This window comes from Microbacterium sp. cx-59 (genome assembly GCF_020805625.1).
Lineage (GTDB): Bacteria > Actinomycetota > Actinomycetes > Actinomycetales > Microbacteriaceae > Microbacterium.
In genome coordinates this window covers 1-56,044 of the sequence record NZ_JAJHGO010000008.1, presented here as the reverse complement: position 1 = coordinate 56,044, position 56,044 = coordinate 1, and the positions used below count along the sequence as shown (strand labels likewise).

Annotated in this window: 50 protein-coding genes, 3 tRNA genes and 1 pseudogene (1 of these 54 cut by a window edge); 32 read left to right on the top strand and 22 right to left on the bottom strand. The window is 67.9% G+C overall.

Annotated features, from left to right (window positions below; genetic code table 11):
• Positions 1 to 933, bottom strand: the 5' portion of a protein-coding gene (serC, locus tag LMI96_RS10985) for a phosphoserine transaminase (protein WP_228361499.1). It extends 180 nt beyond the left edge of the window; only the first 933 of its 1,113 coding nucleotides appear in the window; it begins with the start codon at positions 931 to 933; the stop codon falls past the left edge of the window.
• A gap of 100 nt (positions 934 to 1,033) precedes the next feature.
• Between serC and LMI96_RS10980 the strand changes: the two genes are divergently transcribed.
• The 7 genes from LMI96_RS10980 (at position 1,034) to LMI96_RS10950 (ending at position 10,329) form a co-directional block, all read left to right on the top strand.
• Positions 1,034 to 1,735 (top strand): metal-dependent transcriptional regulator, encoded by a 702-nt coding sequence (locus tag LMI96_RS10980; protein ID WP_223722993.1) that lies wholly within the window; start codon positions 1,034 to 1,036, stop codon positions 1,733 to 1,735.
• Between the two features lie 236 nt (positions 1,736 to 1,971).
• The gene (locus LMI96_RS10975; protein WP_223722994.1) at positions 1,972 to 2,883 is read left to right on the top strand and encodes a M23 family metallopeptidase; all 912 of its coding nucleotides are present in this window, start codon (positions 1,972 to 1,974) and stop codon (positions 2,881 to 2,883) included.
• Between the two features lie 304 nt (positions 2,884 to 3,187).
• Positions 3,188 to 3,685, top strand: a complete 498-nt coding sequence (locus LMI96_RS10970; protein ID WP_223722995.1) for an HNH endonuclease — start codon at positions 3,188 to 3,190, stop codon at positions 3,683 to 3,685.
• Positions 3,686 to 3,745: 60 nt separating this feature from the next.
• A complete protein-coding gene (locus LMI96_RS10965) occupies positions 3,746 to 4,306 on the top strand; it encodes a cysteine hydrolase family protein (RefSeq protein ID WP_228361498.1) in 561 nt (186 codons plus the stop codon).
• Positions 4,307 to 4,393: 87 nt separating this feature from the next.
• On the top strand, positions 4,394 to 5,095 hold the full coding sequence (locus LMI96_RS10960) for a hypothetical protein (RefSeq protein WP_223722997.1): 702 nt from the start codon (positions 4,394 to 4,396) through the stop codon (positions 5,093 to 5,095).
• A 1-nt stretch (position 5,096) separates the two neighbouring features.
• The gene (locus LMI96_RS10955) at positions 5,097 to 6,863 is read left to right on the top strand and encodes a DNA polymerase Y family protein (protein WP_228361497.1); all 1,767 of its coding nucleotides are present in this window, start codon (positions 5,097 to 5,099) and stop codon (positions 6,861 to 6,863) included.
• A 61-nt stretch (positions 6,864 to 6,924) separates the two neighbouring features.
• Entirely contained in the window at positions 6,925 to 10,329 is a 3,405-nt protein-coding gene (locus LMI96_RS10950) for an error-prone DNA polymerase (RefSeq protein ID WP_228361496.1), read from the top strand.
• A gap of 138 nt (positions 10,330 to 10,467) precedes the next feature.
• Here LMI96_RS10950 and LMI96_RS10945 read toward each other — a convergent pair whose 3' ends face one another.
• Together LMI96_RS10945 and LMI96_RS16170 are read right to left on the bottom strand one after the other, a co-directional pair.
• The gene (locus LMI96_RS10945) at positions 10,468 to 10,746 is read right to left on the bottom strand and encodes a Fe-S cluster assembly protein HesB (RefSeq protein WP_228361495.1); all 279 of its coding nucleotides are present in this window, start codon (positions 10,744 to 10,746) and stop codon (positions 10,468 to 10,470) included.
• A 107-nt stretch (positions 10,747 to 10,853) separates the two neighbouring features.
• Positions 10,854 to 10,988, bottom strand: coding sequence for a hypothetical protein (locus LMI96_RS16170; protein ID WP_267059699.1), 135 nt, complete (start codon positions 10,986 to 10,988; stop codon positions 10,854 to 10,856).
• Positions 10,989 to 11,484: 496 nt separating this feature from the next.
• Between LMI96_RS16170 and poxB the strand changes: the two genes are divergently transcribed.
• Positions 11,485 to 13,218 (top strand): ubiquinone-dependent pyruvate dehydrogenase, encoded by a 1,734-nt coding sequence (gene poxB / locus LMI96_RS10940; protein ID WP_228361494.1) that lies wholly within the window; start codon positions 11,485 to 11,487, stop codon positions 13,216 to 13,218.
• Between the two features lie 130 nt (positions 13,219 to 13,348).
• Here the strand turns inward: poxB and LMI96_RS10935 are convergent, their stop codons facing one another.
• Positions 13,349 to 14,323 (bottom strand): nuclear transport factor 2 family protein, encoded by a 975-nt coding sequence (locus LMI96_RS10935; protein ID WP_228361493.1) that lies wholly within the window; start codon positions 14,321 to 14,323, stop codon positions 13,349 to 13,351.
• Positions 14,324 to 14,538: 215 nt separating this feature from the next.
• On the opposite strand from LMI96_RS10935, the gene LMI96_RS10930 reads away from it, so the two are divergent.
• Both LMI96_RS10930 and LMI96_RS10925 read left to right on the top strand, forming a co-directional pair.
• A complete protein-coding gene (locus LMI96_RS10930; RefSeq protein ID WP_228361492.1) occupies positions 14,539 to 15,921 on the top strand; it encodes an LLM class flavin-dependent oxidoreductase in 1,383 nt (460 codons plus the stop codon).
• Between the two features lie 153 nt (positions 15,922 to 16,074).
• Positions 16,075 to 16,149: transfer RNA gene (locus LMI96_RS10925), tRNA-Arg, on the top strand.
• A 58-nt stretch (positions 16,150 to 16,207) separates the two neighbouring features.
• Here LMI96_RS10925 and LMI96_RS10920 read toward each other — a convergent pair.
• From LMI96_RS10920 to LMI96_RS10905, 4 genes are all read right to left on the bottom strand, one after another.
• Positions 16,208 to 17,764 (bottom strand): molybdopterin-dependent oxidoreductase, encoded by a 1,557-nt coding sequence (locus LMI96_RS10920; protein WP_228361491.1) that lies wholly within the window; start codon positions 17,762 to 17,764, stop codon positions 16,208 to 16,210.
• A 157-nt stretch (positions 17,765 to 17,921) separates the two neighbouring features.
• Positions 17,922 to 18,815: an HNH endonuclease gene (locus LMI96_RS10915; protein ID WP_228361490.1), complete on the bottom strand. Its 894-nt coding sequence runs from the start codon at positions 18,813 to 18,815 to the stop codon at positions 17,922 to 17,924.
• Between the two features lie 2 nt (positions 18,816 to 18,817).
• On the bottom strand, positions 18,818 to 19,843 hold the full coding sequence (locus LMI96_RS10910; protein WP_228361489.1) for a restriction endonuclease: 1,026 nt from the start codon (positions 19,841 to 19,843) through the stop codon (positions 18,818 to 18,820).
• A gap of 148 nt (positions 19,844 to 19,991) precedes the next feature.
• Positions 19,992 to 20,714, bottom strand: coding sequence for a hypothetical protein (locus tag LMI96_RS10905; protein WP_228361488.1), 723 nt, complete (start codon positions 20,712 to 20,714; stop codon positions 19,992 to 19,994).
• Between the two features lie 233 nt (positions 20,715 to 20,947).
• Between LMI96_RS10905 and LMI96_RS10900 the strand changes: the two genes are divergently transcribed.
• Positions 20,948 to 23,668, top strand: a complete 2,721-nt coding sequence (locus LMI96_RS10900) for an ATP-binding protein (RefSeq protein ID WP_228361487.1) — start codon at positions 20,948 to 20,950, stop codon at positions 23,666 to 23,668.
• 577 nt (positions 23,669 to 24,245) lie between these two features.
• Positions 24,246 to 24,635 carry a hypothetical protein gene (locus LMI96_RS10895; protein ID WP_228361486.1) on the top strand — a complete coding sequence of 130 codons (390 nt, stop codon included), beginning with the start codon at positions 24,246 to 24,248 and terminating at the stop codon, positions 24,633 to 24,635.
• A 78-nt stretch (positions 24,636 to 24,713) separates the two neighbouring features.
• Here the strand turns inward: LMI96_RS10895 and LMI96_RS10890 are convergent, their stop codons facing one another.
• On the bottom strand, positions 24,714 to 25,568 hold the full coding sequence (locus LMI96_RS10890) for an alpha/beta fold hydrolase (protein WP_228361485.1): 855 nt from the start codon (positions 25,566 to 25,568) through the stop codon (positions 24,714 to 24,716).
• A 145-nt stretch (positions 25,569 to 25,713) separates the two neighbouring features.
• On the opposite strand from LMI96_RS10890, the gene LMI96_RS10885 reads away from it, so the two are divergent.
• The gene (locus LMI96_RS10885) at positions 25,714 to 26,334 is read left to right on the top strand and encodes a TetR/AcrR family transcriptional regulator (protein ID WP_228361484.1); all 621 of its coding nucleotides are present in this window, start codon (positions 25,714 to 25,716) and stop codon (positions 26,332 to 26,334) included.
• On the opposite strand, the gene LMI96_RS10880 is transcribed toward LMI96_RS10885, so the two are convergent.
• The 3 genes from LMI96_RS10880 to treS form a co-directional block, all read right to left on the bottom strand.
• Positions 26,306 to 27,358 (bottom strand): glycoside hydrolase family 76 protein, encoded by a 1,053-nt coding sequence (locus LMI96_RS10880; protein ID WP_228361483.1) that lies wholly within the window; start codon positions 27,356 to 27,358, stop codon positions 26,306 to 26,308. The two genes, LMI96_RS10885 and LMI96_RS10880, sit on opposite strands and share 29 nt — an antisense overlap.
• A 15-nt stretch (positions 27,359 to 27,373) precedes the next feature.
• Positions 27,374 to 27,580 (bottom strand): three-helix bundle dimerization domain-containing protein, encoded by a 207-nt coding sequence (locus LMI96_RS10875; RefSeq protein ID WP_223723010.1) that lies wholly within the window; start codon positions 27,578 to 27,580, stop codon positions 27,374 to 27,376.
• A gap of 75 nt (positions 27,581 to 27,655) precedes the next feature.
• A complete protein-coding gene (gene treS / locus LMI96_RS10870; RefSeq protein WP_228361482.1) occupies positions 27,656 to 29,923 on the bottom strand; it encodes a maltose alpha-D-glucosyltransferase in 2,268 nt (755 codons plus the stop codon).
• Positions 29,924 to 30,082: 159 nt separating this feature from the next.
• Between treS and LMI96_RS10865 the strand changes: the two genes are divergently transcribed.
• Genes LMI96_RS10865 through LMI96_RS10850 form a run of 4 tightly spaced genes read left to right on the top strand, consistent with a single transcriptional unit; the run spans position 30,083 to position 32,649 of the window.
• Positions 30,083 to 30,400, top strand: a complete 318-nt coding sequence (locus LMI96_RS10865; RefSeq protein WP_223723012.1) for an SAV_915 family protein — start codon at positions 30,083 to 30,085, stop codon at positions 30,398 to 30,400.
• Positions 30,397 to 30,693, top strand: coding sequence for a hypothetical protein (locus LMI96_RS10860; protein ID WP_223723013.1), 297 nt, complete (start codon positions 30,397 to 30,399; stop codon positions 30,691 to 30,693). Before LMI96_RS10865 ends, LMI96_RS10860 begins: the two co-directional genes overlap by 4 nt.
• The gene (locus LMI96_RS10855; protein WP_223723014.1) at positions 30,693 to 31,859 is read left to right on the top strand and encodes a hypothetical protein; all 1,167 of its coding nucleotides are present in this window, start codon (positions 30,693 to 30,695) and stop codon (positions 31,857 to 31,859) included. The genes LMI96_RS10860 and LMI96_RS10855 overlap by 1 nt, the downstream gene beginning before the upstream one ends.
• 7 nt (positions 31,860 to 31,866) lie before the next feature.
• The gene (locus LMI96_RS10850; protein WP_223723015.1) at positions 31,867 to 32,649 is read left to right on the top strand and encodes a hypothetical protein; all 783 of its coding nucleotides are present in this window, start codon (positions 31,867 to 31,869) and stop codon (positions 32,647 to 32,649) included.
• A gap of 87 nt (positions 32,650 to 32,736) precedes the next feature.
• Here the strand turns inward: LMI96_RS10850 and LMI96_RS10845 are convergent, their stop codons facing one another.
• Positions 32,737 to 33,087: an Lsr2 family protein gene (locus tag LMI96_RS10845; RefSeq protein WP_223723016.1), complete on the bottom strand. Its 351-nt coding sequence runs from the start codon at positions 33,085 to 33,087 to the stop codon at positions 32,737 to 32,739.
• 170 nt (positions 33,088 to 33,257) lie between these two features.
• Entirely contained in the window at positions 33,258 to 34,115 is an 858-nt protein-coding gene (locus LMI96_RS10840) for a LuxR C-terminal-related transcriptional regulator (protein ID WP_228361481.1), read from the bottom strand.
• A 132-nt stretch (positions 34,116 to 34,247) separates the two neighbouring features.
• On the opposite strand from LMI96_RS10840, the gene LMI96_RS10835 reads away from it, so the two are divergent.
• On the top strand, positions 34,248 to 34,601 hold the full coding sequence (locus tag LMI96_RS10835; protein WP_223723018.1) for a DUF485 domain-containing protein: 354 nt from the start codon (positions 34,248 to 34,250) through the stop codon (positions 34,599 to 34,601).
• Positions 34,598 to 36,214 (top strand): cation acetate symporter, encoded by a 1,617-nt coding sequence (locus tag LMI96_RS10830; RefSeq protein WP_223723019.1) that lies wholly within the window; start codon positions 34,598 to 34,600, stop codon positions 36,212 to 36,214. Before LMI96_RS10835 ends, LMI96_RS10830 begins: the two co-directional genes overlap by 4 nt.
• A gap of 22 nt (positions 36,215 to 36,236) precedes the next feature.
• On the opposite strand, the gene LMI96_RS10825 is transcribed toward LMI96_RS10830, so the two are convergent.
• Positions 36,237 to 36,755: a methylated-DNA--[protein]-cysteine S-methyltransferase gene (locus tag LMI96_RS10825; protein ID WP_228361480.1), complete on the bottom strand. Its 519-nt coding sequence runs from the start codon at positions 36,753 to 36,755 to the stop codon at positions 36,237 to 36,239.
• Positions 36,756 to 36,932: 177 nt separating this feature from the next.
• Between LMI96_RS10825 and LMI96_RS10820 the strand changes: the two genes are divergently transcribed.
• Complete coding sequence (locus tag LMI96_RS10820; RefSeq protein WP_228361479.1) at positions 36,933 to 40,649, top strand: AAA family ATPase; 3,717 nt, start codon at positions 36,933 to 36,935, stop codon at positions 40,647 to 40,649.
• Complete coding sequence (locus LMI96_RS10815; protein WP_228361478.1) at positions 40,636 to 40,821, top strand: hypothetical protein; 186 nt, start codon at positions 40,636 to 40,638, stop codon at positions 40,819 to 40,821. The genes LMI96_RS10820 and LMI96_RS10815 overlap by 14 nt, the downstream gene beginning before the upstream one ends.
• Before the next feature lie 37 nt (positions 40,822 to 40,858).
• On the opposite strand, the gene mscL (LMI96_RS10810) is transcribed toward LMI96_RS10815, so the two are convergent.
• From mscL (LMI96_RS10810) to LMI96_RS10800, 3 genes are read right to left on the bottom strand one after another with little or no spacing between them, the layout of a single operon-like run.
• Complete coding sequence (gene mscL, locus LMI96_RS10810; RefSeq protein WP_223723022.1) at positions 40,859 to 41,278, bottom strand: large conductance mechanosensitive channel protein MscL; 420 nt, start codon at positions 41,276 to 41,278, stop codon at positions 40,859 to 40,861.
• A gap of 31 nt (positions 41,279 to 41,309) precedes the next feature.
• Complete coding sequence (locus tag LMI96_RS10805; RefSeq protein ID WP_228361477.1) at positions 41,310 to 41,651, bottom strand: FmdB family zinc ribbon protein; 342 nt, start codon at positions 41,649 to 41,651, stop codon at positions 41,310 to 41,312.
• 20 nt (positions 41,652 to 41,671) lie between these two features.
• Positions 41,672 to 42,265: a 5-formyltetrahydrofolate cyclo-ligase gene (locus LMI96_RS10800; protein WP_228361476.1), complete on the bottom strand. Its 594-nt coding sequence runs from the start codon at positions 42,263 to 42,265 to the stop codon at positions 41,672 to 41,674.
• A 40-nt stretch (positions 42,266 to 42,305) separates the two neighbouring features.
• Between LMI96_RS10800 and galU (LMI96_RS10795) the strand changes: the two genes are divergently transcribed.
• The 5 genes and pseudogenes from galU (LMI96_RS10795) to LMI96_RS10775 all read left to right on the top strand — a co-directional run.
• Positions 42,306 to 43,190, top strand: a complete 885-nt coding sequence (gene galU / locus LMI96_RS10795; RefSeq protein WP_223723025.1) for a UTP--glucose-1-phosphate uridylyltransferase GalU — start codon at positions 42,306 to 42,308, stop codon at positions 43,188 to 43,190.
• A gap of 20 nt (positions 43,191 to 43,210) precedes the next feature.
• Entirely contained in the window at positions 43,211 to 43,846 is a 636-nt protein-coding gene (locus tag LMI96_RS10790; protein WP_223723026.1) for a GNAT family N-acetyltransferase, read from the top strand.
• A 60-nt stretch (positions 43,847 to 43,906) separates the two neighbouring features.
• Positions 43,907 to 44,794, top strand: a complete 888-nt coding sequence (locus tag LMI96_RS10785) for a large exoprotein (RefSeq protein WP_228361475.1) — start codon at positions 43,907 to 43,909, stop codon at positions 44,792 to 44,794.
• A 50-nt stretch (positions 44,795 to 44,844) separates the two neighbouring features.
• A tRNA-Ala gene (locus LMI96_RS10780) sits at positions 44,845 to 44,920 on the top strand.
• A 533-nt stretch (positions 44,921 to 45,453) separates the two neighbouring features.
• Positions 45,454 to 46,689, top strand: a pseudogene (locus tag LMI96_RS10775) (cation acetate symporter); the annotation flags it as partial.
• A gap of 22 nt (positions 46,690 to 46,711) precedes the next feature.
• On the opposite strand, the gene LMI96_RS10770 reads toward LMI96_RS10775, so the two are convergent.
• Positions 46,712 to 47,230, bottom strand: coding sequence for a methylated-DNA--[protein]-cysteine S-methyltransferase (locus tag LMI96_RS10770; protein ID WP_228361480.1), 519 nt, complete (start codon positions 47,228 to 47,230; stop codon positions 46,712 to 46,714).
• A 177-nt stretch (positions 47,231 to 47,407) separates the two neighbouring features.
• Here LMI96_RS10770 and LMI96_RS10765 point away from each other — a divergent pair, with 177 nt between their 5' ends.
• Entirely contained in the window at positions 47,408 to 51,124 is a 3,717-nt protein-coding gene (locus LMI96_RS10765; RefSeq protein ID WP_228361479.1) for an AAA family ATPase, read from the top strand.
• On the top strand, positions 51,111 to 51,296 hold the full coding sequence (locus LMI96_RS10760; protein ID WP_228361478.1) for a hypothetical protein: 186 nt from the start codon (positions 51,111 to 51,113) through the stop codon (positions 51,294 to 51,296). The genes LMI96_RS10765 and LMI96_RS10760 overlap by 14 nt, the downstream gene beginning before the upstream one ends.
• 37 nt (positions 51,297 to 51,333) lie before the next feature.
• Here LMI96_RS10760 and mscL (LMI96_RS10755) read toward each other — a convergent pair whose 3' ends face one another.
• Genes mscL (LMI96_RS10755) through LMI96_RS10745 form a run of 3 tightly spaced genes read right to left on the bottom strand, consistent with a single transcriptional unit; the run spans position 51,334 to position 52,740 of the window.
• The gene (mscL, locus tag LMI96_RS10755; RefSeq protein WP_223723022.1) at positions 51,334 to 51,753 is read right to left on the bottom strand and encodes a large conductance mechanosensitive channel protein MscL; all 420 of its coding nucleotides are present in this window, start codon (positions 51,751 to 51,753) and stop codon (positions 51,334 to 51,336) included.
• 31 nt (positions 51,754 to 51,784) lie between these two features.
• Complete coding sequence (locus LMI96_RS10750; protein WP_228361477.1) at positions 51,785 to 52,126, bottom strand: FmdB family zinc ribbon protein; 342 nt, start codon at positions 52,124 to 52,126, stop codon at positions 51,785 to 51,787.
• Positions 52,127 to 52,146: 20 nt separating this feature from the next.
• On the bottom strand, positions 52,147 to 52,740 hold the full coding sequence (locus tag LMI96_RS10745; protein ID WP_228361476.1) for a 5-formyltetrahydrofolate cyclo-ligase: 594 nt from the start codon (positions 52,738 to 52,740) through the stop codon (positions 52,147 to 52,149).
• 40 nt (positions 52,741 to 52,780) lie between these two features.
• Here LMI96_RS10745 and galU (LMI96_RS10740) point away from each other — a divergent pair, with 40 nt between their 5' ends.
• From galU (LMI96_RS10740) to LMI96_RS10725, 4 genes are all read left to right on the top strand, one after another.
• A complete protein-coding gene (galU, locus tag LMI96_RS10740; RefSeq protein WP_223723025.1) occupies positions 52,781 to 53,665 on the top strand; it encodes a UTP--glucose-1-phosphate uridylyltransferase GalU in 885 nt (294 codons plus the stop codon).
• Positions 53,666 to 53,685: 20 nt separating this feature from the next.
• The gene (locus LMI96_RS10735; protein ID WP_223723026.1) at positions 53,686 to 54,321 is read left to right on the top strand and encodes a GNAT family N-acetyltransferase; all 636 of its coding nucleotides are present in this window, start codon (positions 53,686 to 53,688) and stop codon (positions 54,319 to 54,321) included.
• Positions 54,322 to 54,381: 60 nt separating this feature from the next.
• A complete protein-coding gene (locus tag LMI96_RS10730) occupies positions 54,382 to 55,269 on the top strand; it encodes a large exoprotein (protein WP_228361475.1) in 888 nt (295 codons plus the stop codon).
• Between the two features lie 50 nt (positions 55,270 to 55,319).
• Positions 55,320 to 55,395 (top strand) — tRNA-Ala (locus LMI96_RS10725).
• Positions 55,396 to 56,044 lie beyond the last annotated feature (649 nt).

The window sequence follows — 56,044 nt, the reverse complement described above, 5'->3', positions numbered from 1 at the left end:
GAAGTCGATCGTCACGACAACCGGCGAGCGGTCGGCCGGGTTCGCCACGAACGGTGTCGCCACCGCTGATGCCTCCGCCCACGCGTACAGCGCGTCGGAGGATTCGTGCGTGCGCGCATCGGCCCACTGCAGCCCGCCGTTGCCGATGATCCACGACAGCTGCGAGTCGAGCAGCACGAGTGTGGCGAGCGCCGGGGTGTTGAGCGTCTGCTGCAGGCGCGAGTTGTCGAGCGCATTCTTCAGGCTGAGGAACTCGGGGATGTAGCGTCCGGATGCGGCGATCCGCTCGATGCGTTCGATCGCGGCCGGCGAGACCGCGGCGAACCACAGGCCGCCGTCGGAGCCCAGGTTCTTCTGCGGCGCGAAGTAGTACACATCGCTCTCGGTGACGGAGAAGTCGATGCCGCCGGCGGCGCTCGTCGCGTCAATGACGGTGAGGGCGCCCGCATCCGCCTGCACGCGACGGATCTCGGTGGACACGCCGGTGGACGTCTCGTTGTGCGGCCAGGCGTAGACGTCGACGCCCTCGACGGCCTCGGGGGTCGCGCTCGTTCCCGGGGCAGCCTTGCGGACGTCGGGGGCCTCCAGCCAGGGAGCGGCCGCGGCGGAGGCGAACTTGCCGCCGAACTCGCCGAAGACGAGGTTCTGCGCCCGCCGCTCGATCAGCCCGAAGGCGGCGGCGTCCCAGAACGCGGTCGAGCCGCCGTTGCCGACGATGATCTCGTAGCCGTTCGGCAGTCGCAGCAGTTCGGAGAGGCCCGAGCGAACGCTCGCGACCAGATTCTTCACCGGTGCCTGGCGATGCGAGGTGCCGAGCACGACCGTGCCAGCGTCGGCCAGAGCGGCCAGCTGCTCCGGACGGATCTTGGACGGGCCGCAGCCGAAGCGTCCGTCGGCGGGCAGGATCTCGCGGGGAAGCACGACGTGGGACATGGCTCCGATTGTATGACTGCGCCGGTCGCGAGCCCGGCCGTGTGTCGGTGCGGCCAGATAGGCTTGCCTTACCCCGCTTCGAACGTCGAGGAACACATTCATGACCGATCTCATCGACACCACCGAGATGTATCTGCGCACGATCCTCGAGCTCGAGGAGGAGAACATCATTCCTCTGCGCGCGCGGATCTCGGAGCGCCTCGGGCACTCCGGCCCGACCGTTTCGCAGACGATCGGGCGGATGGAGCGCGACGGCCTCGTCATCGTCTCGGACGACCGCTCGCTCGAGCTCACCGGAGCCGGTCGGCAGAAGGCCGTCGACGTGATGCGCAAGCACCGTCTCGCCGAGCGTCTGCTCAGCGACGTCATCGGGCTCGACTGGGCCTACGTGCACGAAGAGGCGTGCCGCTGGGAGCACGTGATGAGCGAGCAGGTCGAGCGCCGCCTCGTCGAGCTGCTCGGGCACCCCACCGAATCGCCGTACGGCAACCCGATCCCCGGCCTCGACCAACTGGGCGATCTGCCGTCGGTCACGTTCGAGGACGGCGTGGTCGGACTGGTCCGGGCGATCGAGGCTGCCGGGGGTCCGATCCAGGGCACGGTGCGCCGCCTCGCCGAGCCGGCGCAGGTCGATCCGGAGCTGCTGCAGCAGCTGCGCGCCGCGGGCGTCATGCCGGGAGCCGCCGGTTCGTACCGCTTCAACGAGGGCTACGTCCTCGTGGAGATGGACGGTTCCGACGAGGGCCTGGAGCTGCCGGTCGAGGTCGCGGGTCACATCTTCCTGGTCGACGAGAGCCGCTGAGAGCGCGTTCGCACCCCTCCTCCCCAGGCCGGGAGACGTCTCGCCGGATGGCCGCAACGTGACTTATTCGTTATTTTTCGGTAGCCTCGGAAAGTCCACAGGCGAGAAAGCCCGCCGTCGGACCCCGCTCGAACTGCCTCTGATGGCTCGTCGTCCGCGCGGTGAAACTCGCATATCGTGCCCGAAACGAATGCCGACGAGCTGACGCAACCGCGTGGAGGCGACGGAGGATGAATTTGGCTGATCAGAACGACGCGTCATCGAGCGCACCCGACGCCGACGCGGCGAGTCCTGCGACCAGTCGCCGCGGAATGCGCGACGTCGCACGCTCGGCGAAGCGTCGAGTGGCTCGTACCTCGACGACGATCGTCCGGTCCGGCCGCCCCGCATCCGCCCGCTCGGCTCTCGGCCAGAGCTTCCGCAAGCCGCTGCGCAGCGTCGTCATCCTGAGCATGGTCGGTGGCCTCGTCGCCACGGTCGCGCTGCCCGCCTACGCCGCGTTGAACCCGACGACCGATGCCGTCACGATCGAGCAGGTCGCCGCCGAGAACGCGCAGTCCCTGGTCATCGCGTCCGACGTCACGACAACCGAGCTCTCCCGCGACAGCTACTCCGCGACGACGTCCGAAGAGATCGAGAAGAAGAAGGCCGCTGAGGCTGCCGCAGCGCGCGCCGCAACCGCCGCGTCTTCCGCATCCGCTGCATCCGTCTCCCGTGCCTCGGTCGACCTCACGATGGTCGCCCCGGGAAGCGGTACCGTCCGCTGGCCGGTCGACATGTCGGCCATCCGCGTGGGTCGTGGATTCGGTGCCGACGGCTACCACCAGGGCGTCGACCTCCTCGGCGCGCAGGGCACCCCCGAGTACGCGGCCGCCGCCGGAACCGTGCGGGTCGCCGGCAACTACTACGGCTACGGCAACGCGGTCGTGCTCGACAGCGTGATCAACGGCCAGACCGTCTCCACCACGTACGGCCACATGATGAACGGTGGCGTTCTCGTGACGCCCGGCCAGTACGTCGAAGCCGGTCAGATCATCGGCCTGATGGGCAGCACCGGTTCGTCCACGGCCAACCACCTGCACTTCGAGGTGCGGCTGAACGGCGGCAACGTCGACCCGTACGCCTGGCTGCTCTCCAACGCCGGCTGACCTTTCTCGACACCCGTCACCCGTCGTTCATCCCGCCATGCGCCCCGCGCGTGTCGCGGTGGGTTACCCTGATCTCGACGCTGAGAGAAAGCGGAGGAGCCGATGGGCGGGACACCACGCATCCGAACCATGGATGCGCTCGGCCTGCTCGTTCTTCGGCATCGGGTGATCGGATGCCACGGGGTACCCGTGCGTCCTAGGCGCTGTCTATAAGACAGCGCCTTTTTTCATCCCTCCGTGCCTCTCGTCGTCAGCTGTATCGAATATCCGCGAAGCCGTCCCGGCCTATTCGAAGGACAAAGGAATGCGCACACTGGTGCTGAATGCGGGCTACGAGCCATTGGCTGTGGTCTCCTTCAAACGAGCCCTCGTGCTCGTGATGAACGAGAAAGCCACGATCATCGAGCAGATCGACGAAGACCCCGTCTGGGGCACGTCGCAGGTCTACGACCGTCCTGCCGTGATCGTCTTGACGCGCTACGTGCGCATCCCGGGAGGGCAGAGCGTGCCGGTCACGCGCCGTGGCGTGCTGCGTCGCGACGGTCACCGCTGTGCGTACTGCGGCAAAGCGGCCTCGACGATCGATCACGTGCAGCCGCGCTCTCGCGGCGGCAAGGACACGTGGGAGAACCTCGTGGCCTGCTGCCTGCGCTGCAACAACGTGAAGGGTGACCGCACGCCGCAGGAGATGTCGTGGTCGTTGCGGATGGTGCCGGGCGTGCCGCGCGGCGGACAGTGGACCGTGCGCGGCACCGAGCGCGCCGACCCGTGCTGGGAGCCGTACCTGGCTCTCGCCGCCTGACCCGCAAGTGAATCCCGGGGGAGCGGCGCCGGGGTCGGAGCGGCGTGATGGGATGGGCTCATGACTCGAGCTCTCCTGGTGATCGACATGCAGCGCGGCTTCGACGACCTGACGTTCTGGGGACCGACCGCGAACCCGGCATGCGAGGCGAACGTCGCCGCACTGATCGCCGCGTGGACCGCGAACGACGAACCGATCGTGATCGTGCGTCACGATTCCGCGTCACCGGGCTCTCCGCTGCATCCGGATTCTCCGGGCAATGCGCTCGTTGACGCGGTTGCGGCCGCACCGGCGGCCCTCCGCATCTCGAAGGCCGTGAACTCGGCGTTCTACGGTGATCAGGATCTGCACGCGTGGCTCACCGCGCAGGCGATCGACGAGGTCGTGGTGTGCGGCATCCAGACCAACATGTGTGTGGAAACGACGGCGCGGATGGCGGGAAACCTCGGCTACGACACGACCGTGGTGCTCGACGCGACGCGCACCTTCGATCTCTCCGCCGAGATCCCCGGTCTCGGCACCGTGACCCGTTCGGCGGCCGAGCTGATGGCCGATACCGCTCTGGTATTGCAGCAAGGTGGGTTCGCCCGCATCCGCACGACGGCAGAACTCGCCGGCTGACCTGGGCGCGCCGACGCGATGTCGGTGGTCGATCGTATCTTCGAATCCGACGTTGAATAGTTAGAACATCCGTTCTAGCCTGTCGGAGTGAAGGTGATCGTGCGAGAAGACGCTGTCGGCGAGGTCCGCCGACTCCGCGCGCAGCTCGAGCGCGTGCAGGGTCTGCGCATGGATGCGGCGGTGCTGCCGACGCATCCGTCGCTCGCCGCGCTCCTTCCCGGTGGGGGGCTTCGCGCCGGTGCCGCCTATTCCGTCTCTCCGTCGTCATCGCTGTTGCTGTCGTTGATGGCGCGTCCTTCGCGCGAGGGTTCCTGGTGTGCGGCGATCGGCATGCCCGAGCTCGGCGCCGAGGCGGCCGCCTCGCTCGGTGTCGCGCTCGAGCGGCTCGTGCTGGTTCCCGACCCCGGTCCCCGATGGCTGAGCGTCGCCGCGACCCTCGCCGAGGTGATGCCGGTCGTGGCGGTGCGTCCGGGCGGTCGGGTGTCGGATGCCGAGGCCTCGCGGTTCATGGCACGTCTTCGCGATCGCGGGGCCACGCTGCTCGTGCAGGGGGTCTGGCCGCAGGCCGAGGCCTCGCTGCAGATCGGTGAGCCGGAGTGGAGCGGACTCGGCGACGGACACGGTTACCTCACATCGCGTGCCGTCACCGTCTCGGTGCTGTCGCGGCGCTCGCCGGTGCCGCGTCGGGCGCGGATGCTGCTGCCCGACCGGGAGGGTGCGCTCGCCCCGATGGCGGCTCCGCTCGGCGCGCCGATGGCCGTGCCCCTTCCGATGCGGGCGGTGGGGTGAGATGGCCGAACCCATCCGCAGTCTCGTGCTCTGGATCCCCGACTGGCCGGTCGTGGCGGTGCGCCGCGAGCGTGCCGCCGTTGGTGCAGCGACGCGCGAGGCGGCCCTTGGTGCGGCGGAGCCCGAGGCGGCAGAGTCGGAGCCGGCGATGCCCGCTGGCAGGGCAGCGGTGGGAGCGGCGGTGCCCGGCACCGTGACGCCCGGCACCGTGACGCCCGGCATCGCGACGCCCGGCAGCGTGACGTCCGGCGCAGCAACGCCCGAGGCGCATCACCTCAGCGGCGCGGACGATGATCTGCCGATCGCGGTGGTCGAGAAGAACCTGGTCGTGGCGTGTTCGTCGGCGGCCCGTGCCGAAGGGGTGCGGCGGGGGCAGCGCCGGCGTGACGCGCAGGCGCACTGCCCGCGGCTCGAGATCGTGACGGCCGATGCGGCGCGCGACCACCGGGTCTTCTCGCCGTTGGTCGCCGCGATCGAGCAGCTCGCCCCGAACGTGCAGGTGATTCGTCCCGGGCTCTGCGCCCTTCGCGCCCGGGGGCCCGCCCGGTACTACGGCGGCGAGTCGGCGGCGGCCGACACGCTCCGGGCGGCGCTGCTCGCGCAGGGCATCGGCGATGTGCGGGTCGGGGTCGCCGACGGTCCGTTCACGGCCGAGCAGGCGGCGCGGGCGGCGACCCGTGTCGATGATCCGATCCGGGTGGTGCCGGCGGGTCGCGCCGCAGACTTCCTCGCGCCGCTGCCGGTCGCGGCGCTCGTCGATGCCGCATCCGGCGCGTCGATCGCGGGCGATCTGACGCACCTGCTCTCGCGGCTGGGCGTGCACACGCTGGGGGCGTTCGCCGCGCTCGAGGCCGACCGGGTGCGCGAGCGGCTGGGCGAGCGCGGCGTGCACCTGCAGTCGATGGCGGCGGGGGGAGACTCCCGGCCGGTGGAGCCGCGAGTGCCGCCGCCCGAGTTGCATCGCGAGGTCGCGTTCGATCCGCCCGTCGAGATCGCCGAACAGGCGGCGTTCGGCATGCGTGTGGCGGCCGAGGAGTTCATCGCCCGCCTCGACGCCGAGCGCCTGGTCTGCACCGAGCTGCGCGTCGAGTTGCGCGGCGACCGTGGCGAACGCAGCGAGCGGGTGTGGCTGCATCCGGGCACGTTCGATGCGCCCGCGGTGATCGACCGGGTGCGCTGGCAGCTGGCCGAGGAACAGCAGTTCCGGAGCGGTGTGACTCGCGTGCGGATCGCTCTCGAGGCGGTCGATGACGCGGCTCATCACGTCGCCGGGCTGTTCGGGGCGGGGGAACGCGAGAAGGTGCACCACGCCCTCTCGCGCGTGCAGGCGATTCTCGGGCATCGTGGGGTCGTGACGCCGGTCGTCGGCGGGGGGCGCTGGCTCGAGGAACGCCAGGTGCTCGTGCCGTGGGGAGACCGGGCGACGACGGCGCGTGATCCGTCCCGCCCGTGGCCCGGGTCGCTTCCCTCGCCGCTGCCCACGACCGTGTACGCCCAGCCCCGCCCGGCCGACGTGCGAGACGCGCGGGGCGAGCGCGTGTCGGTCGATGCCCGCGGTGTGTTGTCGGCGCCACCCGCCGCGGTCGCCGTCGAGGGGGCTCGGCGCGGGGTGCTCTCGTGGGCGGGGCCATGGCCGGTCATCGAGCGGGAGTGGGATGCGGTGCGCCGCCGCGTTGCACACCGGTTCCAGGTCGTCGACGCCGCCCAAGAGGCGTGGCTGCTCGTGCACGAAGAAGCGGGGTGGAGCGCCGAGGCGAAGTACGACTGATCCGCATCCGAGGCGGGCGTCAGCCCGCCGCAAGCCCGAACACCCCAGAGAGGAACGACCCGTGGGATGGCAGAACCCCCCGATCTCGTGGTCCGAACTCGAGCGCGCCCTGAGCGACACCCGCCGGCCGCGCGGAGCTCCCGCGGGGGCGGATGGCGGCGACAGCCCGGCCTGGTCCCACAAACGAGGGGCCTATGTGCCGCCGCCGATCGAGCGCCCCGAACAGGTGGTTCCGTACGCCGAACTGCACGCGCATTCGTCGTACTCGTTCCTCGACGGGGCGTCCTCTCCCGAAGAGCTCGTGGAGCAGGCCGAGAAGCTGGGCCTGCACGCACTCGCAGTCACAGACCACGACGGGTTCTACGGCATCGTCCGGTTCGCAGAAGCGGCCGAGGAACGGCGCGTGCAGACCGTGTTCGGTGCCGAGCTCTCGCTCGAGCTCCCCGCGCCGCAGAAGGGGCAGCCCGATCCGATCGGGCGTCACCTGGTCGTGCTCGCACGGCAGCAGGAGGGCTATCACCGCCTGGCCGGCGCGCTCACGCACGCACAGCTGCGCGGGGCGGAGAAGGGGCGCCCGGTCTACGACCTCGCCGAGCTCGCCGAGCAGGCCGGGGGGCCTCGCGACCCGCACTGGGCGGTGCTCACCGGATGCCGCAAGGGCGGAGTCCGTCATGCGCTCGCCGCCGGCGGACCGGCGGCGGCGGCACACGAACTCGATCTGCTCGTCGACCTGTTCGGGGCGGATGCGGTGCATGTCGAACTCATCGACCACGGCGATCCGCGCGACACCGAGACGAACGACATTCTCGCGGGCCTTGCCGCGGAGCGCGGACTGCCGCTGCTCGCGACCGGCAACGTGCACTACGCCGTGCCCGAACGGAGGCTGCTGGCTGCCGCCGTCGCGGCCGTGCGGGCCAACCGCAGCATGGACGAGCTCGACGGCTGGATGCCCGCGCACGGCGGCGCGTTCCTCCGTTCGGGCGCCGAGATGGCGGCACGGTTCGCGCGCTACCCAGGTGCTGTGGCGCGCACGGTGACCCTCGCCGACGAGCTCGCCTTTCCGCTCCGCAAGGCGACGCCCGCGCTGCCGAAGCTGCCGGTTCCGGAGGGGCACACGCCGATGACCTGGCTGCGAAAACTGGTGTGGGATGCCGTGCCCGCCACCTATCCCGATCTCACGACGAGTCAGCGTGAGCGCATCTCCCGCGAGCTCGACGTGATCGAGATGAAGGATTTCCCCGGGTACTTCCTCATCGTCTATGGCATCGTCCAAGAGGCGAAGACCCGCGGCATCCTGTGCCAGGGGCGAGGATCCGCCGCCAACAGCGCCATCTGCTACCTGCTCGGCATCACAGCGGTTGACGCGATCTACTACGACCTGCCGTTCGAACGGTTCCTGTCGAGCCTGCGTGAAGAAGAGCCCGACATCGATGTCGACTTCGACTCCGACCGCCGCGAAGAGATCATCCAGTGGGTGTACACGACTTACGGGCGCGATCGGGCGGCGCAGGTCGCGAACGTCATCCAGTACCGGCCGAAGAACGCGATCCGCGACATGGCGCGTGCGCTCGGGTACTCGCCCGGGCAGCAGGACGCCTGGTCGAAGCAGGTCGAACGCTGGGGGGCATCGCTCGACAGCGCGCCCGACCATGACATCCCCGACCAGGTCATCGCGTACGCGACCGAGCTGTTGAAAGCGCCGCGGCATCTCGGCATCCACTCGGGGGGAATGGTGCTGACCGAGCGACCGGTCGGCGAGGTGGCCCCCATCGAGCACGCCCGCATGCCGGGGCGCACCGTCATCCAGTGGGACAAAGACGATGCCGCCTGGATGGGGCTCGTGAAGTTCGATCTGCTCGGACTCGGGATGCTGTCCGCCCTGCAGTACTGCTTCGACCTGATCCGTGACACCACCGGCGAGGAGTGGGAGCTCCGCTCGCTCCCGAAAGACGAAGCGGCCGTCTACGACATGCTCTGCCGGGCGGATTCGATCGGTGTCTTCCAGGTGGAGTCCCGGGCGCAGATGGGTCTGCTGCCCCGGCTGCAGCCGCGGCGGTTCTATGACCTCGTGATCGAGATCGCGCTCATCCGTCCCGGTCCGATTCAGGGGGGCGCGGTGCATCCGTTCGTGCGCCGCAAGCTGGGGCTCGAGAAAACGACGTATCCGCACCCGGATCTGAAGCCGGTGCTGGAGCGCACGCACGGCATCCCGATCTTCCAGGAGCAGTTGATGCAGATGGCGATGGTGGTCGGAGACCTCTCCGGCGAGGACGCCGACCTCATGCGCCGCGCGATGGGGTCCAAGCGGGGGCAGGAGCGCATCGAGTCCCTCCGCGACAAGCTCTACGCGGGGATGAGCCGGCACGGGATCGTCGGAGAAGACGCCGACGCGATCTACCGCAAGATCCAGGCGTTCGCGAACTTCGGGTTCGCGGAGTCCCATTCGCTCTCGTTTGGGCTGCTCGTCTACGCCAGCTCGTGGATCAAGCTGCATTACCCCGGTGCGTTCCTCGCCGGGCTTCTCCGGGCGCAGCCCATGGGCTTCTACTCGCCCGCGACCCTTGTGGCCGACGCGCGACGGCACGGCGTCGAGGTGCGCCGGCCCGACCTGCAGCTCTCTGGCGCAGAGGCGACTCTCGAGATGATCGGTGACTCCGCGGCAGCGACGGGGCTCGATTCGTGCCGGGGGGAGCAACCGCCGGTGCGGGACTTCGATCCGGCGGCGCCCGACGAGTCGGCCGCGCATCGCCGCGACGGCGGCTTCGCGGTGCGCCTCGGGCTCGCGGCGGTGAAGGGCATCGGGGCGGCGGTCGCGGCGCGCATCGTCGCGGAGCGGCAACGCGAGGGCGCCTACCGTGACATGCACGACGTCGTACGTCGCGCCGACCTGACCGTCGCCCAGCTCGAGGCGCTCGCGACGGCGGGAGCCTTCGGATGCTTCGGCCACACGCGGCGCGAAGCCATCTGGTTGGCGGGCTCGGCCGCGCAGGACCGCGCGGTGTATCTACCCGGGTCGTTCATCTCCGTGCAGCCGCCGCTGTTTCCCGACCCGTCCAGCTACGAGCTGCTCGCGTCCGACCTGTGGGCGACGGGAATCTCTACCGACGACCATCCGATGGCGCACTTCCGCTCCGCGCTGGATGCCCGCGGGGTGCTCACCTCGCGGGGGCTGCGGACGCACGAGGCGGGGCGTCGGGTGGAGGTCGCGGGTCTTGTCACGCACCGGCAGCGGCCGGCGACCGCATCCGGGATCACGTTCATCAACCTGGAAGACGAACACGGTCTCGTGAACGTCATCTGCTCGGTCGGGGTGTGGAACCGGCACCGGCGACTCGTGCGGGATGCCCCGGCGTTGATCGTGCGGGGGATGCTGGAGCGATCCGTCGAGGGGGTGACGAACCTCGTCGCCGACGGGTTCGAAGACCTGCGGGTGGGGGTGCAGCACCAGTCCCGCGATTTCCGGTGAGCTGGTGATGCGGGAGCGCGCGGCGCCACGACGCCCGCGCGACGCCCGCGCGACGCCCGCGCGACGCCCGCGCGACGCCCGCATCCGCACATGGCGAAGGGCCCGAAGAACGAGTCTCCGGGCCCTTCGCGCGGGGTCTCAGTCGCGCACGCCGAGGGCGAATCGCACCGAGCCGTCTTCGCCGATGTCGGCGTCGAGCACACGGTCGCCGAGGGCGTCGCTGGCCGAGGAGTCGACGAAGACGCGGGCTCCGTCGGTTTCGACGACGGCGTCGCCGGTTTCGCGGGTTGTCGCGAGGGCGAGTTCGAAGCCTGTGTCGGGGCCGGTGTCGCGAATGCGCAGACCGCCGCCTTCCGTGGGGATCTGCGACGAGATCGTCTTGACCGCCGTGGCCGCGTTGTCGGTAAGTGTGAGCATGGTGCTCTCCCTTCGATCGATGACTGCGGACCGGCCACGATTCCGAGAATCCGCGGCCGGATCAACCTCAGGCGGCGATGTGGAGGTTATTCACACGTGCGTCCGGTTCACGGCGACGGTCGGCGCGAGTCGTAGTCGCCCACGTGTCGCCGTGCGGCCGGCCGGTCGGTGATGACCGCGTGCACCGAGCCCGCGGCGGCGGCGAGGGCCATCAAGATGCTGAGCGTGACGAAGACGAACATGGAACCACCTCCGGGTCGGGTCGGTGATCCGATCTCATCAGTGCGGATCGCGCTGCTCGCCGGTCCACCCGGGCGGGAGTGGACCCGTCCGTCCGGAGGATCCGCGTGATTCCGCGCATCGCCGACGCGGAGCGATCCACGGGGCCCCGATTGGACCGCGCGCCTGTTTCCTGCTGACGCGCGCCAGATCTGTGGCGCGGCAGCCGAAAACAAGCGCGTCCGCGAAACGAGCCGGGAACGGCCCGGATGCAGACACCGGCTCTCTCGCCCCGACCGCGATGGCTACAGTTCCCTGTTCCGGCGCCACGATTTTCTGGCGCCGCGACAGGTAGCTGGCGCCACGACAGGTATCTGGCGCCGGAACAGGAACCTGGCGCCACGGCAGGAAACGGGCGCCATCGGCGGGCGCGGCCCGGATGCGGGCGGCGACGATAGTCGCCCCGCCCGGTCCTCACCATCCCTCCCATGACCGGGCGCCCGCGGTTAGCGTGAGGGTATGGCCGAAAACGTCGCAGAACTGTTCGTCCGCACGCTTCGCTCCGCCGGTGTCACGCGAGTCTGGGGTCTGCCCGGCGACTCGCTGAACGCCTTCACCGAGGCCCTCCGCCGGGAGGACGGCATCGAGTGGCTGCACATGCGGCACGAAGAAGCCGCCGCGTTCGCCGCGGCGGGGGAGGCCGAGATCACGGGCGAGCTCGCGGTCGTCGCGGGCAGCTGCGGCCCGGGCAACCTGCACTTCATCAACGGTCTCTTCGACGCGCAGCGCTCGCGGGTGCCCGTGCTGGCGATCGCCTCGCACATCCCCTCGGCCGAGATCGGCAGCGGCTACTTCCAAGAGACGCATCCGCAGGAACTCTTCCGCGAGTGCAGCGTCTACAGCGAGATGGTCGGCGATCCGTCGCAGCTGCCGTGGGTGCTCGAGATCGCGATGCGGACGGCGATCGAGAAGCGCGGGGTTGCTGTCGTCGTGGTGCCGGGCGACGTGTTCTTCTCCGATGCTCCCGCGCGGCGCGACAGCGCCCCCATCCGTGCGGCGAAGCCCGTGATCGTGCCGTCGGAGGCTGAGCTCGCGCACACGGTCGCGCTGCTCGACGGTGCCGAGAAAGTCACGATCCTCGCGGGTGCCGGGGTCGCCGGTGCGCACGCGGAGGTCCTCGCGCTCGCCGAACGACTGCAAGCCCCGATCGTGCACGCATTCCGCGGCAAAGAGCACATCGAGTACGACAACCCCTACGACGTCGGAATGACGGGTCTGCTGGGCTTCACATCGGGCTACCGTGCCATCGAGAAGTGCGACGCGCTGCTCATCCTCGGATCCGACTTCCCGTACCGGCAGTTCTATCCCGACAAGGCGAAGATCGTGCAGGTCGACATCCGTGGCGAGCAGCTCGGCCGGCGCACGCCGATCGATGCGGGCCTCGTGGGCGATGTGGGAGCGACGGCGGCGGCGCTGCATCCGCTGCTTCGCACCGGTCGAGACGGCGCGCACCTGAAAGACAGCGTGGAGCACTACGCCAAGACGCGGCGCGAGCTCGACGGCCTCGCGAACGATGACGGCAAGGAGCCCATCCACCCGCAGTACGTCGCGCGGCTGCTCGACGAGCTCGCGAATCCGGATGCGGTCTTCACCGCCGACGTCGGCACGCCCGTCATCTGGGCGGCGCGCTACCTGCGGATGACGAAGAAGCGCCGTCTGATCGGCTCGTTCACGCACGGGTCGATGGCGAATGCGCTGCCGCACGCGCTCGGCGCGCAGGCTGTTGACCGCGATCGTCAGGTCGTCGCGCTCGCGGGTGACGGTGGGCTTGCGATGCTGATGGGCGATCTGCTCTCGATCACGCAGAACGCGTTGCCGATCAAAATCGTCGTGTTCAACAACTCGTCGCTCGGCTTCGTCGAGGTCGAGATGAAGGCCGCGGGCATCGTGAACTACGCCACAGATCTTCAGAATCCGAACTTCGCGTCGGTCGCCGAGGCGGTCGGGATCACCGGCATCCGGGTCGAGAAGGCAGCCGATCTCGAGGGGGCGCTCCGTCGGGCTCTCGCCGCCCCGGGGTCTGTGCTCGTCGACGTCGTGGTCGCCCGCGAAGAGCTGTCGGTGCCGCCGACCATCACGCTCGCGCAGGCGAAGGGATTCTCGCTGTGGGCGCTGCGCACGGTGCTGTCGGGTCGCGGGAACGAGCTGCTCGACCTCGCCGATACGAACCTCTGGCGACGCCTGTTCCACTGACCCTCGCCCGCGCTCGCTCGACGGGGTTTGGGGCACAAAACTGCGGTTGGGGCGCAATTTTCATGCCCCAACCGCAGTTTCGTGCCCCGAACGGGCCCGTAGCCCGGCCCCGAACGACCGGGAGAAGGAGTCAGCTCGCCGGAGTCGTCGGGACCACGTCCCAGTGCTCGCGGATGAGGTTCTCGTCGACGCGGAAGATGTCGGCCGCGACGAACGCGTCTCCGGATGCGGCACCGACCGGCTGTGAGAACGTCCACACCAGGTCGCCGTCGGAGAGGGAAATGACCGACTCGTTCGGCGGGAATGCCGCGCCTCCGGAGAAGAACGACTTCAGCGCTTCGGTGCCGTTCGGTGCGACCGAGTTGTGCTGCAGGTAGGCCGGGTCGAACGCGGTGTCGAGGATGCTCGGGTCCTGGTCGCGGAACAGTGTGTTGTAAGCGCCGACGGCGAGCTCGCGGTTCGCTTCTTCCTGCTCTTCCGTGGGAACGAAGGTGTCGTCGGTGGGCTCGTAGAGGTCGCTGAACATCGTGTTGGTGTTGCCGCTGGCCGGGGTTCCGGTGGGCACGGTCTGATCGAACGACCAGCGTTCGACGACCGTGCCGTCGGTCACCCGGAAGAGGTCGACCGCCGCCTCGCCCGTGCGCTCGTCGTCGGGAGTGGCCGTGATCTGGTAGTGCACGGCGACGAGATCGCCGTCGGCCGCGGTGTGCTTGATGACGGCCTGCGCGCCGGGGATGCGGGTGTGTGCGGCGGTGAACTGGGCGAGGAGTCCGTCGGGGCCGGGGGCGAGGCCGTCGCCGTGCGCGAGGGCGTCGGCGGCGACGAGTTCTTCGGCCGTGCCCGTCGCGGTGGTCGAGGAGGGGTCGGCGAACGCGTCGGTGATCAGTCGCGTGACGATCGCGAGGTTCGCGTTCTCGGTCGCGCTGTCGGTGCGGTCGGCGGTGGTGCCGCCATCCTGGATCGTGGATGCGGTGGTCGCGCCGGGCGATGCGTCGCCGGTCGACGGGGCGGGTGCGGCGGCCGCGCAGCCGGTGAGGACGGCGACGCTGGCGAGGATCATGGTGGCGCCGGTGAACAGGGATCGGGGGGATCTGTGGGTGCTCATAGGTCTCACCGTGGTGACCGATCCTGGGAAGAGTTAAAGGGAAACCTGTGGGGCGGCCATGGGTTCGGTGCGGCACGGGATGCTGGTGGTGGGGGCGGCTTGGGCTGCCCGAATTCCGCGATTTCGCGCGGTGGAGCGCGCTTTCGCGGCGCGGGATGTGACGCCCCGTGTCCCTCGGCTCGACGCGACGGACGGTGCCGTCGCACGATGCTGGCATGACCAAGCAGATCCGCTTCAACGCCTTCGACATGAACTGTGTCGCCCACCAGTCCTCGGGCATGTGGCGGCACCCCGACGACCAGTCGTCGCGCTACAAAGACCTGTCGTACTGGACCGAGCTCGCGAAATTGCTTGAGCGGGGGAGCTTCGACGGCATCTTCATCGCGGATGTGCTGGGCACGTACGACGTGTACGGCGACTCGAACGAGGCCGCCATCCGGCACGGCGCGCAGGTGCCGGTGAACGACCCGATCCTGCTGGTGTCGGCGATGGCGGCGGTGACCGAGCATCTGGGCTTCGGGATCACCGCGGGCACCGCGTACGAGCATCCGTATCCGTTCGCCCGCAGGCTCTCGACGCTCGATCACCTCACGAAGGGCCGGGTCGGCTGGAACGTCGTCACCGGGTACCTGCCGAGCGCGGCGCGCAACATGGGCCACGACGATCAGCTCGAGCACGACCAGCGCTACGACGTCGCCGACGAGTACCTCGAGGTGCTGTACAAGCTGTGGGAGGGATCGTGGGAAGACGATGCCGTCGTCCGCGATCGGGAGACGGGCGTGTTCACCGACCCGGCGAAGGTGCACGAGATCGGCCACTACGGCACGCACTACACGGTTCCGGGCATCCACCTGAGCGAGCCGTCGCCGCAGCGGACGCCCGTGATCTACCAGGCCGGGGCGTCGCCGCGCGGCATCGCGTTCGCCGCGGGCAACGCGGAGGCAATCTTCGTGGCCGCGCCGACGAAGACCGCGCTCGCCGGCACGGTGAAGAAGATCCGCGACGCCCTCGAGGCCGCGGGTCGCAGCCGCGACTCGGCCAAGATCTACACGCTGCTGACGATCATCACCGACGAGACGGCCGAGAAGGCGCAGGCGAAGTATGCCGACTACCTGAACTACGCGAGCGAAGAGGGTGCGCTCGTGTTCATGTCGGGCTGGATGGGTATCGACCTGTCGCAGTACGACCTCGACGAGCCGATCGGCAATGTGAAGAGCAACGCGATCCAGTCGGCGGTCGCGAACTTCCAGACCGCGAACGAAGACGGCACCGAGTGGAAGGTGCGCGACATCGCGCGGCTCGGCGCCATCGGCGGCCTCGGCCCGCTCATCGTCGGCTCACCGCAAGAGATTGCCGACGAGCTGCAGGCCTGGGCGGAGGAGGCGGATGTGGACGGCTTCAACCTCGCCTACGCCATCACGCCCGGGACCTTCGAGGACATCGTGAAGTTCGTCATCCCCGAGCTCCGCCGCCGTGGCGCCTACCCCGAGGAGTACTCCGAGGGCACGCTCCGCCACAAGCTGCACGGCCGCGGCGACCGGCTGCCGGCCGAGCACCACGGCGCGCGGTTCAAGGTTGGGCAGACCGTCGCGGGGTGAGGTGATTGTTGCCCGTTGCTCGGGCTGCTGTGTTTCCCGGGTTTGGGGCACGTTCCTGCGTTTGGGGCATGATTTTCGCGCCCCAAACGCAGGATCGCGCCCCGAAAGGCCGACGGATGCGGACGCCAACCGGCGGCTAGACTCGGACGGCCAGCCTCTGTAGCTCAATGGAAGAGCAGTTCCGTCCTAAGGAAACGGTTGGGGGTTCGAGTCCCTCCAGGGGCACCACAGATCCCGGCGGAGACACGACCGGACCACCGCAGCCCGGCATGGTCCCGGAGGCTGCTCAGCTGACCGACACAGTCCGCCGATGCCACCCCGTCGCCCCGTCGGGCGCGGGCGCCGCCTCATCCTCGGTCTGCGTGTACCCGGTCGCGTCGGTTGCCCGCACCGCGATCTCGTGCGAGCCCGCCGCCGCATCCCACTCGAGGACCCACTGCACCCAGGTGTCCGTGTTGACCGCCTGCGCGAGTCGCGCCTCTCGCCACTCGCCGCCGTCGATCTGCACCTCGACCTTCGCGACGCCCGTGTGCGGTGCCCACGCGACTCCTGCGACGGCCACCGTTCCCGCGGTGACGCTCTGCCCGGAGCGGGGCACGTCGATGCGCGACTCCGTCTTGATCGGGCCGCGCTCGCTCCATCCGCGTGTGGACCAGTAGGCCTTCTCCGCGTCGTACGTGGTCACCTCGAGCTCGGTGACCCACTTGGTCGCGGATACGTAGCCGTAGAGACCGGGCACCACCATCCGCACCGGGAAGCCGTGATCGAGAGGCAGGAGCTCACCGTTCATCCCGACGGCGAGCAGGCACGCCCGGTCCTCCTCCTGCAGCACTTCGAGCGGGCTCGACGCGGTGAACCCGTCGATGCTGCGCGAGAGCACCATGTCGGCGCCGGCCTGTGGCATCGCGCGCTTGAGGAGCTCGCGGAGGGGATATCCCAGCCACATCGCGGTGCCGATGAGGTCGCCGCCGACCTCGTTCGAGACGCACGAGAGAGTGACCGCATGCTCCTCCAGCGGGAGCGCGATGAGCTGCGCCCAGGTGATCACGACCTCTTCCTCGACCATGCCGTGGATGCGGAGCGACCACTCGGCGGGATCGACCGACGGCACCTGAAGAGCGGTGTCGATGCGGTAGAAATCGGCGTTCGGCGTGATCACCGGGCTGAGGCCAGGCACATCAAGAGATGCGGATGCCGGCACCGGGGGCGCGGCGACGGCGGGCGGCGGCAGGGTCCGGGACGCGCGCACGGCGCTCACCGCGGCCGTCGCAGCGGTGAAGGCCCGCGACCCGAGTCCGACGACGACGGCAGCCACGCCCGTGACGCCGACCATTCGGAGAAAGGCGCGCCGAGATGGCGCGGTGCTCACCGCGACCGGGGTGCCTTCACCGGCCGGCGCGGCGACGTCGCGCCACGCCTTCAGCCGCACGGTCGTGAGCATGAGCACGGCCGCCCCGGCGAGCATCCCGATCACGCTGGGCAGAGCGTCGATTCCCGAGGAATCGGGTCGGGTGACCGTCGCGAGTGCGCCGATTCCCGCGACCACGGCCAGCAGCACGACGCCGAGCGGCGGTCGTCGGTACTGTGCGATTCCGGCGAGCGCGGCGAGACCCGCAACGAGGAGCGCCAGCACGCCGATGAGCACGATCTTGTCGGCCGTGCCGAACAGTGCGATCACGGTGTCTTTCACGAACGGCGGCACGAGGTCGATGACCCACGCGCCCACCGCGACCATCGGGCTTCCGCCGGGGCCGACCATCACCGACACCAGTTCGGCGACGGCCAGCGTCACCGCGGCCGCAACGATGCCGACGAGCGCGGCCCAGCCGCGGGGGATGCTCATGGGTGCACTGTAGTCGGAGGAGTGATTACTGCGATGCTCCCCAGGAGCAGTACAACGGGTCGCACCCGTTCGCGAAGGGCGCGGCGCCGACCGCTATCACTAGAGTTGTCGATCTGCGACTTATCGCGAGCAATGCGCTAAGCCCGGTCGGCCATGATCACCGACTGGCAAACAGTTCGAATCTCTCCGCGAGCCGACCGCGGTCGGGCCGCGCCGCTCGATTCGACGGCAGCCGAATGTGCCTCCCGTGCATGTCTTGTAGGCCGTGCCGAAGCATCGGGCCGTCTACTTCCTCGAGCAGTGCTTGATCAATGTGGACCTCATAGTTAGGCGAGATGCCCATGAGCGATCGATCGTAGGCAGCGTGGTGGATCTTGCACATGGCCAGCCCGTTGCTCACGTGGGCCACGCCTCCGGCGTCTGCATCGGGGGAAATATGGGCTGCGTCGAGCAGCTCTGAGTGCTTGAGGTCGCATACGGTGCACGAACCCGCATACGCGTGAAGCACGTGGGCTCGGAAGATTGGCTGATGAAGTCGTGTTCGGACTATGCCGTCCGCGTATCGGCGTTGCTCCTCCGAGTACAGCATCGGGTCGCCAAGGAAGCTGAGGCCCTGTTCCAGGGGAAACCGCACCACTCGCGCGATCGGATCGTTGTGGGTGATCACGACCGGATAGAACGGCACGAAGAATCCGGGACGAACGCCCTTGAAATAGACGATCGGATCCCGATTCTCGACCGCCCGGGCGAGCTTCACGTTATCGCCGCCATTGCTGGACTGGTAATGGTAGGTGACCCAGCCGTCAGCGCTCTCGCTGTCCTCATAGGGGTTTCGTCGACCTGCTGACGTCATGATCGTGAGCGTCGAGGAGAACGTTGCCGGGTTGCGAATCCCGCGGCCGGTGTCGAGAAGCTTGATCGGCTCACTCTCAAACTTGTACGACTGAAGCAGGTCTCGAGAGAGTTCGTATCCGCCGTTCTCATTGAAGCGCTCGTCTAGCCAGCGGAAGACGTCGGCGCGAATCGCGAGTTCCTCCAGCCGGGAGCGCATTCCTATGCCTCCGCGATGTCCGCTACGACGAGCACTCGCGTCAGCGGAACAACCGACCGCCACGACTCGGGCAGCTCGGTGTAGTTCTCCAGCACCATCGTCACCACGTCCTCTCCAGATAGCAGCCGAAGGCCGGCACGCTGACGCTCGATCGCGAGAGCATCACGTGAGTAGCCGCCAAGAGTGACGAAGAGCAGCAGCTCACCCTGCCCTTGCGTGCCGATCAGCTGTTGAACCTCTGGCGCACCGACGGTGCCAGTTTGGTGCTTGCACTGAACTTTGATCAGGGGTGGTTCGACGCCGAGCGGATCACGGTGCGCAATGACGTCGACGCCCCCATCTTGGGTGTACTGAGTGACGCGAGCCTGATAGCCGAGAGCGCGAAGTAGTGCAGCCGTGAACTCCTCGAAGTCCTGATGGGTTAGTCGCTTGTGAAGTGTCTCAAGCACGAAGTCACGCGTGTGCCGCTCGATTCGTGATGCGCGAGGCTCGTCGATCTCGTCGTCTTTCGCGGCCTGGTCAGCGACCGAGTCGACGGTCTTGGCGAGAACGTCGAGTGATTGCTCTGGGCTTTCTAGCACCGTAAGAAACTCGTCGATATGCCGGCGGACGCGAAAGACCGCGAGAACCGAGCCGATCTCGTATAGCGCTGCTTGTGAGAACAACGTTCGGGGGAGGCCAACGCGCTTCCACTCGACGCGTCGTCTATGACGATGCGCTGACGCCGAAGGCTCCAAGTAGTAGTCGCTGGTAATAACTCCCAGGTTGATCGTCGAGTCCGGCTTGTACGGCGCGACGACTACGTCACCGATCTGCATCTCGTCACGAAAGCGGGTAAGCACCCCCGCTTGGCCCGCAATTGATCGCACCTTCGCATCCGGCTCAGCTGCTGTTAGCGCGACTTTAATCCCTTCGCGCCCTCCTGCGATCGTCGTCAGATCGGGGAGGTTGTCCCAGCCGAGGCTGATGAAACCCTCGTCGACAAGCTCCGTGGTCAGTGTGTTGTTGTGTACGCCCCAAACGTTCACGTAGCGGCTCCCTTTCCCGTGGCACTTTCGACCGACCAACTTGTCTCGAAGTGTCGTGTCATCCGACTTTAGCTATGACCTGTCACTCTGCACTTGCTCGCTGCAGGGTTAATCCGATGCGTACGACCACACCTTGAGTCGCAGCCGATCACGGCATCGGCGCCGCATTCCACGCCTCGACGAACGGCCCCTTCTCGCCGTACCCGTTGACGAGGTCGTCGCGGAGCTTCGCGCCGACCTCGAACTCGTACGCGGCGCGCTCGTCGTTGCGCCCCCAGAGCGTCGATCCGAAGATCTCCGCCTCCTGCCCGCGCACGGCGACCGCCTTCACGGCCCGGGCGATGTCCGCCGGATCCGCGTCCCGTTCCATCACCAGTTCGAGCTTGCTCGGGGTGATGAGCACGGACTGCGAGACGCCGTCGGTCGCGGTGAGTTCGGCGGCGGGTTCCAGGCTCCCGACGAAACCGGTCTCGGCGGTGCTCAGCGCGGGGAAGGAGGTTCCTTCCCCGCCGGTTCGCGGCACGGTGAACTGCAGCGATCGATACGCCTGCAGCAGCCCGGGTTCCGCCGTCAGAATTTCCTGCACGCGGCGCGCGGTGTCGACATCCACCGTCGTGACGACGAGCTGCGTGATGGTGGAGCTCCGCACGAACGTCTCGGCGCCGATCACGCCCTCGATCGGATCGAGAGCGGCGGCGATCCCGGCGGCCGCAGCCTCGTCCCCCCACGACTGATCAATGTGTCCGCGCACGAACGTCGCGAGCGGTGTCGCGGCATTCGCCGCCGAATGCGCCAGCAGTCCGGCTAAGTACCGGAAGAAGATCCCGCGGAACGAAACGGCATTCCGACCGTTGTCGTCGCCGACAAACACCCCGGACGCGCTCGAATGCCATACTGCGGGAAGTTTGGTGCATATATCTGGGGGTTGATCGCGTGGATCGAGCGTTGAAACTGGCTGTCGGCAGATTAGTGGTTGACGTAGCCACGCTGAATTGGGTCGCGGCAACGAAGAGCGGGCTGGATGTAGCCGGTCGACTCGGATATCGCCGAGCCACGGTCGTCCGTCGCGCGGCTCGAAACGCTACGTCCCGGCTGGACCGCTGGATGGCATCAGAACACATATCCCGAGATGAAGCTCTTGAAGGTATCGAGGCGGCCGAAAAAGCGATTGGGGCTCTATCTGCGGATCTTTATGCGCGTATCGTGATGGAACACGGCGCGGAGGCCGCGCCAGTCGCGAAGGCAATCCTCGCTGGGGTGCCACTGGCGTCCGATGCAGTTACTTACATCGCTGGAACCGTCCTCGAGAATGCACTAGCAGGGTTGCTGTCAATGCCTGCGTTCAAGGCTCAGGTCGACGAGGCGATCCGTCTCGAGACGGGACGTCTGATCCTTGCTCAGCAGCGACAGGCCGATGAATCCGTCCGCGACGCCGATGTAGCAGCTCGCCTACGTTCACAGTTTCTTAACGAGTCGTTTCGCCGCCACTCGACGACGAGGGTCACCGCCATAGAAAGCCCGCACGTTGGACGCGATCTACACGGCGCCATCGCGAGCCAACTCGGTAAGCAGGTGGTCCGCGTCGAGGCGTGGCGCGACGATGTGGGACGGGAGCGGCAGCTTCTCAGCCGTGCGTTGGTGGAGGCCAACAGACGATCTCGTACCGCTGGACCGATCGATCGAATCGACCTGCGAGGCAGCTACGACGCTGCACACGGGCAACTGCGTAACGCGGCTGTTTTCCTTCGGCCGGAATCTGACCACGACAATCTGCCGCGCAACGCACGGGCTGCGCTCGCGCGCCTCAAGCGTGAGATCAATGAACCTCGGTTTCGCACAGCCGTCCTCCTGACCGGCCGTTGGGGTGCCGGTAAGAGTCGCGCGATAGCGGAGATTGCCTCCAAAGTCCTCAACGATCGTGGGCCGCAGCTGATCCTTCGCCCATTGCCTGGGGCGGGACGGCACCTTGACGCCGCGGTGCTTGAGGAGGCGGAGGTCGCGGCTGGTCGCCGTTACGGGTCTATGTCGGAGTTCCGAGCCGAGTTGAAAGACTTGGATGCGCGCGCAGTGATTTTTGTCGACGATGTTGACCAGTTCCTGCCGACGCAGGCTGAGGTCGATCGATTGACACAAATGATGCTTGATCAAACATCTGATGATCGGCTGCGCTGGGTTTTCACTGTCGACAGTTGGCGGCTCGATCGCGTTCTTTCCAAAGAAAGCACGCCGAGGTGGGATCGTCTCTCTGCTTTCTCCCGGGAGACGCCGACCGTGTCCGCGTGGACTGACCTGGATTCTGCGGAAGTGATTGGATCAGCACTGATCCGCCGCGAACTCGGATCAATGCCTCACGCCGGCCAGACGATGTTGGAGTTGCTCGAGGTTCCGTTGAACGCTTGGCTGTATGTCGATGCGACTCGCGTGGCCGCTGAGGACGGGACCGTTGTCGGGTTTGACCAGGCCTACTGGAATGAAGCGCTCGACAACCTCACATCTACAGAGGGTGAGCGTCGGGATTGTGAGGCAGTACGGCGAGCGCTAGACCAGCTGTTCACGGAGTCCTTCGGTCAGCCACTGCGCCTCGACGACTTGTACCAGCGCGCCGCTCCGCTGTCTCGGGACGACGTTGACGACTCTGTCGACGTATTCGGAGACGCCCGTCTCTTGGACTGGTCCCCCGACGGAACGATTACCATGGCGAGTGCCCCGCTCTGGGCGAGCGGGATTGCGTTTCAACTCCTGCCGCCCGCGCTGTCCGGATCGGCCAAGTCGGCTGGCAGGGTCGTGCTGTCCGCTATGACCGACTTCGCCCCGGAGCTCGCCGAGGCGATCGTGGCGAAAGTTCTGGTGCAGGCGAGTAACTCGCCGGAGGAGCTCTCGCTCATCCTCCGGTCGGTCCTTCGAGCTCCTCAACGGGCAGAATCCGGAATTTGGGTGGCCGCGCTGGACAACGCAGCTGTGCGCATGGCAGTTCTTGCTCAGCTTGAGGGGCAAACGCCTCCGTCCGACGGGGCGCGGAGGGGGGCGCATGACACGTATCTGCTGTTGCGGCTTATCGAACGTGACGAGAGTACTTTGTCGTTTCTTAGCGCTCTTCGATGGATCAAACCGAGCTACTCCACAATCGGCGAGAGTGGTCTTCAGACGGTACTCGAGCCAGTGATCCGCAGGCTCGCGCCTGACGACGTCCAAACGGAGCGGCAACGGCAAGAATTGCTGAGCATCGCCGACGGCATATCGCGGGCGCGCGCGGGCGCTACGTTTGCTGATCAATGGGTGGCCGTTGCCTCGGGGCACGTCCGCTCGGACCTCCTCCTGACCGAGGTGGAGAGATTTATCCGCGAGACCGCGAACTACTCAAAAGCGGAGTTCGAAGCGCCTGCGGTCCGCGATTTCGGTAGACCCGACGACGCACCCCTCGCGCTGCATTTAGTGGACGCGATACTTCCTCGTTTCATTCGTGAGCAAGGCGTCGGGTTCGCATACGACGTGTTGGTCGGACGGGGCTGGCTGGACGAGGACGATTGGCGAGATGGAATTGGCGGAGAGATTCGTCGCCAGTCGCACGTTGAACTCGGCAAGTCATATTCTCAAGACCCGCAGGCCGTCATGGCCTTGCTCGACAGGCTGGTCCGCGGTGACCGGACCGAGCAGGAGAGTGCTGTCTTCGTTCTCCGGCACACCGGTCCGACCTACGGGCGCCGCGGAGTTCGCTTGAACGAGGAGCTCAAGCCGTATGCCGCTCGCCTCGACCTATCGAAGCGGCTCGAACGGGATTTCAAGACCCGGTGGGTCAAACCGCTGCTGACCACGGCCGCGGAGTAGTCATGCTCGCACACGGCTCGCCGAAGACGCGGGCCACGGGATCGGTCGAGGACACTCAGTTCATCGCGGCGAATGCTCGTTGGTCGGGGTGTCGTTCCAGCCGTGCTGTACACAGTGCTCCCACAGCAACCGGGCACCCTCACCGGCGCGCACGGCGTCGGTGAGGCCGTGCAGGTGAATGTCCGATCCCGTGCCGGATGGACCATGCTGAGTACCAGGATCTGCGAGGGATCCGGGGATGACGCCGGCGACGGCCGCAACGCAGGGTAGTGCGAGGGTCGACTCCCGGCGCAGCTCGCTGTTGTGACTCTGACTGATGGGGGATGCGCGAGTGGTGACTGTCGACGCTAATGGAGCATTCGCTCCACTCGAGTTCAGGTGGCGGGGTGTCGTGTCGACCTCGATCGCGAGTGTTGTCGTTCTTCTTTGCCTCGCGGGGAGTGTCGTCGGCATTTTGCGGGATCGCGGACCAGCAGACGTCCTTACCTGGGTGATTCCGGGCATCGGATTCGCCATTGCATTCGCGGCAATCATGCGTGGTCGTATGCGCAGGCTCGCCGCCGCGGCCGAGCGTTCCGTGAGATCGTTCGGAACCGTGCCCTACCTCTTCGAAGGTGCCGCTCTGACCTCAGCCCAAGGCGCGGAAGAGCCGTGGCCGCATGTGGAGAAGGTCGGAAGGGGATGGCTTCTCATCCACGACGGCGAACTCTCGCTCTGGGATCTGAATCAGCCGGGGGCGCCCGCGCGCGTCTTCACCGCGGGCGAAGTCGTGGGCGTCGAGCGTGTTCGCGTATGGAGAGCGGTCCTGACCTCGCCACTCATCCGCATCCGGTTCTCCGACGGCCGAGCCTTCGAGGCGACCCTGGCGCTGCCCGGATTCCGAGGGCAGTTCGGATTCGGGAACCGCCGCATGGAGCAGGTCGGTAACGAGATCGAATCGCTGATGCGGTCGGCGCCTGCGTTGTAGCTCCCAGACCCTGCCCGCCCCGCCGGCGCCCAACGCCGGTCGTGACCGTCGTGAGGGCGCCGTCGGCGGGCACCGGACTTACTTGCTCAGGAACTTCGCGGCGACGGGGGCGAACTTCTCCCAGTACTGGAAGATGGCGCCGTGGCCGGAGTTCGGGTAGATGATCAGCTCGGACCCCTTGATCCGCGCGTGCAGATCTTCGGAGAGCACGGAGGGCACCATCCGGTCGTTGTCGCCGTTGGCGATGAGGGTCGGCTGCGTGATGACAGAGAGGTCTGACGGGGCGGACCGACCGTAGCGCTGAATGGCCTTCAGCTGGGCCTGGAATGCCTTCGTCGCGATGGCCTTGTCGCGATCGACGGTGCGCTCCTTGAGGCGCTCGACGAACGCCTTGGCGGCTTTCTTGCCGGCGTTGTCGCGGTTGAAGAAGAGGAATTCCTTCGGGTCGGAACGGGTGAGCGTGGCGCGGAGGATGTCCCAGTAGGTCGTGCCGACGACCTTGTCCATGTCTTTGCCGCCGCGCGGGCCGGTACCGGTGAGCACAAGCTTGCGGACGAGCGTCGGGTGCTTCACGACCAGGTCCTGGGCGATCATCCCGCCCATCGAGAACGAGAACAGGTCGATCTTCGTGTAGCCGAGCCCCTTCGTGATGAAGGAGTACGCGTCGTCGGCCGCTTTCTCGAGAGTGTCGGGGAAGGTGCCGCTCGAGGCGCCCACGCCGAGCTGGTCGAAGGTGATCACGTGGCGGGTCTTCGCGATGGCGTCGACGATCCGCGGGTCCCAGTTGTCGAGCGTTGCGGCGAGGTGCACGAAGAAGACGACGGGAACCTCTTCTTCCGGCCCGTACTCGCGGTAGGCGAAGGTCTGACCGCCGACCGCAACGGTCTTGGCCGGGGCCAGCGCATAAGAGGTGATGGCGGGGGTGCTGCTCATGAGAAATCTCCTTGATCGGGCCGGATGGTGAGACGCTCTGCCGCTGTGACCAGCACCAGACCTCACTCTGCGGTGGCCTTCGCGCCGCAAGCCGAGTAAGCTCAATTATGAGGCGACTCAGTAAAGTTGTCAAGAGGAGGACGTCATGACCGAGAATCTGATTCGGCCGAGCCGCCGAGAACGAGCGAAGGCAGAGAAACAGCGACGGATCATGGATGCGGCGCGGGCGCTGTTCGCCGAACGCGGCGTCGGGCGAGTCACGACGCAGCAGATCGCCGACCGCGCCGATGTCGCCATCGGCACCCTGTATCTCTACGCCGTGACCAAGGCGGAGCTGCTGATCTTGGTGCAGAACCAGAAGTTCGAGAACGCCATCGACGACGGCCTCGCGGCGGCGCGTCGCTGCCCGGGCGATGACACGGTCGGTACCGTGCTCGCGCTTTTGGAGCCGGTCGTCGGATGCATCCGCGAGCACCCCGAGAACGGCCGCACCTACCTCAACGAACTCGTCTTCGGCGACCCCACCGAAACCCATCGCCGCACCGGCCTCGCCATCGCCGTGCAACTCGAAGAAGGAATCGCGGGCATCCTCGCCGGTGACGTCGGCATCACCACGCCGGATGCGGTGACCCTTGCCCGCGTGATCACGTCGATCATCCACGTCACCACGACCGCGAGCGTGTACCTCCCGCGCACCCCGTCGGAAATCCTCGAGCAGATTCGACGGCAGATCAGCGTCATCGTGCGGCCGACTCGCGCGGCGTGAGCTCGGATCGCTCCAGAGCTGCCCGCACCTCCAACGCCATCACCGCGCTCAACTGCGTCGAGAGCGCGATGCGCCCCGTCGCCGGCTCGCGCCAGTCATCGCCCGCGAGCAGTCGCCCGTCGCGCAGCCCGTGCGCCCAGAGCTGATCCGTGCTCCCGCGAACGAAGTCGGCGAGCGGGGCCGCCGCATCCGCCCCCATGTGAGGCAATAACCCACCCAGGTAGCGGTAGAAGATCCCGCGGAACAGCCCGGCGTCTCCGCCGTCGTCCTCGCCGACGAACACCGCGCCCGCCGTCAACTGCGCGATAGCAGCCGATGCGGTCTCCGAGGCCCGCCCGAGAAGCGCACGGTCACCCGTCGCCTCGAACAGGGCGCTGGCCGCACCGATGTACACACCCTGGTTGTAGGTGAACCGCCACCCATCAACGCGGCCGTCGCCCGCACGGTTCACACCGTCGAGCACCATGCCGTCCGCACCCCGCATCCGCGTGGTCAGCCACTCGAATCCCCGGCCCGCGTACTCGAGCGCCCGCGCGTCGCCGCGTGCCCCGAGCCGTGCCGACAGAATCACGAACGGACCGTTCGCCGGCGTGTTCTTGTAGTCGAGCTGCTGCTTCCGCCACGCCATGCTCGCGCCGTGCGTGTCGTTCCAGCCGTGCTGCACGCAGTGCTCCCAGAGCGCCCGAGCGTTCTCACCCGCGCGCTCATCGCCTGTGAGCGTGTGCATCCGGTCGAGCGCGAGCGCGTACCAGAGCATGTCGTCGAAGTAGTCGTTGAACAGCGACCCGTGATTGCGACGCCGGATGCTGCGCGCCACCCGACGCGCATTACCCGCCCAGGCGCTCGCCCCCGTGCGCGCGAAGGCGTCGAGGCGCACGTCTACGAGGTGTGCGAGCCACCAGTAGTGGAACGGCTCGCGAAGCCGCGGCGGGTAGGTCGTGTGCACCATCCGGCGCTCGCCGGCCCCGAAGAAACGGTCGATGCTCAGTTGCGCGACGTCAGCGCGAGCGTCCCAGACACTCACGCTGCGACCGCCGCGCTACGCCGACGCCTGGAGCCGAAGCTTCTGCTTCGCCGAACGCTCCGCGAGTACCGGCACGAAATCACGCACGCGTGCGGCGGCGAGATCTCTCAGACTCGACGACACCGCGGCCTCGATGACTGGGGGATCGATATCGGGAAAACGTTCGCCCAGACGGTGGACGACGGCGTCGATCTGCGAAGCCTCATCGGTCTCACGTTGCATGGCAGATACGGTACCCGCCGGCCCGGCTCGGCAAAAGGGCCGGCGCCGTGCTTAAGCACGGGAGGCGCCCGACGCTCAGACGCCCGTGATGATCGGCATCGCCCGGGTGATCGGGTGGAACTCCTCCACCTCGGGTTCGCCGAGCACGAGGAACCGCCCCTCGTACGGGCCGAGATGCAGCGGGAAGCTCTGCAGATCGTCCACGCGCCCGACGTTCTCGCCGCTCTCGGCATCGGTGACCGGGGAGCGCGGCACGAGGCTCTCCGAGCGCACCGTGCCATCGATGGCCTCGGCCGAGAAGTTGAGCACGGTGATCTGGATCGCCGCGTCCCGCTTCGCCGCATCCCCGCCGTCGAGGCGGTGCACCATCACGAGCATGCTCGGGTGCGCGACCTGCGGGATGTCGATCTGCGACGCGATCGCGATGTCCGACTCTTCGCGGATGCGGAGAAGCCCGCCAAGCCGCGAGGCGAACGAGTCCGGGTCGCCGAGCTGGTCGGGGAGCGGCCCGTAGAGCGCCTGCGCGCGTGGCACACCGGCGAGCGAGCGCGTCGCCTCGGGAGCGACGTCGAGCAGGTCGTGCGCGCCGCGCTCGATCCAGCGGGTGTCGCCCGAGGCGATGAGTCCGGCGACCTCACTGGCCGGCAGCGTCAGCGACCCGGTGAGGTCCCAGCCGGAGAGCGCGAACACGCCGGGCTGCCAGGCGTTGTACTTCGTGAGCAGCAGGTGCGCGGCCCGGATGCCGGAGACCGCATCCGGGGTGATGTCTCCGAGCCGCTCGAAGCCCTGCGTCGCCGCGATCAGCGACGCCGTCGTGCACGCGATGCCGTTCTGCGTGAAAACCAGGTTGTAGTCGGCGCGGACGGTGAGGACCTCGGTCAGCTCCGCGCGCACGAGCCGCGCGAGCTCGCCGCCGGTGATCTCGCCGTGTCGGAACGGGAACACGTCCTCGTGGTGCGTGGTCGCCCAGTGCACGAGCTCGTAGGTCAGTTCGTCGTGGTTCTGCATCCCGTGCACGAGCTGGGCCGGCTCGACTCCGGTCGCGAGCGATGTGGTGAGCGCGAGGCGCAAGAATTCGGTGTCGCCGGTCGCGAGCGCGTGGTGGTAGCCGGGACGCGTCACGAAGTCATAAGAGAGGTCGGCGCCGACGGCCGCCGTGTCGCGGATGTCTTCCATCGTCAGGTTGAGCTCTTGGAAGGTGAAGCCGCCGACCTTTCGCACCATGCCGGCGATGATGTGGTTCGCGGCCTGCGACAGCGGGTGCCCCTCTGACCACGCCGGCAGACCCTCCGCGCTCTTCTCCACCCCGAGGAAGCCGTTCGCGTCCAGGCGCAGCGCACTCGTGCCGAGGTCGCCGAGCGAGTGCAGGGCATCGCCGATGACGAGCTTCATGCCCGAGAAAGTGGGGTCGAGCCAGTTGATCGACGGCTGGCCCTCCTTGAAGTAGTGCAGGTACACCCAGCGGCGCTCGACCCCATCCGGACCGATGACGGGGGAGGTGGCGCTCCAGTTCGTCTCTTTCACACCGGGCGTGTAGAAGATCACGCGCTGCAGCTCGCCGATGATGTAGCCGCGCTCGCTCAGCTCGCGTTCCCGGTCGCGATCGAGGTTGACCGAGTCGTGCCCCTCCGGCACATCCGGCAAAAGGCTCCAGTCCTCCGGCGGGATCTCGACCATGTGGTAGATCCCGGGGTAGTCCTTGTACGCCATCTCGGCGAGACGGAAGTCCGCGCCCTTGCCCGTGTGGCCGGGAACGATGTCGTCGATGACGCTGCCGCCGTGCGCATCGGCCACGTCCGCGAGGCGGCGGAAGGCGTTCTCGTCGCCGAACTCGGGGTCGATCTGCGTGCTGATGCGGTCGAAGTGACCGTCGACGCTCGGCGTCTCCTGCCACCCGGAGATGCCGCCGGCGCGCTTGACCGGACCGGTGTGGATGCCGGTGATACCGATCGCCTCGAACGCCTCCCACAGGGCCTCGTCGCCGAGCGACTGCAGGAACGATTCGCCGGGGCGGGTGATGAGCGAGATCGGGTAGGCCGTGAACCAGACGTTCGTGGTCTCGATCGCACGGCGCGCATCCGGGCGCGCATAGGGGTTCCGCCACATCGACGGCTGACCCGAGAGCTGACGGCCGAGCACGTCCGCATCCTTCAGCATCGACTGACGCACCAGCCACTCGACGTACGCCGGGTTCGTGCCGTTCGCGGTGCGCGGGTCGGCCGTGAAGCGTTTGACCGCACTCCGCTTCAGCTGATCGCGGGGACGGAGCCGACGCGGACGAGCGGGATACCGCTGTTCGTCGTAGCTGATCTCGTCCGGCAGCTGGTCCTCGGAGTCGCTCATCAGATCCCTTCGGAAGAGGAGGTGGTAATGCAACGGTAGGCGGTCCGCGCACCTGCGCGCGCGGACTTGCCGACGGTGCACGCTTCGTGCACAGGGGGTCTTCCGGGCCGCACGCCCTGGTTAGACTCGTCGGCACACGAGTCGAGGTGGGGGAACCGGATGGCGCGCTGGATCCGAGAAGACGCACATATCGAGCAGCCGGAGGTCATCGTGCCGCCGGCGCTCTATCTGCCGCTGATCGACAACCCCGAGAGCGAGGGGCAGATGGCCGTCGTGCGAAAGCTCGCCGACGGTCGCCGCGGACTCCTCGCGTACACGGCGCTCGATCGCCTCGCTGACAAGTGCGGCAAGAACCAGCCGTGGATGCTGCTGATGACCTCCGAACTCGGCACCATCCGTGAGGGTCAGCCGTTCGACGTCGTCGCGTTCGACCTCGACATCCCGTTCACCCAGATCGTCGACGGGCGTCTCGCATGAGCGATCCGATCTACATCGACCGCGACAACATGGAACGGCGGATGGGCGACGTCGTGACCTACGTCGACGACCTCGACGCGGCTCTCGCCGACATTCCGGGACCGGCGGATGCAGGCGCCGCATCCGCCATGATCGGCTTCATCTCGTCTGCCGGCGCGGAAGCGGCGAACGAGTACGCCGGCGCGGTGCGGTTGATCGCCGCGATCACGAACGAGGTACTGGCGGATTCCTTGGCCGCGGACGCGGAAATCGCCGACGACCTGTCCGGCCTCGAGGCGGAGCTGGAGGGCTGATGTCGATCCAGGTGAAGATGCCGGGCTCGCCGGAGAGCGTGCGTGCCGTCGCGGACTGGCTCGACTCCGTGAAATCGAGCATGACCGACACGGACGTCGAGCTGACCGCCGTCTGGAGCGACTCGAACTACTACTGGACCGGAGAATCGGGCAGCTCCTGGCGTGACACGGTCGGGACGGTGCGGAGCCGCGCGATGGGCGTTCCCGGGTTCCTCGGCGACGCGACCGAGGTCTTCCGTGCCTACGCGAACCGTCTCGAACGCGCACAGGAGGACTTCGAGACGCTTCTGTTCCAGGCGGGGGAGGTGGGCCTCCAGGTCGTGGGCGACACGGTCTTCCCGCCGACGACGAATCTGCAGTACTGCCCGGCGCCCGGCGCTCCCGCCGAGGATCTCGAGGAGTACGAGGACTACACCGACAAGGTCGCCAGCTACAACGACCTCGGCACCCAGGTCGGAACGACCATGGGTCAGCTGGACGTCTGGATCGGTGAGAACATCGTTCCGCTCGTCGAGCGGGTCGAGGAGCTGCGAGAACTCTCCGGAACCGTCGACGCGTTGTCTGCGCCCGGCAACGACGATCTGGCCGGTGCGGTGCTGGACGGCTACGACCGGTTCAACAGCGACACCCTCGGCGAGTGGCGCACGCAGCACGACACGCTGCAGGATTCGGCCGAGACCTTCCGGAACCAGCTGCGGTCGGGTAACCCTGCGGTTCGTGCGGCAGCCGAGGCGGCCGACCCGAGAGCGATGGCCGCGGGTGCCGAAGAGATCGCCGAGCAGATCGGTCGCGTCTCGCGGTTCGCGAAGGTCATCCCCGTCGCGGGCACGGTTCTCGAGGTCGTCTCGATCGCCTCGGATGTGGCGGATGGCGGTTCGCTCAGCTCCGGTGTCGCCGAGGCAGCGGGCGGGGCGGCGGGAGGGCTCGCCGGCGGCGCCGCTGCCGGCGGCATCGCGGTCGCGCTCGGCAGCAACCCGGTCGGCTGGGTCATCGGCGGTGTCGTGGTCGGCGGCATCGCCGTCGGATCGGGCGCGCGCTGGTTGTGGGAAGCGGCGGTGCCTCTGGACTCCCGTGAGACGATCGACGACTTCTTCACCGGCGGACCGCCACGTCTCGAGGGATACACCCCTCCCTCGCCCCGTTCTCGCCCGGTGCCCGGGGGATGATGAGCGAATGAGCCTGCAGCGGATGAGTCCCCGGGTGCTGCCCGCCGACGGGCAGCGGGCGCCGGTGTACCCGAACGGTCGGAACCCGCGGGCATTGGCGTGGCTGGTGACGGCGGTCGCCCTGCTGCCGGCGTTCCTCGCCGTCGCCGATGGCCGAGGGGGATTCCGGTTGGTGATGGGCGCGTTGGCGGTCACGATCCTGACAATCGGCATCTCGCTCCACCGCATGTTCGGTGCGATCGAACCCCGGGTCGTGCGCGTGGACGAGGATGCGGCCGGCCTGCGATTCGCTCCTCCCGCCGCAGCGACCCTCCCGATGTTCGCCGTCGCGGTCGCGCTTCTTCTTCCCGGGATCGCGCAGCTTGTCGTCGACACCCAGGGCCTTCCGACGATGTCGGGCGGCATCGTCTCCCGCGCCCCTTACGCGCTTGGGATCCTGGGGCTCGTGACTCTCGCGGTGCAGCTGTGGCGGGTGCGGGTGCCCGCCGGGTTGGAGTTGACGACCGAGCGGCTGCGCGGCATCCGGGGCTCCGCGGGCGTGGACTGGCGCTGGGAAGATCTCGCCGACGTGAGCGTCGCCGCCGGCCCCGTGGCGAAGCTGTCGCTCGTGCCGCGCGGGGGAGCAGGGCGCCCGGTTCTCGCGCCGATGCTCGCGCTGGGTTCTGATCCGAACGAGGTCGCGGCTATCGTGCGGTTCTACCTCGAACGCCCCGCGGAGCGCGTCGCGCTCGCCGAGGGTGGCGTCGCGGCCGTGCGCCGCGTCGAGGATGCGCTGCGCGCCCGCCGCTGAGGTCCCCCGCACGACACCCGGGTGCCCGTTCCGAACAGATCAGTGCTCGCGCGTCAACCGCAAACGGGCTGCGCGCGAACACTGCGGTCAGTGCGCGGCGTCGTATGCCTCGAGCACCGCGGAAGGAACCCGACCGCGCTCCGAGACCTGGTGCCCGTTGGCCTTCGCCCACGCGCGGATCTCGGTGTAGTCGCGCTGCTCCGCGCGGCGACGCGGGCGACCCGCGCTGCTCGACCCGCTAGAACGCGACGATGAGACGCTGCGTGCGGCGGAGAGGTACGGGGCGAACGCCTCACGAAGAGCGGTCGCATTCTCGCTGGACAGGTCGATCTCATATGCGGTGCCGTCGAGGGAGAAAAGGACGGTCTCGCCCTCACCCACCTCGAGAACCGATCCGTCGAAGTCGTCTACAAGCTGATGAACAATTCTGCGTGCCATGTCGCCACCTTAGTGCGCAAATTATGAGCGCTTGCCGAATTGCACAACATCGTTTCCTGTGCGGTATGGCTTTTCGCATTCTCCGCACCCGGCATTCCCCGGTTCCTGTGTCGTGAATGCGCGGAATACGACGTGGAAAGCGTGCAGCTGTGGCGCGTGAAGGGAGTGGGTCAGGGGAGGAGGCCCGCGCGGCGCGCTTTTGGAACCGCTGCGTGCCGCGTCGACGCGTCGAGTTTCGACATCGCGGCGCCGAGGTAGGACTTCACCGTCGTTTCTCGTAGCGCGAGCTCCGCGGCGATCTCCGAGTTCGTCGCGCCGAGCGCGGCGCAGGCGAGCACATCCACTTCGCGCGGTGACAGCTGCACTGCCGGGTCCGATGGTGCGGCGTCGCCGCGGGCGACAGCGGCGAGGCGCTGCTCGACATGTGTCAGGCGCGCGCGCAATTCCGCATCCGTCACGGTCGCCGCGATGCTGCGCAGTTCGGCGAAGCTCTCGCGCACCTCTTCCCGTGCGGCACCGTCGAGCCCGTCCGCGTCGGGGGCCGTTCCCGACGACGCCTGGTCGAGGCGGCGAGACACTTCATCCCGGATGCGGAGTTCGGTGGCGAACTCGTCGGCGATCCGGAGCGCGGGTCGAGCGGCGCCCTCGTCGACCGCCGATTCCGACCACGATCCGCAGTAGACCATCGCCCGCGCGCGTCCGGCCGCGACCACCGGCACCGCGAACAGCGTTGCGATCCCTTCGCCGAGGATCGCCCGGTCGTAGTCGTGGGTGATGCCGCGCGCAGTGCGGTAGTCGAGCGTCAGCCGTGGTCGCCCCTCGATCAGCGCGCGCCCCCCGAGTCCGCGGGCTTTCTCGACGATCAGGCCTTCGATACTGCGCCCCCGCGCGCCGACGATTGACGTCACGCGGACGGCGTGATCTTCGACGAGTCCGCCGAAGGCCACGGGAAAGCGCGTGCGTCGCACGAGGTCGTGGACGGCACGAGAAAGGAGCTGCTGATCGCTGATGGAGCCGAGGTGCACCACGCTGCGCTACCTACTTCCGGAGGTGTCGGCATCGTCGCCGGTCTTCGTAGCGTCGACCATACCACCGGGCAAGAACCTGCCGCGGGGGTGACGGCGCAACGATGCGCCACCGCCATGAGGCAAGGAGGCCACATGACTGACGAGCATGATCGATCGGCATCGCACGACGGTGTCGACTACATCGCGGTCGAAGAGTCCGAACAGTTCCAGAGGTTGAAGAAGAGTCAGCGGAGCTTCGTGTTCCCGCTCGCCATCGCCTTCCTCGTCTGGTATTTCGCCTACGTGCTGCTCTCCTCCTTCGCGGGGGAATTCATGTCGCAGCGCGTATCGGGAGACATCACCGTGGGGCTTCTGCTCGGACTCGGGCAGTTCGTGACGACCTTCGCCATCACGATGGGCTACGTCGCATACGCGAACAAGAAACTCGACCCGCAGTCACGCGCAATCCGTGAAGACCTCGAGCGTCGCACCGGAGGCAACGCATGAACGACGTATTCGGCGCCATCCACACGGCCGTGCAGACCGTGGAGAACGACCCCGTCCTGAATATCTCCATCTTCGCGGCGTTCGTGGCGGTGACGTTGTTCATCGTCATTCGCGCATCACGCAACAACAAGACCGCAGCCGATTACTACGCCGCGGGCCGCTCTTTCACCGGACCGCAGAACGGGTTCGCCATCGCCGGCGACTATCTGTCGGCGGCATCCTTCCTCGGTATCTGCGGCGCGATCGCCATCAACGGCTACGACGGATTCCTCTATTCGATCGGCTTCCTCGTGGCGTGGCTGGTCGCGCTGCTGCTCGTCGCCGAACTCATGCGCAACACCGGCCGATTCACGATGGCCGACGTGCTTTCCTTCCGCCTCAAAGAGCGCCCGGTCCGGATGGCGGCGGCCATCACGACACTCGCCGTGTGCTTCTTCTATCTGCTCGCGCAGATGGCCGGCGCCGGTGGCCTCGTGTCGCTGCTGCTCGGAATCAACGACAAGATCGGTCAGTCGATCGTCGTGGCCGTGGTGGGGCTCCTCATGATCGTCTACGTGCTGATCGGCGGAATGAAGGGAACCACCTGGGTGCAGATCGTCAAGGCGTTCCTGCTCATCGGCGGCGCGGTCGTCATGACGGTGTGGGTGCTGGCGATCAACGGGTTCAACCTCAACACTCTCCTCGAGAGCGCGGTCGCCGCGTCGCCGCAGGGCGACAAGGTGCTCGGCCCCGGACTCCAGTACGGCAAGAACCCGTGGGACTTCATCTCGCTGGCGATCGCCCTCGTGCTCGGTACGGCCGGACTCCCGCACGTGCTGATGCGCTTCTATACGGTGCCCACCGCGAAAGAGGCGCGGCGATCCGTCGTCTGGGCCATCTGGCTCATCGGCCTCTTCTACCTGCTGACCCTCGTGCTCGGATACGGCGCCGGTGCGCTCGTCGGGCCGGAGACCATCGCGGCTGCTCCGGGCGGGGTCAATTCCGCGGCGCCGCTCCTCGCGCTCTACCTCGGAGGCCCGGTGCTACTCGGCTTCATCTCCGCGGTCGCTTTCGCGACGATCCTCGCGGTGGTGGCGGGTCTCACGATCACGGCCGCGGCATCCTTCGCTCACGACATCTACGCGAGCGTCGTGAAGAAGGGCAACGTGCCGCCGGATGGTGAGGTGAAGGTCGCGCGACGGACCGTGATCGTCATCGGCATCCTCGCCATCATCGGTGGGATCGGGGTGCAGGGTCAGAACGTCGCGTTCCTCGTGGCACTCGCGTTCGCGGTGGCGGCATCGGCCAACCTGCCGACGATTTTGTTCTCGCTGTTCTGGCGTCGGTTCTCGACCCGCGGTGCGGTGTGGAGCATGTACGGCGGCCTCGCTGCGGCGATCATCCTCATCGTGCTGTCGCCCGTGTTCTGGGGGACGGAGACGAGCGTGTTCAAGAACGTCGGCGTGGCGATCTGGCCGTTGAACAACCCCGGCATCGTGTCGATCCCGCTCGGCTTCTTCCTCGGCTGGCTCGGATCGGTGACGTCTCGCCGGGTCGAAGATCCTCGCAAGGCGGCGGAGATGGACGTGCGATCGCTGACGGGATTCGGCGCCGAGAAGGCGACCGACCACTGAGCGACATCGTCCGGCGGGCGGCCTACACGCCCGCCGGACGATGCGTGTCCTCGAGATCGAGCAGGTAGCGCTTGATCTCGGGTCGCCCGCCGTACTCGCCGATCGACCCGTCGGCGCGCACGACGCGATGCACGGGAACGACGAGCGAGATCGGGGTCAACCGGCAGGCGGTGCCGACGGCGCGCGCGGCGCCTGCGGTGCCGGCCGAGATGGCGACTTCGCCGTAGCTGGCGGTTTCGCCGTACGGGATGCGGCGCACGGCCTCGAGCGCGAGCCGATGGAACCCGTTCACCGCCGACAGGTCGATCGGCAGATCGAAATCCGACCGATCGCCGTCGAAGTACTCATCGAGCTGCCGGGCGGTCTCATCTCCCGCGGCCTCGTCGTGCACGGGTACGGAACGGAGCGCGCCGACCCACGGTTCGAGCGCGGCACCGAGGGGTGCGTCGAGGATCTCGAGCCCGATCAGGCCCGCATCCGAATGGAGAAGCAGTGCATCGCCCACCGGAGTCGGGTGGATGCGGAAGGTCGCGGTCGTCATATCCCCATCATTGCGGCGGACACTCGCATCCGATCGGCGAAGCGGCGAGTGGGGGATGGATCGGGACGATTCGTCGCCTGGGGAGGAACAGCCGATCAGACCGGCGAGTCGCCCAATAGCGCGAAACCCGGGCGGGAATGAGCGGTAGGCGGCGTTCTCACGCCTAAGGTGACTCGTGTGTGGCGTGGAGAAGGTACGGCGACAGCCGGCAAGGACGACGTCGAGGCGACGCATCCCGTTCGCCCCGGCGATCTTGGCGTCGCCGAGCCCGGGGTCAGCGTGACGAATGCGGCGGAGCCCGAGCGCGCCCGCGTGCGCGCGCAGGCGGCGCTACTGGGTGGCAAGTCGACACTCCTCTTCTACGAGGACACGTCCGAGCACGGCATCGACATCAACAAGGCCCACCCGGGGAGCCTGCCGCAGTTCCTGACCGGCCGCTCCACTCTTCTGTCGAACCTGTACCGCGACGAGGTGGCGCTTCGCACGGCACGGCTGGCGGCCGAGCGCATCACGGCGAAGAACGTCGAACTGCGTACGGCCCGCGGCCTCGAGACGGTGGCGCTCGCCGTCGGGATGGCGTCCTGGCGCATCGGCGGCATCGTCTGCACGGCGCCGGTGCTTCTCCGTCCGCTCGCCATCCGCCGCCATCACACCGATTTCGAGCTGAAGCTCCGCGGCGCGTTCACCGTGAACCCGGAGCTGGTTCGCGCGCTCGGCACGCACTTCGGCATCCACCTCGATCCGGTGGCGCTCGCGTCTCTCGCGCACGACGGCAACGTTTTCCGCCCGCAGCCGGTCATCGACCACCTGCGCGCGCTGACGACGCACGTGCCCACCTTCACCGTCACGCCGCGGCTCGTCGTCTCGACCTTCGCCGACGTCGGCTCGGGGATGGCGCGCGATACGGCCGACCTCGACCACCCGGTGCTGAACGCCCTCGGCGGACACATCGCGGATCGCGAGCGACTCTCGCTGCGTCCGGCGCTGCCCACGGTGACGAGCCCCGACGACCGCACCCCGGCCGCCGACACGCTTCTTCTGGACGCGGATGCGGAGCAGGAAGCCGTGCTGGCGCGCATCGCCGCCGGGCACTCGCTCGCCGTGCACACGCTGCCCGGAACGGGCGGCACGCAGACCGTCATCAACGCCGTCGGTGCTCTCGTGCAGAGCGGAAAGCGGGTGCTGGTCGTCAGCGCTCGCCGCTCGACGCTCGACGGCGTGCGCCACCGGCTCGCCGGCATCGGTCTCGACGGCCTCGCGGTCACCCCGCGCCAGCTGCACCGCGACCTCATCCGGGCGATCGGCCGCAACGAGAAGGCCACGCAGCCGAAGGTGTCTGACATCGACGACGCGCTCGTGCGTTTGCGCACGGTGCTCCGGGACTACCGCGGTGCCCTGACTGTGCAGCATCCGAGCCTCGGCGCGTCCGCGCTCGATGTCGTGCGCCGGCTCACCGAGCTCACCACTCTCGACACGGCGCCCTCGACCACCGCGCGCTTCGACATCGCGACGCTGCAGCGCCTGCGCGACAACCGTCACATCGCAGCCGCGAAGCTCGTGGCCGCGGCGAAACTCGGCGAGTTCCGTTTCGGCCCCGACGATTCGCCCTGGTACGGCGTCTCGTTCGAAACGACCGTTGCGGCCCGCGCCGCGCACGCGGTCGCCGGTCGACTCAGCGGACAGGACGTGCCGAACCTGCTCGAGCGCGGCTACGAGCTCATCGCGCAGACCCGGATGCGGCCATTCCGCACCGTCGACGAACTCGGCGAGTACCTGCGCCTGCTGCAGGGCATCCGCGAGACGCTCGACAAGTTCTCGCCGTCGGTGTTCGAGCGCCCCCTGATCGAGCTCATCCAGGCGCACTCACCCAAGCGCGACGCCGCGTCGATGAGCAGTGCCAACCGTCGCCGGCTCAAGCGGCTGTCGCGCGAGTACGTGCGTGCGGGCGTCCACGTCGGCGACATGTACGAAGCCCTCGTCCGCATCCAGCAGCAGCGCGCCGACTGGCAGCGGCTGGTCGAGGCGGGCGTCATGCCCGAGGTGCCTACCGGCCTTGCGGACGTGCATGTCGCCTGGCAGCGCGTGCACGCGCAGCTCGGCGAACTCGATGAGATCCTGCGTCGCCGGGAGTCTGCGCGCCTCGCCTCGCTGCCCGTCGCCCACCTCATGCGCACGCTGGCCGGCCTCGGCGCAGAGTCCGAGTACTTCGAGAACCTGGTCGAGCGTGCCACGCTCCGCAGCGAGCTCGATCGCGCCGGCCTCGCCCCCCTTCTCACTGAGCTCTCGGTGCGGCACGTGCCCGAAGAGCACGTCTCCGCCGAGCTCGAGTTCGCGTGGTGGCAGTCGGCCCTCGAGCACCTGCTGCGCACCGACCGCGCGCTCCTCGGCGCGAACACTGCGGTGCTCGACCGGCTCGAACGGGATTTCCGACTCGTCGACGAAGCGCACGCGGCCGCATCCGGTCCGCTCCTGGCTGCCCAGCTCGCCACGCAGTGGAAGATCGGCATCGTCGACTACGCCGGTGAAGCGGCCGCGCTCAAGCAGGCGCTGAAGAACGGTGTCTCCGATCCCGAACAGCTCGTCCGCACGGCGCCGACGCTCCTCAAAGTCCTCGCGCCGGTGTGGCTCGCATCGCCCTACGAAGTACCCGACATTCCCGAGGCCCCGGCATTCGATGTCGTGATCATCGCGGATGCGGCGGCCCTCTGTCTCGCCGAGGCCGCCCCCGCGCTTCGCCGCGCCCGCCAGGTCGTCGTGTTCGGTGACCCGGTGACGCAGAAGCCCACCCCGTTCGCGGTGGGGGCCGGGGTTCGCACCGAGTCCGACGAATTCGATGAGCCGTTCGATGAGACCTCGGTCTTCGAGCGCCTCGCCGGACTCGTCGACGTCGCCACCCTCACGCGCTCGTACCGGGCCGGCGGCGAAGACCTCGCCCGGCTTGTGAACGACGCGTTCTACGGCGGCGAGATCGTCTCCCTCCCGTGGGCCGGGTCCTATCTCGGACGCGGCAGCCTCAGCATCGACTACGTCGAGGGCGGCACCGGAACCCCCGATCCCATCTCCGGCGCGGTCGAGAGTCCGGATGCGGAGGTCCGCCGCATCGTGACGCTCGTCATCGAGCACGCTGTGCAGCGCGGCGCCGAGTCGCTCATGGTCGTCACTCCCAGCCGCCGGCACGCGGAACGCATCCGTGCGGCCGTCGACGCGGCGTTCGCGGGACGCTCCGATGTCGCCGAGTTCGTCTCGCGCGACACCGCCGAGCCGTTCGCCGTGCTCACCCTCGAGGAATCCGTCGCCGAGAGCCGCGACCGAGTGATTCTGTCGCTCGGGTTCGGCCTCACCAAGCACGGCCGCGTCCTCAGCGACTTCGGTGACCTCTCCACCCCCGACGGTGAGCGACTGCTGACCGTCGGCATGACCCGCGCCCGTCGCTCGATGGTCGTGGTCTCGTCGATCCGACCGACCGCCTTCGAAGACGGCCGGCTCGAGCACGGCGCCGCCACACTCATGAGCATCCTCGGGGGAGTGGCCGCGCGCGATCGCGAGCACCGACTCGAAGATCTCGCCGACGCGACCACGCGCGTCCTCGCCCGCGAGCTCCGGGCCCTGGGCGTCGACGTCGACATCGACTACCGCGGCCTCCTGCCGCTGGTCGCCCACCACGAGGGCAAGGCCGTCGTGGTGGAGTGCGATCCGGAGACCCGGGACGAGTCGCTCCGCGAATCGCTGCGTCTGCGCCCCCAGATCCTGCGCCGCCTCGGCTGGCACTACGTGCGCGTGCACGCCTTCGACCTGTACAGCGATCCCGCCTCCGTCGCGGCACGCGTCGCGGGTCTGCTCGGGATCGGCGGCGGAGAGCACGCCTCGACCCAGCCGATCGATGTCATCGAGTGAGCCGCGTCAGCGCGTCGAACGGGTGCGCGGATCGCGACGGGCCAAGCTGACCTCGGCGCCCGGGGCCGTCGACGCCCCCGACCTTCCCGAACGCGACGACGCCGCATCCGCTCCGTCGGACGGAGGTCCGAACGATGAGCGGATGCGGCGTGACGTTCCCCCGCATTACTGAGGCGCTCGCGGGGAGAATCGCGCGGCGCTGAGCGGTCTCAGAGCGAGGGCTTGTTCTGCTTCTCGAGCAGATCGCGGATCTGGATGAGGAGCTCCTGCTCGGTCGGCAGCTTCGACTCCTCGGGCTCGGTCACGCCCGCGCGGGCCGCCTGGCGTTCCTTCCACTTGTTCATCGGGAAGACGAACACGAAGTACACGATCGCCGCAACGGCCACGAAGTTGATCAGCGCGGTCAGGATCGGTCCGATGAGGAAGTTCGATGTGCTGCCCGAGAGCGTCGGCACGGCCCACACCCAGGTCGACATGTCGCCGAGCTGGAAGATCACGCCGATCAGCGGGTTGATGAGCCCCGTGACGATCGCGTTGATGATCGCGGTGAACGCCGCTCCGATGACGACAGCGACCGCGAGGTCGATGACGTTGCCGCGCATGATGAACTCTTTGAAACCCTTGATCATCAGAAGCTCCTATCGATGTCGCGCGAGACGGTCAGGATGCCGCGGGTGCGGAAGACGACGTCGTCCCTGACGTCGATGATGCCGAACTCGCGCCCGACCCACCACCCGTGGAGCTGCCGGAGTCGGACTTCTTCTCGCTGCTCGACGAGCCGTTCGAGCTCGACGAGCCGTTCGAGCTCGACGAGCCGCCGGCCGCTGCGCGGGAGTCGGTGCGGTAGAAACCGGATCCGTTGAAGGTGACACCGATCGAGCCGTATTGCTTGCGCAGCTCACCCCCGCAGACGGGGCACTCGGTCAGCGCCGAGTCGGAGAACGCCTGGACGGCGTCGAAACGGTGGCCGCAGGACTTGCAGGCGTAGGCGTAGGTGGGCATCGTGCTCCTGGAACGGGTAATCAGCCTGCGCGACGCAGGTCAACGGTACGGGTCGGCGTCACGACGCCGGAAACAGGTTGGTCGTGCTTGTCGCGGGGCACGTCGTCGACGAGCTCGGAGTCGAAGATGACCGCGTACACCGGCGGGCAGCCCTCCATCGAGCCGATCGTCTTGTCGAAGTATCCACGTCCCCAGCCGAGCCGCATCCCGTGTCGGTCGACGGCGGCGGCGGGGATGATCATGAGGTCGACGTCGTTGACCGCGATCGGCCCGAGCAGTTCGCCGACGGGCTCGGGCAGTCCGAACAGGCCCTCGGCGATCTCTCCGTCGGCGGTCGCGACGGCCCAATCGAGCAGTCCGTCGACGCGGGTGACGGGGAGGAGCACGCGGATGCCGCGTCCGACGGCCTCGCGGACGAAACGCCGGGTGTCGGGCTCGGTCGTCATCGACAGGAAGCACGAGACGCTCGTCGCACCGGTGGCGGCCACGAGCGCGTCGAGCTGCTCGGCGATACCCACGGCGGCGGCCTCCCGGGCAGCATCCGTGAGGTTCTGACGACGTTCCCTCAGGTCCGCTCGCAGCGCCCGCTTGGCCTGATCTATCACGTCCGACATGCAGACGAGTCTAAGTTCCCCCGCCCGATAGGATCGGCCCATGTCGCATAAGCCCTTCAAAGCCGTGATCCCCGCTGCCGGTCTCGGCACTCGTTTCCTGCCGGCCACGAAGGCCATGCCGAAAGAGATGCTGCCGGTGGTCGACAAGCCCGCCATCCAGTACGTCGTCGAAGAGGCGGCGAATGCCGGCATCAGCGACGTGCTCATCATCATCGGTCGCAACAAGAACAACATTGCGAACCACTTCGATTCGATGCCCGAGCTCGAGGCGAAACTGCGTGAGAAGGGCGACGAAGACAAGCTCGCCAAGGTGGAGCACTCCTCCGACCTCGCCGACGTGCACATGGTGCGTCAGGGCGAGCCCAAGGGACTCGGGCACGCCGTGCTGCGTGCGCAGGCCCACGTCGGCGACCACCCGTTCGCGGTTCTGCTCGGCGACGACCTGATCGACGAGCGCGATCCGCTGCTCACCACGATGCTCTCGGAGTACGACAAGCGCGGCGCCAGCATCATCGCCCTCATGGAGGTCGACCCCGACAGCGTGCACCTCTACGGTGTCGCCGCGGTCGAGGCGACCGATGACGACGGCATCGTGAAGGTCACCGGTCTGGTGGAGAAACCGAAGAAGGAAGACGCTCCGTCCAACCTCGCGATCATCGGCCGGTACGTCCTCGGGCCCGACGTCTTCGAGGTGCTCGAGCACACGGAACCCGGCAAGGGCGGCGAGATCCAGCTCACCGATGCGCTGCAGGAACTGGCGATCGATCCGGAGAAGGGCGTGTACGGTGTCATCTTCGGTGGCCGTCGCTACGACACGGGCGACAAGCTCGACTACATCAAGGCGATCGTGCAGCTCGCCTCCGATCGCGACGACCTCGGCCCGGAGCTGCGTCCGTGGCTGAAGGACTTCGCGGCCGGTCTCTGACCAAGTCAGGACACCCCACAGTGGAATTGACGGCATCGCGGACGTACGGGCCGGTGTCGATCCGGCTCATCCGCAATCGCGATGCGCGCGTTCTTCAGGACCACCTGATGACCAATAGGTCCTGGTTGAGCCCCTGGGAGGCGACGAGCCCGGATGGTGCGGTCTCGCTCGACATGAAGATCGGTATCCGGCGCCTTTTGCAGCAGCATCGCGACGGCGCCGGGGTGCCGTTCGTCATGGAGTACGACGGGCAGGTCACCGGTCAGCTCAACGTGTGGGGCATCGCGCGCGGTTCGCTCGCGTCCGCGACGATCGGCTACTGGATCTCACGGGAGTACGCCGGCCGCGACATCACGCCGATCTCAGTGGCGATGGCGACCGACATGTGCTTCGAGGAGATGCGTCTGCACCGGATGGAGATCTGCATCCGTCCGGAGAACCACGCGAGCCTCCGCATCGTGCAGAAGCTGGGGTTCCGGTACGAGGGGCTTCGTCGGCGGTACATCCACATCGATGGCGACTGGCGAGACCATTACGCGTTCGCCCTGGTGCGCGAAGACGTCCCGCAGGGGGTCTTGGCGCGCTGGGCGGAGAACCGGGTGCCCAAGGACTGGGCCGACATTCCGCCAGAAGACCGCGCGGCCGCCGGAGAATGAGCGTCGCGACACGCCCCGCCCTGCGCGATGTGCGCGGCCTCGTCGCCTAGCGTTGACCGCATGGGCGGACAGGTGTGGGGCGGCGGGGTGATCTTCCTCGTCGCGGTCGCGCTCTGGATGCTCTATCTGCTGCCGAGCTGGCACAGTCGGCACCTCTTCAACGCGTCCGAGCGCAATGCCGTGCGACTCAATCAGGCGCTCCGCGTTCTCGCGGAGACCAGTGAGACCCCGCAGGAAGTGCGGCTGGAGCTGAACGCACGGACCGCGCTCGCCCAGCAGAAGCTTGCCCGTCGCACGCAGGCCGAGAAGGAGCGAGCGGAACTCGAACGTGCGCGCGTCGAACTCGAGCTGGCGAAGGCCGAGGCGAGAGCCGTTCGTGCGGCGCCGGCCGCGCGAATCGTGCGAGCGCGTCGAGCAGCCCGCTTGACGGCGACGACAGTGGGTGGGCTCTCCCTGCTCGCGGCCGGCGTCGGAGTGTGGCTCTGGATATCCGCGGGGGCGACGACACTCGCGTGGGTTGGGGGAGTGGGCGTGCTGCTGAGCGCGTACACCCTCCACCGGATGGCGAGAGTGGCCGTCCGTGCCGCGGTGCGGGCGACCGTCGTCGAGCCGGCGGTGCGAACGGCCGAGGTGCAGGATGTGGCGCTGCCCGTGGAGCCTCGCCCAACCTGGCAGCCGCGGACGCTGCCGCGCCCCTTGAGTTCTTCCGCGGGTTCCGCTGCGGCGGTCATGCGCGATGCCGCCGACGCGCGAGAGCGACTCCGACGAGCAGCTCTCGAGGAGGCGAAGCGCGTGCAGGCGGAGAAGGCCGCGCCGACCCCGATCGAGACCGCGCGTCCGGTCGAAGCAGCGCCCGCCGCATCCGCGTTCTCCCGGATGGGATACGTCGATGACGCGGAGATCGAAGAGCACGTGCGCCGGATGCTGCAGCACCGCGCGGCCGGCTGATCGGTGGCACGAACGCCCGTTTCGTGCGTGCTAACGTAGTTGAGGTTCTTGGGCCTGTGGCGCAGTTGGTAGCGCGCCTCGTTCGCATCGAGGAGGTCAGGGGTTCGAATCCCCTCAGGTCCACCAACGAAAAGAAGACCCCCGCTTGTCGGGGGTCTTCTTGCGTTATCGGGCGGTGCGACCGGCCACGGGGAGTGACCGCCATCGTCGAGTCCCGAGCCGTAACAGGGGAGGATCCGGCACGAACCGGACCGGATCCGCGGAAAGACGGGCGACACGCCCGGGGGGATGGCGGGATTTGCCCGCTCCCCGGGATCCACGTAAATTCTTACTTGTTCGCCCCACAGGGAAGAACGGAGAGGCTGAAGCCCCGTTCCCCTCAAGTAGCGACAACCCCCTTCTGAAGATCACGCCTCCTGGTGTGTGTCGGTGAAGGGAGGCCCGATTCAGTCGGTCGAGTACTCCGGTACGTGACCGCAAACCGGCGGAAACGCCGATTTGACAGAGACTGAAACGGACCATACGATTGTGAAGTTGCCCTGCGGGGTTGGCCGTGAGGTCAGCTGGTGGGAGCGTCCGATCCTTGAGAACTCAACAGCGTGCACTTGTCAAATGCCAAATAACCTCGTCTAGCTTCGGCTAGGGAGATTCCTTTGGGCCTCAAAGAGCGCCCGGTCCGGATGGCGGCGGCCATCACGACACTCGCCGTGTGCTTCTTCTATCTGCTCGCGCAGATGGCCGGCGCCGGTGGCCTCGTGTCGCTGCTGCTCGGAATCAACGACAAGATCGGTCAGTCGATCGTCGTGGCCGTGGTGGGGCTCCTCATGATCGTCTACGTGCTGATCGGCGGAATGAAGGGAACCACCTGGGTGCAGATCGTCAAGGCGTTCCTGCTCATCGGCGGCGCGGTCGTCATGACGGTGTGGGTGCTGGCGATCAACGGGTTCAACCTCAACACTCTCCTCGAGAGCGCGGTCGCCGCGTCGCCGCAGGGCGACAAGGTGCTCGGCCCCGGACTCCAGTACGGCAAGAACCCGTGGGACTTCATCTCGCTGGCGATCGCCCTCGTGCTCGGTACGGCCGGACTCCCGCACGTGCTGATGCGCTTCTATACGGTGCCCACCGCGAAAGAGGCGCGGCGATCCGTCGTCTGGGCCATCTGGCTCATCGGCCTCTTCTACCTGCTGACCCTCGTGCTCGGATACGGCGCCGGTGCGCTCGTCGGGCCGGAGACCATCGCGGCTGCTCCGGGCGGGGTCAATTCCGCGGCGCCGCTCCTCGCGCTCTACCTCGGAGGCCCGGTGCTACTCGGCTTCATCTCCGCGGTCGCTTTCGCGACGATCCTCGCGGTGGTGGCGGGTCTCACGATCACGGCCGCGGCATCCTTCGCTCACGACATCTACGCGAGCGTCGTGAAGAAGGGCAACGTGCCGCCGGATGGTGAGGTGAAGGTCGCGCGACGGACCGTGATCGTCATCGGCATCCTCGCCATCATCGGTGGGATCGGGGTGCAGGGTCAGAACGTCGCGTTCCTCGTGGCACTCGCGTTCGCGGTGGCGGCATCGGCCAACCTGCCGACGATTTTGTTCTCGCTGTTCTGGCGTCGGTTCTCGACCCGCGGTGCGGTGTGGAGCATGTACGGCGGCCTCGCTGCGGCGATCATCCTCATCGTGCTGTCGCCCGTGTTCTGGGGGACGGAGACGAGCGTGTTCAAGAACGTCGGCGTGGCGATCTGGCCGTTGAACAACCCCGGCATCGTGTCGATCCCGCTCGGCTTCTTCCTCGGCTGGCTCGGATCGGTGACGTCTCGCCGGGTCGAAGATCCTCGCAAGGCGGCGGAGATGGACGTGCGATCGCTGACGGGATTCGGCGCCGAGAAGGCGACCGACCACTGAGCGACATCGTCCGGCGGGCGGCCTACACGCCCGCCGGACGATGCGTGTCCTCGAGATCGAGCAGGTAGCGCTTGATCTCGGGTCGCCCGCCGTACTCGCCGATCGACCCGTCGGCGCGCACGACGCGATGCACGGGAACGACGAGCGAGATCGGGGTCAACCGGCAGGCGGTGCCGACGGCGCGCGCGGCGCCTGCGGTGCCGGCCGAGATGGCGACTTCGCCGTAGCTGGCGGTTTCGCCGTACGGGATGCGGCGCACGGCCTCGAGCGCGAGCCGATGGAACCCGTTCACCGCCGACAGGTCGATCGGCAGATCGAAATCCGACCGATCGCCGTCGAAGTACTCATCGAGCTGCCGGGCGGTCTCATCTCCCGCGGCCTCGTCGTGCACGGGTACGGAACGGAGCGCGCCGACCCACGGTTCGAGCGCGGCACCGAGGGGTGCGTCGAGGATCTCGAGCCCGATCAGGCCCGCATCCGAATGGAGAAGCAGTGCATCGCCCACCGGAGTCGGGTGGATGCGGAAGGTCGCGGTCGTCATATCCCCATCATTGCGGCGGACACTCGCATCCGATCGGCGAAGCGGCGAGTGGGGGATGGATCGGGACGATTCGTCGCCTGGGGAGGAACAGCCGATCAGACCGGCGAGTCGCCCAATAGCGCGAAACCCGGGCGGGAATGAGCGGTAGGCGGCGTTCTCACGCCTAAGGTGACTCGTGTGTGGCGTGGAGAAGGTACGGCGACAGCCGGCAAGGACGACGTCGAGGCGACGCATCCCGTTCGCCCCGGCGATCTTGGCGTCGCCGAGCCCGGGGTCAGCGTGACGAATGCGGCGGAGCCCGAGCGCGCCCGCGTGCGCGCGCAGGCGGCGCTACTGGGTGGCAAGTCGACACTCCTCTTCTACGAGGACACGTCCGAGCACGGCATCGACATCAACAAGGCCCACCCGGGGAGCCTGCCGCAGTTCCTGACCGGCCGCTCCACTCTTCTGTCGAACCTGTACCGCGACGAGGTGGCGCTTCGCACGGCACGGCTGGCGGCCGAGCGCATCACGGCGAAGAACGTCGAACTGCGTACGGCCCGCGGCCTCGAGACGGTGGCGCTCGCCGTCGGGATGGCGTCCTGGCGCATCGGCGGCATCGTCTGCACGGCGCCGGTGCTTCTCCGTCCGCTCGCCATCCGCCGCCATCACACCGATTTCGAGCTGAAGCTCCGCGGCGCGTTCACCGTGAACCCGGAGCTGGTTCGCGCGCTCGGCACGCACTTCGGCATCCACCTCGATCCGGTGGCGCTCGCGTCTCTCGCGCACGACGGCAACGTTTTCCGCCCGCAGCCGGTCATCGACCACCTGCGCGCGCTGACGACGCACGTGCCCACCTTCACCGTCACGCCGCGGCTCGTCGTCTCGACCTTCGCCGACGTCGGCTCGGGGATGGCGCGCGATACGGCCGACCTCGACCACCCGGTGCTGAACGCCCTCGGCGGACACATCGCGGATCGCGAGCGACTCTCGCTGCGTCCGGCGCTGCCCACGGTGACGAGCCCCGACGACCGCACCCCGGCCGCCGACACGCTTCTTCTGGACGCGGATGCGGAGCAGGAAGCCGTGCTGGCGCGCATCGCCGCCGGGCACTCGCTCGCCGTGCACACGCTGCCCGGAACGGGCGGCACGCAGACCGTCATCAACGCCGTCGGTGCTCTCGTGCAGAGCGGAAAGCGGGTGCTGGTCGTCAGCGCTCGCCGCTCGACGCTCGACGGCGTGCGCCACCGGCTCGCCGGCATCGGTCTCGACGGCCTCGCGGTCACCCCGCGCCAGCTGCACCGCGACCTCATCCGGGCGATCGGCCGCAACGAGAAGGCCACGCAGCCGAAGGTGTCTGACATCGACGACGCGCTCGTGCGTTTGCGCACGGTGCTCCGGGACTACCGCGGTGCCCTGACTGTGCAGCATCCGAGCCTCGGCGCGTCCGCGCTCGATGTCGTGCGCCGGCTCACCGAGCTCACCACTCTCGACACGGCGCCCTCGACCACCGCGCGCTTCGACATCGCGACGCTGCAGCGCCTGCGCGACAACCGTCACATCGCAGCCGCGAAGCTCGTGGCCGCGGCGAAACTCGGCGAGTTCCGTTTCGGCCCCGACGATTCGCCCTGGTACGGCGTCTCGTTCGAAACGACCGTTGCGGCCCGCGCCGCGCACGCGGTCGCCGGTCGACTCAGCGGACAGGACGTGCCGAACCTGCTCGAGCGCGGCTACGAGCTCATCGCGCAGACCCGGATGCGGCCATTCCGCACCGTCGACGAACTCGGCGAGTACCTGCGCCTGCTGCAGGGCATCCGCGAGACGCTCGACAAGTTCTCGCCGTCGGTGTTCGAGCGCCCCCTGATCGAGCTCATCCAGGCGCACTCACCCAAGCGCGACGCCGCGTCGATGAGCAGTGCCAACCGTCGCCGGCTCAAGCGGCTGTCGCGCGAGTACGTGCGTGCGGGCGTCCACGTCGGCGACATGTACGAAGCCCTCGTCCGCATCCAGCAGCAGCGCGCCGACTGGCAGCGGCTGGTCGAGGCGGGCGTCATGCCCGAGGTGCCTACCGGCCTTGCGGACGTGCATGTCGCCTGGCAGCGCGTGCACGCGCAGCTCGGCGAACTCGATGAGATCCTGCGTCGCCGGGAGTCTGCGCGCCTCGCCTCGCTGCCCGTCGCCCACCTCATGCGCACGCTGGCCGGCCTCGGCGCAGAGTCCGAGTACTTCGAGAACCTGGTCGAGCGTGCCACGCTCCGCAGCGAGCTCGATCGCGCCGGCCTCGCCCCCCTTCTCACTGAGCTCTCGGTGCGGCACGTGCCCGAAGAGCACGTCTCCGCCGAGCTCGAGTTCGCGTGGTGGCAGTCGGCCCTCGAGCACCTGCTGCGCACCGACCGCGCGCTCCTCGGCGCGAACACTGCGGTGCTCGACCGGCTCGAACGGGATTTCCGACTCGTCGACGAAGCGCACGCGGCCGCATCCGGTCCGCTCCTGGCTGCCCAGCTCGCCACGCAGTGGAAGATCGGCATCGTCGACTACGCCGGTGAAGCGGCCGCGCTCAAGCAGGCGCTGAAGAACGGTGTCTCCGATCCCGAACAGCTCGTCCGCACGGCGCCGACGCTCCTCAAAGTCCTCGCGCCGGTGTGGCTCGCATCGCCCTACGAAGTACCCGACATTCCCGAGGCCCCGGCATTCGATGTCGTGATCATCGCGGATGCGGCGGCCCTCTGTCTCGCCGAGGCCGCCCCCGCGCTTCGCCGCGCCCGCCAGGTCGTCGTGTTCGGTGACCCGGTGACGCAGAAGCCCACCCCGTTCGCGGTGGGGGCCGGGGTTCGCACCGAGTCCGACGAATTCGATGAGCCGTTCGATGAGACCTCGGTCTTCGAGCGCCTCGCCGGACTCGTCGACGTCGCCACCCTCACGCGCTCGTACCGGGCCGGCGGCGAAGACCTCGCCCGGCTTGTGAACGACGCGTTCTACGGCGGCGAGATCGTCTCCCTCCCGTGGGCCGGGTCCTATCTCGGACGCGGCAGCCTCAGCATCGACTACGTCGAGGGCGGCACCGGAACCCCCGATCCCATCTCCGGCGCGGTCGAGAGTCCGGATGCGGAGGTCCGCCGCATCGTGACGCTCGTCATCGAGCACGCTGTGCAGCGCGGCGCCGAGTCGCTCATGGTCGTCACTCCCAGCCGCCGGCACGCGGAACGCATCCGTGCGGCCGTCGACGCGGCGTTCGCGGGACGCTCCGATGTCGCCGAGTTCGTCTCGCGCGACACCGCCGAGCCGTTCGCCGTGCTCACCCTCGAGGAATCCGTCGCCGAGAGCCGCGACCGAGTGATTCTGTCGCTCGGGTTCGGCCTCACCAAGCACGGCCGCGTCCTCAGCGACTTCGGTGACCTCTCCACCCCCGACGGTGAGCGACTGCTGACCGTCGGCATGACCCGCGCCCGTCGCTCGATGGTCGTGGTCTCGTCGATCCGACCGACCGCCTTCGAAGACGGCCGGCTCGAGCACGGCGCCGCCACACTCATGAGCATCCTCGGGGGAGTGGCCGCGCGCGATCGCGAGCACCGACTCGAAGATCTCGCCGACGCGACCACGCGCGTCCTCGCCCGCGAGCTCCGGGCCCTGGGCGTCGACGTCGACATCGACTACCGCGGCCTCCTGCCGCTGGTCGCCCACCACGAGGGCAAGGCCGTCGTGGTGGAGTGCGATCCGGAGACCCGGGACGAGTCGCTCCGCGAATCGCTGCGTCTGCGCCCCCAGATCCTGCGCCGCCTCGGCTGGCACTACGTGCGCGTGCACGCCTTCGACCTGTACAGCGATCCCGCCTCCGTCGCGGCACGCGTCGCGGGTCTGCTCGGGATCGGCGGCGGAGAGCACGCCTCGACCCAGCCGATCGATGTCATCGAGTGAGCCGCGTCAGCGCGTCGAACGGGTGCGCGGATCGCGACGGGCCAAGCTGACCTCGGCGCCCGGGGCCGTCGACGCCCCCGACCTTCCCGAACGCGACGACGCCGCATCCGCTCCGTCGGACGGAGGTCCGAACGATGAGCGGATGCGGCGTGACGTTCCCCCGCATTACTGAGGCGCTCGCGGGGAGAATCGCGCGGCGCTGAGCGGTCTCAGAGCGAGGGCTTGTTCTGCTTCTCGAGCAGATCGCGGATCTGGATGAGGAGCTCCTGCTCGGTCGGCAGCTTCGACTCCTCGGGCTCGGTCACGCCCGCGCGGGCCGCCTGGCGTTCCTTCCACTTGTTCATCGGGAAGACGAACACGAAGTACACGATCGCCGCAACGGCCACGAAGTTGATCAGCGCGGTCAGGATCGGTCCGATGAGGAAGTTCGATGTGCTGCCCGAGAGCGTCGGCACGGCCCACACCCAGGTCGACATGTCGCCGAGCTGGAAGATCACGCCGATCAGCGGGTTGATGAGCCCCGTGACGATCGCGTTGATGATCGCGGTGAACGCCGCTCCGATGACGACAGCGACCGCGAGGTCGATGACGTTGCCGCGCATGATGAACTCTTTGAAACCCTTGATCATCAGAAGCTCCTATCGATGTCGCGCGAGACGGTCAGGATGCCGCGGGTGCGGAAGACGACGTCGTCCCTGACGTCGATGATGCCGAACTCGCGCCCGACCCACCACCCGTGGAGCTGCCGGAGTCGGACTTCTTCTCGCTGCTCGACGAGCCGTTCGAGCTCGACGAGCCGTTCGAGCTCGACGAGCCGCCGGCCGCTGCGCGGGAGTCGGTGCGGTAGAAACCGGATCCGTTGAAGGTGACACCGATCGAGCCGTATTGCTTGCGCAGCTCACCCCCGCAGACGGGGCACTCGGTCAGCGCCGAGTCGGAGAACGCCTGGACGGCGTCGAAACGGTGGCCGCAGGACTTGCAGGCGTAGGCGTAGGTGGGCATCGTGCTCCTGGAACGGGTAATCAGCCTGCGCGACGCAGGTCAACGGTACGGGTCGGCGTCACGACGCCGGAAACAGGTTGGTCGTGCTTGTCGCGGGGCACGTCGTCGACGAGCTCGGAGTCGAAGATGACCGCGTACACCGGCGGGCAGCCCTCCATCGAGCCGATCGTCTTGTCGAAGTATCCACGTCCCCAGCCGAGCCGCATCCCGTGTCGGTCGACGGCGGCGGCGGGGATGATCATGAGGTCGACGTCGTTGACCGCGATCGGCCCGAGCAGTTCGCCGACGGGCTCGGGCAGTCCGAACAGGCCCTCGGCGATCTCTCCGTCGGCGGTCGCGACGGCCCAATCGAGCAGTCCGTCGACGCGGGTGACGGGGAGGAGCACGCGGATGCCGCGTCCGACGGCCTCGCGGACGAAACGCCGGGTGTCGGGCTCGGTCGTCATCGACAGGAAGCACGAGACGCTCGTCGCACCGGTGGCGGCCACGAGCGCGTCGAGCTGCTCGGCGATACCCACGGCGGCGGCCTCCCGGGCAGCATCCGTGAGGTTCTGACGACGTTCCCTCAGGTCCGCTCGCAGCGCCCGCTTGGCCTGATCTATCACGTCCGACATGCAGACGAGTCTAAGTTCCCCCGCCCGATAGGATCGGCCCATGTCGCATAAGCCCTTCAAAGCCGTGATCCCCGCTGCCGGTCTCGGCACTCGTTTCCTGCCGGCCACGAAGGCCATGCCGAAAGAGATGCTGCCGGTGGTCGACAAGCCCGCCATCCAGTACGTCGTCGAAGAGGCGGCGAATGCCGGCATCAGCGACGTGCTCATCATCATCGGTCGCAACAAGAACAACATTGCGAACCACTTCGATTCGATGCCCGAGCTCGAGGCGAAACTGCGTGAGAAGGGCGACGAAGACAAGCTCGCCAAGGTGGAGCACTCCTCCGACCTCGCCGACGTGCACATGGTGCGTCAGGGCGAGCCCAAGGGACTCGGGCACGCCGTGCTGCGTGCGCAGGCCCACGTCGGCGACCACCCGTTCGCGGTTCTGCTCGGCGACGACCTGATCGACGAGCGCGATCCGCTGCTCACCACGATGCTCTCGGAGTACGACAAGCGCGGCGCCAGCATCATCGCCCTCATGGAGGTCGACCCCGACAGCGTGCACCTCTACGGTGTCGCCGCGGTCGAGGCGACCGATGACGACGGCATCGTGAAGGTCACCGGTCTGGTGGAGAAACCGAAGAAGGAAGACGCTCCGTCCAACCTCGCGATCATCGGCCGGTACGTCCTCGGGCCCGACGTCTTCGAGGTGCTCGAGCACACGGAACCCGGCAAGGGCGGCGAGATCCAGCTCACCGATGCGCTGCAGGAACTGGCGATCGATCCGGAGAAGGGCGTGTACGGTGTCATCTTCGGTGGCCGTCGCTACGACACGGGCGACAAGCTCGACTACATCAAGGCGATCGTGCAGCTCGCCTCCGATCGCGACGACCTCGGCCCGGAGCTGCGTCCGTGGCTGAAGGACTTCGCGGCCGGTCTCTGACCAAGTCAGGACACCCCACAGTGGAATTGACGGCATCGCGGACGTACGGGCCGGTGTCGATCCGGCTCATCCGCAATCGCGATGCGCGCGTTCTTCAGGACCACCTGATGACCAATAGGTCCTGGTTGAGCCCCTGGGAGGCGACGAGCCCGGATGGTGCGGTCTCGCTCGACATGAAGATCGGTATCCGGCGCCTTTTGCAGCAGCATCGCGACGGCGCCGGGGTGCCGTTCGTCATGGAGTACGACGGGCAGGTCACCGGTCAGCTCAACGTGTGGGGCATCGCGCGCGGTTCGCTCGCGTCCGCGACGATCGGCTACTGGATCTCACGGGAGTACGCCGGCCGCGACATCACGCCGATCTCAGTGGCGATGGCGACCGACATGTGCTTCGAGGAGATGCGTCTGCACCGGATGGAGATCTGCATCCGTCCGGAGAACCACGCGAGCCTCCGCATCGTGCAGAAGCTGGGGTTCCGGTACGAGGGGCTTCGTCGGCGGTACATCCACATCGATGGCGACTGGCGAGACCATTACGCGTTCGCCCTGGTGCGCGAAGACGTCCCGCAGGGGGTCTTGGCGCGCTGGGCGGAGAACCGGGTGCCCAAGGACTGGGCCGACATTCCGCCAGAAGACCGCGCGGCCGCCGGAGAATGAGCGTCGCGACACGCCCCGCCCTGCGCGATGTGCGCGGCCTCGTCGCCTAGCGTTGACCGCATGGGCGGACAGGTGTGGGGCGGCGGGGTGATCTTCCTCGTCGCGGTCGCGCTCTGGATGCTCTATCTGCTGCCGAGCTGGCACAGTCGGCACCTCTTCAACGCGTCCGAGCGCAATGCCGTGCGACTCAATCAGGCGCTCCGCGTTCTCGCGGAGACCAGTGAGACCCCGCAGGAAGTGCGGCTGGAGCTGAACGCACGGACCGCGCTCGCCCAGCAGAAGCTTGCCCGTCGCACGCAGGCCGAGAAGGAGCGAGCGGAACTCGAACGTGCGCGCGTCGAACTCGAGCTGGCGAAGGCCGAGGCGAGAGCCGTTCGTGCGGCGCCGGCCGCGCGAATCGTGCGAGCGCGTCGAGCAGCCCGCTTGACGGCGACGACAGTGGGTGGGCTCTCCCTGCTCGCGGCCGGCGTCGGAGTGTGGCTCTGGATATCCGCGGGGGCGACGACACTCGCGTGGGTTGGGGGAGTGGGCGTGCTGCTGAGCGCGTACACCCTCCACCGGATGGCGAGAGTGGCCGTCCGTGCCGCGGTGCGGGCGACCGTCGTCGAGCCGGCGGTGCGAACGGCCGAGGTGCAGGATGTGGCGCTGCCCGTGGAGCCTCGCCCAACCTGGCAGCCGCGGACGCTGCCGCGCCCCTTGAGTTCTTCCGCGGGTTCCGCTGCGGCGGTCATGCGCGATGCCGCCGACGCGCGAGAGCGACTCCGACGAGCAGCTCTCGAGGAGGCGAAGCGCGTGCAGGCGGAGAAGGCCGCGCCGACCCCGATCGAGACCGCGCGTCCGGTCGAAGCAGCGCCCGCCGCATCCGCGTTCTCCCGGATGGGATACGTCGATGACGCGGAGATCGAAGAGCACGTGCGCCGGATGCTGCAGCACCGCGCGGCCGGCTGATCGGTGGCACGAACGCCCGTTTCGTGCGTGCTAACGTAGTTGAGGTTCTTGGGCCTGTGGCGCAGTTGGTAGCGCGCCTCGTTCGCATCGAGGAGGTCAGGGGTTCGAATCCCCTCAGGTCCACCAACGAAAAGAAGACCCCCGCTTGTCGGGGGTCTTCTTGCGTTATCGGGCGGTGCGACCGGCCACGGGGAGTGACCGCCATCGTCGAGTCCCGAGCCGTAACAGGGGAGGATCCGGCACGAACCGGACCGGATCCGCGGAAAGACGGGCGACACGCCCGGGGGGATGGCGGGATTTGCCCGCTCCCCGGGATCCACGTAAATTCTTACTTGTTCGCCCCACAGGGAAGAACGGAGAGGCTGAAGCCCCGTTCCCCTCAAGTAGCGACAACCCCCTTCTGAAGATCACGCCTCCTGGTGTGTGTCGGTGAAGGGAGGCCCGATTCAGTCGGTCGAGTACTCCGGTACGTGACCGCAAACCGGCGGAAACGCCGATTTGACAGAGACTGAAACGGACCATACGATTGTGAAGTTGCCCTGCGGGGTTGGCCGTGAGGTCAGCTGGTGGGAGCGTCCGATCCTTGAGAACTCAACAGCGTGCACTTGTCAAATGCCAAATAACCTCGTCTAGCTTCGGCTAGGGAGATTCCTTTGGATCAAGTCCAATCTCCTTTTTGGGGGTTGGCGTTATGGATTGTCAGTAATGGCATCCTTTTGGTCAGTTCAAACTCGCTGTCCGACCTTATTCCGGTTGGTCAGTATTTTTCTTTTAC

What these genes read in the sequence shown, in the direction of transcription:
- LMI96_RS10980 (WP_223722993.1), top strand. Translation starts at nt 1,034, where the DNA reads ATGACCGATCTCATCGACACCACCGAGATGTATCTGCGCACGATCCTC.
- LMI96_RS10970 (WP_223722995.1), top strand. Translation starts at nt 3,188, where the DNA reads ATGCGCACACTGGTGCTGAATGCGGGCTACGAGCCATTGGCTGTGGTC.
- LMI96_RS10965 (WP_228361498.1), top strand. Translation starts at nt 3,746, where the DNA reads ATGACTCGAGCTCTCCTGGTGATCGACATGCAGCGCGGCTTCGACGAC.
- LMI96_RS10955 (WP_228361497.1), top strand. Translation starts at nt 5,097, where the DNA reads ATGGCCGAACCCATCCGCAGTCTCGTGCTCTGGATCCCCGACTGGCCG.
- LMI96_RS10945 (WP_228361495.1), bottom strand. Translation starts at nt 10,746, where the DNA reads ATGCTCACACTTACCGACAACGCGGCCACGGCGGTCAAGACGATCTCG.
- LMI96_RS16170 (WP_267059699.1), bottom strand. Translation starts at nt 10,988, where the DNA reads ATGTTCGTCTTCGTCACGCTCAGCATCTTGATGGCCCTCGCCGCCGCC.
- poxB (WP_228361494.1), top strand. Translation starts at nt 11,485, where the DNA reads ATGGCCGAAAACGTCGCAGAACTGTTCGTCCGCACGCTTCGCTCCGCC.
- LMI96_RS10935 (WP_228361493.1), bottom strand. Translation starts at nt 14,323, where the DNA reads ATGAGCACCCACAGATCCCCCCGATCCCTGTTCACCGGCGCCACCATG.
- LMI96_RS10930 (WP_228361492.1), top strand. Translation starts at nt 14,539, where the DNA reads ATGACCAAGCAGATCCGCTTCAACGCCTTCGACATGAACTGTGTCGCC.
- LMI96_RS10920 (WP_228361491.1), bottom strand. Translation starts at nt 17,764, where the DNA reads ATGAGCATCCCCCGCGGCTGGGCCGCGCTCGTCGGCATCGTTGCGGCC.
- LMI96_RS10915 (WP_228361490.1), bottom strand. Translation starts at nt 18,815, where the DNA reads ATGCGCTCCCGGCTGGAGGAACTCGCGATTCGCGCCGACGTCTTCCGC.
- LMI96_RS10900 (WP_228361487.1), top strand. Translation starts at nt 20,948, where the DNA reads ATGGCATCAGAACACATATCCCGAGATGAAGCTCTTGAAGGTATCGAG.
- LMI96_RS10890 (WP_228361485.1), bottom strand. Translation starts at nt 25,568, where the DNA reads ATGAGCAGCACCCCCGCCATCACCTCTTATGCGCTGGCCCCGGCCAAG.
- LMI96_RS10885 (WP_228361484.1), top strand. Translation starts at nt 25,714, where the DNA reads ATGACCGAGAATCTGATTCGGCCGAGCCGCCGAGAACGAGCGAAGGCA.
- LMI96_RS10875 (WP_223723010.1), bottom strand. Translation starts at nt 27,580, where the DNA reads ATGCAACGTGAGACCGATGAGGCTTCGCAGATCGACGCCGTCGTCCAC.
- treS (WP_228361482.1), bottom strand. Translation starts at nt 29,923, where the DNA reads ATGAGCGACTCCGAGGACCAGCTGCCGGACGAGATCAGCTACGACGAA.
- LMI96_RS10865 (WP_223723012.1), top strand. Translation starts at nt 30,083, where the DNA reads ATGGCGCGCTGGATCCGAGAAGACGCACATATCGAGCAGCCGGAGGTC.
- LMI96_RS10860 (WP_223723013.1), top strand. Translation starts at nt 30,397, where the DNA reads ATGAGCGATCCGATCTACATCGACCGCGACAACATGGAACGGCGGATG.
- LMI96_RS10855 (WP_223723014.1), top strand. Translation starts at nt 30,693, where the DNA reads ATGTCGATCCAGGTGAAGATGCCGGGCTCGCCGGAGAGCGTGCGTGCC.
- LMI96_RS10850 (WP_223723015.1), top strand. Translation starts at nt 31,867, where the DNA reads ATGAGCCTGCAGCGGATGAGTCCCCGGGTGCTGCCCGCCGACGGGCAG.
- LMI96_RS10845 (WP_223723016.1), bottom strand. Translation starts at nt 33,087, where the DNA reads ATGGCACGCAGAATTGTTCATCAGCTTGTAGACGACTTCGACGGATCG.
- LMI96_RS10835 (WP_223723018.1), top strand. Translation starts at nt 34,248, where the DNA reads ATGACTGACGAGCATGATCGATCGGCATCGCACGACGGTGTCGACTAC.
- LMI96_RS10830 (WP_223723019.1), top strand. Translation starts at nt 34,598, where the DNA reads ATGAACGACGTATTCGGCGCCATCCACACGGCCGTGCAGACCGTGGAG.
- LMI96_RS10825 (WP_228361480.1), bottom strand. Translation starts at nt 36,755, where the DNA reads ATGACGACCGCGACCTTCCGCATCCACCCGACTCCGGTGGGCGATGCA.
- LMI96_RS10815 (WP_228361478.1), top strand. Translation starts at nt 40,636, where the DNA reads ATGTCATCGAGTGAGCCGCGTCAGCGCGTCGAACGGGTGCGCGGATCG.
- mscL (WP_223723022.1), bottom strand. Translation starts at nt 41,278, where the DNA reads ATGATCAAGGGTTTCAAAGAGTTCATCATGCGCGGCAACGTCATCGAC.
- LMI96_RS10805 (WP_228361477.1), bottom strand. Translation starts at nt 41,651, where the DNA reads ATGCCCACCTACGCCTACGCCTGCAAGTCCTGCGGCCACCGTTTCGAC.
- LMI96_RS10800 (WP_228361476.1), bottom strand. Translation starts at nt 42,265, where the DNA reads ATGTCGGACGTGATAGATCAGGCCAAGCGGGCGCTGCGAGCGGACCTG.
- galU (WP_223723025.1), top strand. Translation starts at nt 42,306, where the DNA reads ATGTCGCATAAGCCCTTCAAAGCCGTGATCCCCGCTGCCGGTCTCGGC.
- LMI96_RS10785 (WP_228361475.1), top strand. Translation starts at nt 43,907, where the DNA reads ATGGGCGGACAGGTGTGGGGCGGCGGGGTGATCTTCCTCGTCGCGGTC.
- LMI96_RS10770 (WP_228361480.1), bottom strand. Translation starts at nt 47,230, where the DNA reads ATGACGACCGCGACCTTCCGCATCCACCCGACTCCGGTGGGCGATGCA.
- LMI96_RS10760 (WP_228361478.1), top strand. Translation starts at nt 51,111, where the DNA reads ATGTCATCGAGTGAGCCGCGTCAGCGCGTCGAACGGGTGCGCGGATCG.
- mscL (WP_223723022.1), bottom strand. Translation starts at nt 51,753, where the DNA reads ATGATCAAGGGTTTCAAAGAGTTCATCATGCGCGGCAACGTCATCGAC.
- LMI96_RS10750 (WP_228361477.1), bottom strand. Translation starts at nt 52,126, where the DNA reads ATGCCCACCTACGCCTACGCCTGCAAGTCCTGCGGCCACCGTTTCGAC.
- LMI96_RS10745 (WP_228361476.1), bottom strand. Translation starts at nt 52,740, where the DNA reads ATGTCGGACGTGATAGATCAGGCCAAGCGGGCGCTGCGAGCGGACCTG.
- galU (WP_223723025.1), top strand. Translation starts at nt 52,781, where the DNA reads ATGTCGCATAAGCCCTTCAAAGCCGTGATCCCCGCTGCCGGTCTCGGC.
- LMI96_RS10730 (WP_228361475.1), top strand. Translation starts at nt 54,382, where the DNA reads ATGGGCGGACAGGTGTGGGGCGGCGGGGTGATCTTCCTCGTCGCGGTC.